At 65.4% G+C, this 55154-nt stretch carries 52 protein-coding genes and 1 pseudogene; 36 read left to right on the top strand and 17 right to left on the bottom strand.

What is annotated here, in order from left to right:
* Nucleotides 1-366 (top strand): annotated as a pseudogene (locus tag ASC75_RS12835) (aconitate hydratase); the annotation flags it as partial.
* 119 nt (nt 367-485) lie between these two features.
* Nucleotides 486-1223: a sulfite exporter TauE/SafE family protein gene (locus ASC75_RS12830; protein ID WP_055975661.1), complete on the top strand. Its 738-nt coding sequence runs from the start codon at nt 486-488 to the stop codon at nt 1221-1223.
* A gap of 33 nt (nt 1224-1256) precedes the next feature.
* On the opposite strand, the gene ASC75_RS12825 is transcribed toward ASC75_RS12830, so the two are convergent.
* Nucleotides 1257-1916 carry a GntR family transcriptional regulator gene (locus tag ASC75_RS12825; RefSeq protein ID WP_055975658.1) on the bottom strand — a complete coding sequence of 220 codons (660 nt, stop codon included), beginning with the start codon at nt 1914-1916 and terminating at the stop codon, nt 1257-1259.
* A gap of 119 nt (nt 1917-2035) precedes the next feature.
* Here ASC75_RS12825 and ASC75_RS12820 point away from each other — a divergent pair, with 119 nt between their 5' ends.
* From ASC75_RS12820 to rraA, 6 genes are all read left to right on the top strand, one after another.
* Entirely contained in the window at nt 2036-3142 is a 1107-nt protein-coding gene (locus ASC75_RS12820; protein ID WP_055975653.1) for an AbrB family transcriptional regulator, read from the top strand.
* Between the two features lie 117 nt (nt 3143-3259).
* Entirely contained in the window at nt 3260-3517 is a 258-nt protein-coding gene (locus ASC75_RS26275) for a hypothetical protein (RefSeq protein WP_162244919.1), read from the top strand.
* On the top strand, nt 3435-4346 hold the full coding sequence (locus ASC75_RS12815) for a LysR family transcriptional regulator (RefSeq protein WP_055975650.1): 912 nt from the start codon (nt 3435-3437) through the stop codon (nt 4344-4346). The genes ASC75_RS26275 and ASC75_RS12815 overlap by 83 nt, the downstream gene beginning before the upstream one ends.
* Before the next feature lie 96 nt (nt 4347-4442).
* The gene (locus tag ASC75_RS12810) at nt 4443-5528 is read left to right on the top strand and encodes an Ldh family oxidoreductase (protein WP_055975646.1); all 1086 of its coding nucleotides are present in this window, start codon (nt 4443-4445) and stop codon (nt 5526-5528) included.
* Between the two features lie 5 nt (nt 5529-5533).
* On the top strand, nt 5534-6523 hold the full coding sequence (locus ASC75_RS12805; RefSeq protein WP_055975642.1) for a D-2-hydroxyacid dehydrogenase family protein: 990 nt from the start codon (nt 5534-5536) through the stop codon (nt 6521-6523).
* Nucleotides 6507-7001 carry a ribonuclease E activity regulator RraA gene (gene rraA / locus ASC75_RS12800; RefSeq protein WP_055975639.1) on the top strand — a complete coding sequence of 165 codons (495 nt, stop codon included), beginning with the start codon at nt 6507-6509 and terminating at the stop codon, nt 6999-7001. The genes ASC75_RS12805 and rraA overlap by 17 nt, the downstream gene beginning before the upstream one ends.
* Nucleotides 7002-7073: 72 nt before the next feature.
* Here rraA and ASC75_RS12795 read toward each other — a convergent pair whose 3' ends face one another.
* The 4 genes from ASC75_RS12795 to ASC75_RS12780 all read right to left on the bottom strand — a co-directional run bounded on the left by ASC75_RS12795 (nt 7074) and on the right by ASC75_RS12780 (nt 12644).
* The gene (locus ASC75_RS12795) at nt 7074-8132 is read right to left on the bottom strand and encodes an isocitrate/isopropylmalate dehydrogenase family protein (RefSeq protein WP_055975637.1); all 1059 of its coding nucleotides are present in this window, start codon (nt 8130-8132) and stop codon (nt 7074-7076) included.
* Between the two features lie 51 nt (nt 8133-8183).
* Nucleotides 8184-9347: a 4-oxalomesaconate tautomerase gene (locus tag ASC75_RS12790; protein ID WP_082496549.1), complete on the bottom strand. Its 1164-nt coding sequence runs from the start codon at nt 9345-9347 to the stop codon at nt 8184-8186.
* Nucleotides 9348-9380: 33 nt separating this feature from the next.
* Entirely contained in the window at nt 9381-11405 is a 2025-nt protein-coding gene (locus ASC75_RS12785) for a tripartite tricarboxylate transporter permease (protein ID WP_055975631.1), read from the bottom strand.
* Nucleotides 11406-11543: 138 nt separating this feature from the next.
* On the bottom strand, nt 11544-12644 hold the full coding sequence (locus ASC75_RS12780) for a tripartite tricarboxylate transporter substrate-binding protein (protein ID WP_055975628.1): 1101 nt from the start codon (nt 12642-12644) through the stop codon (nt 11544-11546).
* A gap of 177 nt (nt 12645-12821) precedes the next feature.
* On the opposite strand from ASC75_RS12780, the gene ASC75_RS12775 reads away from it, so the two are divergent.
* Nucleotides 12822-13733: a LysR family transcriptional regulator gene (locus tag ASC75_RS12775; protein ID WP_055975624.1), complete on the top strand. Its 912-nt coding sequence runs from the start codon at nt 12822-12824 to the stop codon at nt 13731-13733.
* 71 nt (nt 13734-13804) lie between these two features.
* On the top strand, nt 13805-14164 hold the full coding sequence (locus tag ASC75_RS12770; RefSeq protein ID WP_055975620.1) for a low affinity iron permease family protein: 360 nt from the start codon (nt 13805-13807) through the stop codon (nt 14162-14164).
* A 30-nt stretch (nt 14165-14194) separates the two neighbouring features.
* On the opposite strand, the gene ASC75_RS12765 is transcribed toward ASC75_RS12770, so the two are convergent.
* Nucleotides 14195-14371, bottom strand: a complete 177-nt coding sequence (locus ASC75_RS12765) for a hypothetical protein (RefSeq protein WP_156381238.1) — start codon at nt 14369-14371, stop codon at nt 14195-14197.
* Nucleotides 14372-14757: 386 nt separating this feature from the next.
* Nucleotides 14758-14988 (bottom strand): hypothetical protein, encoded by a 231-nt coding sequence (locus ASC75_RS12760; RefSeq protein WP_055975682.1) that lies wholly within the window; start codon nt 14986-14988, stop codon nt 14758-14760.
* 100 nt (nt 14989-15088) lie between these two features.
* On the opposite strand from ASC75_RS12760, the gene ASC75_RS12755 reads away from it, so the two are divergent.
* Entirely contained in the window at nt 15089-16498 is a 1410-nt protein-coding gene (locus ASC75_RS12755) for a lipopolysaccharide biosynthesis protein (protein WP_055975614.1), read from the top strand.
* Nucleotides 16498-17778, top strand: a complete 1281-nt coding sequence (locus ASC75_RS12750; protein ID WP_055975611.1) for a GNAT family N-acetyltransferase — start codon at nt 16498-16500, stop codon at nt 17776-17778. The genes ASC75_RS12755 and ASC75_RS12750 overlap by 1 nt, the downstream gene beginning before the upstream one ends.
* On the opposite strand, the gene ASC75_RS12745 is transcribed toward ASC75_RS12750, so the two are convergent.
* The 3 genes from ASC75_RS12745 to secA all read right to left on the bottom strand — a co-directional run bounded on the left by ASC75_RS12745 (nt 17775) and on the right by secA (nt 23177).
* The gene (locus ASC75_RS12745) at nt 17775-19406 is read right to left on the bottom strand and encodes an AMP-binding protein (RefSeq protein ID WP_055975608.1); all 1632 of its coding nucleotides are present in this window, start codon (nt 19404-19406) and stop codon (nt 17775-17777) included. The two genes, ASC75_RS12750 and ASC75_RS12745, sit on opposite strands and share 4 nt — an antisense overlap.
* Before the next feature lie 113 nt (nt 19407-19519).
* Nucleotides 19520-20230, bottom strand: a complete 711-nt coding sequence (locus tag ASC75_RS12740) for a hypothetical protein (RefSeq protein ID WP_156381237.1) — start codon at nt 20228-20230, stop codon at nt 19520-19522.
* A gap of 223 nt (nt 20231-20453) precedes the next feature.
* Nucleotides 20454-23177 (bottom strand): preprotein translocase subunit SecA, encoded by a 2724-nt coding sequence (gene secA / locus ASC75_RS12735; RefSeq protein ID WP_055975603.1) that lies wholly within the window; start codon nt 23175-23177, stop codon nt 20454-20456.
* Nucleotides 23178-23414: 237 nt separating this feature from the next.
* Between secA and ASC75_RS12730 the strand changes: the two genes are divergently transcribed.
* Together ASC75_RS12730 and ASC75_RS12725 are read left to right on the top strand one after the other, a co-directional pair.
* Complete coding sequence (locus ASC75_RS12730; RefSeq protein WP_055975601.1) at nt 23415-24338, top strand: peptidylprolyl isomerase; 924 nt, start codon at nt 23415-23417, stop codon at nt 24336-24338.
* Between the two features lie 189 nt (nt 24339-24527).
* Nucleotides 24528-25160: a LysE family translocator gene (locus ASC75_RS12725; RefSeq protein ID WP_055975598.1), complete on the top strand. Its 633-nt coding sequence runs from the start codon at nt 24528-24530 to the stop codon at nt 25158-25160.
* 17 nt (nt 25161-25177) lie between these two features.
* Here ASC75_RS12725 and ASC75_RS12720 read toward each other — a convergent pair whose 3' ends face one another.
* Nucleotides 25178-25771 carry a TetR/AcrR family transcriptional regulator gene (locus tag ASC75_RS12720; protein ID WP_055975679.1) on the bottom strand — a complete coding sequence of 198 codons (594 nt, stop codon included), beginning with the start codon at nt 25769-25771 and terminating at the stop codon, nt 25178-25180.
* Nucleotides 25772-25870: 99 nt separating this feature from the next.
* Here ASC75_RS12720 and ASC75_RS12715 point away from each other — a divergent pair, with 99 nt between their 5' ends.
* The 6 genes from ASC75_RS12715 to ASC75_RS12690 all read left to right on the top strand — a co-directional run bounded on the left by ASC75_RS12715 (nt 25871) and on the right by ASC75_RS12690 (nt 29342).
* Nucleotides 25871-26104: a hypothetical protein gene (locus tag ASC75_RS12715; RefSeq protein WP_244487825.1), complete on the top strand. Its 234-nt coding sequence runs from the start codon at nt 25871-25873 to the stop codon at nt 26102-26104.
* A 101-nt stretch (nt 26105-26205) separates the two neighbouring features.
* Nucleotides 26206-27447, top strand: a complete 1242-nt coding sequence (gene argJ, locus ASC75_RS12710) for a bifunctional glutamate N-acetyltransferase/amino-acid acetyltransferase ArgJ (protein WP_055975592.1) — start codon at nt 26206-26208, stop codon at nt 27445-27447.
* A 7-nt stretch (nt 27448-27454) separates the two neighbouring features.
* Entirely contained in the window at nt 27455-28228 is a 774-nt protein-coding gene (locus ASC75_RS12705) for a GNAT family N-acetyltransferase (RefSeq protein WP_055975589.1), read from the top strand.
* A 1-nt stretch (nt 28229) separates the two neighbouring features.
* The gene (locus ASC75_RS12700) at nt 28230-28643 is read left to right on the top strand and encodes a (deoxy)nucleoside triphosphate pyrophosphohydrolase (protein ID WP_156381236.1); all 414 of its coding nucleotides are present in this window, start codon (nt 28230-28232) and stop codon (nt 28641-28643) included.
* 108 nt (nt 28644-28751) lie between these two features.
* Complete coding sequence (locus ASC75_RS12695) at nt 28752-29066, top strand: hypothetical protein (RefSeq protein WP_055975586.1); 315 nt, start codon at nt 28752-28754, stop codon at nt 29064-29066.
* 102 nt (nt 29067-29168) lie between these two features.
* The gene (locus ASC75_RS12690; RefSeq protein WP_055975584.1) at nt 29169-29342 is read left to right on the top strand and encodes a Flp family type IVb pilin; all 174 of its coding nucleotides are present in this window, start codon (nt 29169-29171) and stop codon (nt 29340-29342) included.
* 11 nt (nt 29343-29353) lie between these two features.
* Here ASC75_RS12690 and ASC75_RS12685 read toward each other — a convergent pair whose 3' ends face one another.
* Complete coding sequence (locus ASC75_RS12685; protein ID WP_055975581.1) at nt 29354-30226, bottom strand: methyltransferase domain-containing protein; 873 nt, start codon at nt 30224-30226, stop codon at nt 29354-29356.
* A gap of 56 nt (nt 30227-30282) precedes the next feature.
* On the opposite strand from ASC75_RS12685, the gene ASC75_RS12680 reads away from it, so the two are divergent.
* The 4 genes from ASC75_RS12680 to ASC75_RS12665 are packed head-to-tail and all read left to right on the top strand — an operon-like array spanning nt 30283 to nt 32662.
* The gene (locus tag ASC75_RS12680) at nt 30283-31068 is read left to right on the top strand and encodes a ComF family protein (RefSeq protein WP_055975673.1); all 786 of its coding nucleotides are present in this window, start codon (nt 30283-30285) and stop codon (nt 31066-31068) included.
* A gap of 26 nt (nt 31069-31094) precedes the next feature.
* A complete protein-coding gene (gene grxC, locus ASC75_RS12675; protein WP_055975578.1) occupies nt 31095-31358 on the top strand; it encodes a glutaredoxin 3 in 264 nt (87 codons plus the stop codon).
* A gap of 18 nt (nt 31359-31376) precedes the next feature.
* Entirely contained in the window at nt 31377-32240 is an 864-nt protein-coding gene (locus tag ASC75_RS12670; protein ID WP_055975576.1) for a carbon-nitrogen hydrolase family protein, read from the top strand.
* Nucleotides 32237-32662: a DUF1178 family protein gene (locus tag ASC75_RS12665; RefSeq protein WP_055975571.1), complete on the top strand. Its 426-nt coding sequence runs from the start codon at nt 32237-32239 to the stop codon at nt 32660-32662. The genes ASC75_RS12670 and ASC75_RS12665 overlap by 4 nt, the downstream gene beginning before the upstream one ends.
* A gap of 152 nt (nt 32663-32814) precedes the next feature.
* Here the strand turns inward: ASC75_RS12665 and ASC75_RS12660 are convergent, their stop codons facing one another.
* Both ASC75_RS12660 and ubiG read right to left on the bottom strand, forming a co-directional pair.
* Entirely contained in the window at nt 32815-33156 is a 342-nt protein-coding gene (locus tag ASC75_RS12660) for an MmcQ/YjbR family DNA-binding protein (protein WP_055975568.1), read from the bottom strand.
* An 80-nt stretch (nt 33157-33236) separates the two neighbouring features.
* Nucleotides 33237-33983 carry a bifunctional 2-polyprenyl-6-hydroxyphenol methylase/3-demethylubiquinol 3-O-methyltransferase UbiG gene (ubiG, locus tag ASC75_RS12655; RefSeq protein ID WP_055975565.1) on the bottom strand — a complete coding sequence of 249 codons (747 nt, stop codon included), beginning with the start codon at nt 33981-33983 and terminating at the stop codon, nt 33237-33239.
* Between the two features lie 276 nt (nt 33984-34259).
* Between ubiG and ASC75_RS12650 the strand changes: the two genes are divergently transcribed.
* The 10 genes from ASC75_RS12650 to ASC75_RS12605 all read left to right on the top strand — a co-directional run bounded on the left by ASC75_RS12650 (nt 34260) and on the right by ASC75_RS12605 (nt 48239).
* Nucleotides 34260-35513, top strand: coding sequence for an aspartate kinase (locus ASC75_RS12650; RefSeq protein WP_055975562.1), 1254 nt, complete (start codon nt 34260-34262; stop codon nt 35511-35513).
* Nucleotides 35514-35596: 83 nt separating this feature from the next.
* Nucleotides 35597-37870, top strand: coding sequence for a phosphoenolpyruvate--protein phosphotransferase (gene ptsP, locus ASC75_RS12645; protein ID WP_055975670.1), 2274 nt, complete (start codon nt 35597-35599; stop codon nt 37868-37870).
* Nucleotides 37867-38946: a peptide chain release factor 1 gene (prfA, locus tag ASC75_RS12640; protein WP_055975559.1), complete on the top strand. Its 1080-nt coding sequence runs from the start codon at nt 37867-37869 to the stop codon at nt 38944-38946. Before ptsP ends, prfA begins: the two co-directional genes overlap by 4 nt.
* Nucleotides 38947-39174: 228 nt before the next feature.
* Entirely contained in the window at nt 39175-40083 is a 909-nt protein-coding gene (gene prmC, locus ASC75_RS12635; protein WP_055975556.1) for a peptide chain release factor N(5)-glutamine methyltransferase, read from the top strand.
* Nucleotides 40084-40372: 289 nt separating this feature from the next.
* Complete coding sequence (locus ASC75_RS12630; protein WP_082496548.1) at nt 40373-41155, top strand: DUF4167 domain-containing protein; 783 nt, start codon at nt 40373-40375, stop codon at nt 41153-41155.
* Between the two features lie 222 nt (nt 41156-41377).
* Nucleotides 41378-43981: an ATP-dependent chaperone ClpB gene (gene clpB / locus ASC75_RS12625; protein ID WP_055975553.1), complete on the top strand. Its 2604-nt coding sequence runs from the start codon at nt 41378-41380 to the stop codon at nt 43979-43981.
* Between the two features lie 150 nt (nt 43982-44131).
* Nucleotides 44132-44494 (top strand): MmcQ/YjbR family DNA-binding protein, encoded by a 363-nt coding sequence (locus tag ASC75_RS12620; RefSeq protein WP_055975551.1) that lies wholly within the window; start codon nt 44132-44134, stop codon nt 44492-44494.
* A gap of 176 nt (nt 44495-44670) precedes the next feature.
* Entirely contained in the window at nt 44671-46050 is a 1380-nt protein-coding gene (locus tag ASC75_RS12615) for a L,D-transpeptidase (protein WP_055975548.1), read from the top strand.
* Nucleotides 46051-46132: 82 nt separating this feature from the next.
* On the top strand, nt 46133-47695 hold the full coding sequence (locus ASC75_RS12610) for a serine hydrolase (protein ID WP_055975545.1): 1563 nt from the start codon (nt 46133-46135) through the stop codon (nt 47693-47695).
* A 46-nt stretch (nt 47696-47741) separates the two neighbouring features.
* Nucleotides 47742-48239 carry an N-acetyltransferase gene (locus ASC75_RS12605; RefSeq protein ID WP_055975541.1) on the top strand — a complete coding sequence of 166 codons (498 nt, stop codon included), beginning with the start codon at nt 47742-47744 and terminating at the stop codon, nt 48237-48239.
* 21 nt (nt 48240-48260) lie between these two features.
* Here the strand turns inward: ASC75_RS12605 and ASC75_RS12600 are convergent, their stop codons facing one another.
* Nucleotides 48261-48737 carry an SRPBCC family protein gene (locus ASC75_RS12600; RefSeq protein WP_055975538.1) on the bottom strand — a complete coding sequence of 159 codons (477 nt, stop codon included), beginning with the start codon at nt 48735-48737 and terminating at the stop codon, nt 48261-48263.
* Nucleotides 48734-49075, bottom strand: a complete 342-nt coding sequence (locus ASC75_RS12595) for a metalloregulator ArsR/SmtB family transcription factor (protein ID WP_200943453.1) — start codon at nt 49073-49075, stop codon at nt 48734-48736. The genes ASC75_RS12600 and ASC75_RS12595 overlap by 4 nt, the downstream gene beginning before the upstream one ends.
* A 931-nt stretch (nt 49076-50006) precedes the next feature.
* Here ASC75_RS12595 and ASC75_RS12590 point away from each other — a divergent pair.
* Nucleotides 50007-51560, top strand: a complete 1554-nt coding sequence (locus ASC75_RS12590; protein WP_055975535.1) for an MFS transporter — start codon at nt 50007-50009, stop codon at nt 51558-51560.
* A gap of 73 nt (nt 51561-51633) precedes the next feature.
* Nucleotides 51634-52473: a GGDEF domain-containing protein gene (locus ASC75_RS12585; RefSeq protein ID WP_055975531.1), complete on the top strand. Its 840-nt coding sequence runs from the start codon at nt 51634-51636 to the stop codon at nt 52471-52473.
* Between the two features lie 36 nt (nt 52474-52509).
* Here ASC75_RS12585 and ASC75_RS12580 read toward each other — a convergent pair whose 3' ends face one another.
* On the bottom strand, nt 52510-54474 hold the full coding sequence (locus ASC75_RS12580) for a M23 family metallopeptidase (protein WP_055975528.1): 1965 nt from the start codon (nt 54472-54474) through the stop codon (nt 52510-52512).
* Nucleotides 54475-55154 lie beyond the last annotated feature (680 nt).

Raw genomic sequence — 55154 nt, 5'->3', positions numbered from 1 at the left:
GAATACGGCAACGGCTCGTCGCGCGACTGGGCGGCCAAGGGCACCAACCTGCTCGGCGTCCGCGCGGTCATCGCCCAGTCGTTCGAGCGCATCCACCGATCCAACCTGGTCGGCATGGGCGTCATCCCGTTCACCTTCGAAGAGGGCACGAGCTGGAAGACGCTCGGTCTCAAGGGCGACGAGCAGGTGACCATCGACGGCCTCGAGACGATCAAGCCGCGCCAGAAGATGACGGCCAGGATCACCTTCGCCGACGGCTCGACCAAGGACGTGCCGATCCTCTGCCGCATCGATACCCTCGACGAACTCGACTACTTCAAGAACGGCGGCATCCTGCAATACGTCCTGCGCGACCTCGCAGCGTAAGCTGACACGGGCTGGGCGCCGGCGATCGAGCCGGCGCCCATGCCATGACACGGCGGCAGATTCTGCCGCCAACGATCCCGCGCCGGCGCGTTCCGCTCCGGACAATCCCGGACCGATCCGTGACCGCTGTCCTCTTCGCCTGCATGACGATCACCGTGTTCCTGACATCGCTGCTGTCGGGCATCTTCGGCATGGCCGGCGGGATGATCCTGCTCTGGGTGCTGTTCTTCCTCGTGCCCGTGGCGACCGCGATCGCGGTCCACGGCATGGTGCAGATGGTGTCGAACGGATCGCGGGCCTGGTTCTCGCGCGACTATCTGGACCTGCGCATCCTGTCCATCCTGACTGCCGGGCTGTTCAGCGCCGCTCTCCTGCTGTTTGTCGTCGCCTATCGCCCGAGCCTCGTCGTCGTCTCCATCGTCATCGGCCTGATGCCGGTTCTCGTATGGCTGCCGGTCAAGAGGCTGGAGCTCGACGCGTCGAAGCCGCTGCATGCCTATGCCTGCGGCTTCATATCCGGCGGCCTTGCGATAAGCGTCGGCGTCTCCGGGCCGAGCATCGACATCTTCTTCATCCGGACCGGCATGGACAGGCGGACGATCATCGCCACCAAGGCCGCCATCCAATTCCTGACCCATGCGACGAAGGTGGCGTTCTATTGGGACGCGGCGCTGACGCTGTCGTCGGAGGGCTGGCTTGCGGTCGTCGCGGCGGTGCCCATCGCGGTTCTCGGCACGCGGTCCGGCAACCTCATCCTGCAGCGCATGACGGATGCGAATTTCCGCGCCTGGACGCGCTGGATCGTGACCGGCATCGGCGCCGTCTATTTCGTCTCGGGACTGATGCAACTTGCTTGACCGGGCCGTGGCCCGGACCAACCGCCGGCGGCTTCAGCTTTCGGTCTTGGTGATGACGAGACGGACGTCGAGCGCCGCCTTGATGTGGTCGACGGCGGCCTTCTCCGCGCCTTCCGCGTCGCGCCGGCGTATTGCCTCGATGATCGAGACATGTTCCTCGGTCGCCGTGGCGGTCCGGCCTTTCTGGATGAAGGTCGTGTCGGGCAGCAGCGCGATCGTTTCCTGCAGGTCTTCCACAGCCTGGCGAAGATAGCGGTTGCGGGCCGCGTCGTAGAGCCGGGCGTGGAACTGCCGGTTCCATTGCGCGGCGAGCTTCGGATTTTCTGCTGCGGCGGCGAATTCGGCATTGAGCCGTTCGAGATTGGCGATCTCGGCTTCGGTCGCGTGGCGCGCGGCGAAGCGGGCGACAATGCCCTCGAGCTCCTCGCGCATGGCGTAAAGTTCGAAAATCTGCCGCATCGACAGGATCGAGACGGCGACGCCGCGTCCGGGCGCGGCCTCGAGAAGACCCTTCTCCTGCAGCCGCCCGAGCGCCTCGCGGACAGGCGTCCGGCTGACGCTGAGGCGGGCCGCCACTTCCTCTTCGCGCAGCGGGTCGCCCGGCCGGTAGATGCCGTCCCGAATGGCCGCCAGGATGGCCTGGTAGGTGCTCTGGCCGCGGGTCTTGGACAGCAGATCCTTCGATGCGGGCATCGCTTGCTCTCTCCAGTGTGGACATTCCGGCTATAGGAGGAAATGGCCATTGTCCACGGTCTTGCTTTATTGCATGCAATTGGATGCAGAATTGAAACGACGTGATGTGGCGCCTGCCTATGGATGACAGCCGGACGATACGAGCGCGCGGGGGAGGGCAGGCCATCCCTGTTTCCCATACGCTGCGCACGCTGGCCTTCGGCACCGCCGGCGGCGGCTTCGGCTACCTGCTCGGCCTGCCCCTCGGCTGGATGCTCGGCGCGATGGCGACGACGACGGTGCTTGCCATCGCCGGCGTGCGGGTGAGCGCTTCGCCGAAGCCCCGGGCAGCGATGATCGCCGTCATCGGACTTATGGTCGGAAGCGCCTTCAAACCCGAGGTGCTTCGCCAGGCCGGGGAGTGGTCGGCAAGTCTCGCCGCCGTCGCCGCCTACACCGTCATCACCGCCGCTTTCGGAATCTTCGCCTGCCGCCGCCTGGGCCGGCTCGATCCGACCACGGCAGCCCTGAGCGGCATGCCGGGCGGCCTGAGCGAACTGATCGGGATGGCCACGTCGTTCAATGCCGACGTGCGCAGCGTGAGCATGGTTCATGCGACGCGCCTGGTGCTGCTGATCACCATCGTGCCGCTGTCGCTCAGCCTGTCGGGTGCGCTGGCAGCGATCGGCGGAGGTAGCGTCGATCGCACGGTCGACTGGACGATGGCATTGCCGCTCGCGGATGCGGCCGTGCTGGTGTCCTGCGCAGTCGTTGGCGTCCTGCTTGGCCGCCGCCTCCGCTTGCCCGCGGCGAACCTGACTGGTCCGCTGGTGCTCAGCGCCCTGGCCCACGTCACCGGCCTGACGGGGGCGGACGTGCCCGGCCTGGTGGTCGCGGTCGCGCAAGTGGTGATCGGGGCAACGATCGGGCAGCACTTCATCGGCGTCGAGCGGCGGGTGCTGCTGACCGGGGTCGTCCTCGGAACGGTGCTCACCGGCTTCAGCCTGGCCATGGCAGTGCTCTTCGCCATCGGTTTCGACCGGTTTCTCGATATCCCCTTCGCCGTCGGACTGCTCGCACTGGTGCCGGGCGGCCTGCCGGAGATGAGCCTGGTCGCCATTTCGTTCAACGCGGACCCCGCCTTCGTCAGCCTGCATCATCTCAACCGCGTGGTGATCATCGTCGTCGCCACGCCGCTGATCCTGCCCGCCTGGTTGCGGCTGGCAGGGGCGGCGGGTAAGGGCTGAAAGGGATGGCGGGTGTTGCCGAACCGAGATGCCGCCCTCGCCAACCGTCGCTACGCGGCAGCAACAGGAAACGATAGACCATGAGCACAGAACAACCTCCAGTCGATGGAGTGTACCGTGGCACCGGTCATCCTCACCAATCCATGTGCAGCCATCGAGCGCTATCTGGCGTTCGTCCGGCGCTGCGCCGACTATCGCCTGCATCGTTTCGACGAGCGGATGCTCCGACGCATCAAGCGCGACTTCGCGCTGGTCGACCAGGCAGCCGTGCCGGCACTGACGGAGGTGCGACATGCCGCCGTTCGATCCAGTGACCGCGCGCCTTGTCGTCGCGGTTTCCCGGTACGGATCCATCGGGCGGGCGGCAGAACATGAAAACATCGCCGCTTCGGCTGTCAGCCGGCGGATCAGCGAGGTCGAGGCCCGACTCGGTGTCGCCTTGTTCGATCGTTCCCTGCAGGGCGTGCGCCTGACCCCGGCGGGAGAAACCTACGTTGCCGGCTGCCGCGAGATTCTGAGGGAGATCGCCGATCTCCATACGGAGATGGTCGATTTTGCCATTGGGACGCGTGGTTCGCTGCGGCTTGCCTGCACCAGTTCCGCCCTCTCGGGCAGGCTTCCCGAACTGCTGGCCACCTTTGCGGAAAGCCATCGCGGCATCAGCCTCGACATCCAGGAGATGTCCGCCTCGCTTGCGCTTGGAGCGATGGACGACGGACAGGCCGACATCGCTTTCGTGGCCGACAACAACGATGTCGGTCGCTTCGAGACGGAGATGTTCGAGGACGACAACGTGCTGGTGCTGTGCTCGGCGGAGCATACGCTGGCGGAGCGGTTGCGGTCGGGAAGGCCGATCGCCTTCGACGAGGTGGCGCAGCACGAGGTGGTGGGCATCCACCACAGCGGCGCACTGGATCGCCTGTTGAGCGCTGCTGCCGCGCGCAGCGGCCGGGCGCTCGGCGAACGGGTGCGGGTAGAAACCTTTCCGTCGCTGGTGCGGATGGTGGAGGCCGGTTTCGGCATCGGCTTCCTGCGCTCGACGAGCCTGCATCTGCTCGCCGGGACCGATGTCATCAGCGTCCGCCTCTCGGACGACTGGGCCATCCGCAAGCTGCTTGCCGTGCGGCGCAGGTCGAGCCCGCTGTCCAGGCCGATCCGCGAATTCCTGGCGCTCGCGCGCAAGAGCCATGTTCCGCTTGGATAGAGGACCTTCCTTCCCGTTTCTGCATACAATAGTATACATAAAACTTGACGGCTGGTAGTCCATGGGTATCGGGCTGCTTGCGAGAGGGAGGTTCGGATGGCGGTTGATGGCGGGCCGGCGCTGCTTGTTGACGCGTCGCGGCTGGAAACCGCAGTGGCGGCGATCTTCGCAGGTCTTGGCGTTCCTGCGGACGATGCGGCAACCGTCGCGCAGTGTCTGGTGCTGGCCGACCTTCGCGGCGTGGGCACCCACGGCATCTCCCGCATCCCGATCTATGCCGACCGTTTGCGCCGGGGCCTTGTGCGCGCCCGGCCGGACATCCGCGTCACGCATCCCATGCCTGCCGCCGCGCATGTCGACGGCGATGACGGTCTCGGTTTCGTCGTCGCCCGCCGGGCAATGCAGGAAGCGATTGCCGCGGCCAGCCGCTGTGGCATCGGCGTCGCCGGGGTGCGCAACAGCACCCATTTCGGCATGGCTGCGGCCTATCTCATCGAAGCGGTGGATGCCGGCTACGCTGCCTTCGTTTTCACCAATGCCTCGCCAAGCATGCCGGTCTGGGGCGGACGCACGCCGTTCCTTGGGACGAGTCCGTTTGCCTTCGGCGCGCCGGGCGGCGTGGGATCGCCACCGATCATTCTCGACATGGCAACGTCGGTGGTGGCGCGCGGCAAGATCCGGCGCGCCATGCAGGACGGGCAGCCGATTCCCGCCGGCTGGGCGCTCGATGCCGATGGCAGGGAGACGACGGATGCGCGCCGGGCCTATGAAGGCATCGTCCTGCCTTTGGGCGGTCCCAAGGGGTCGGGACTATCGCTGATGATGGAGGTCGTAGCGGGCGTGATGACCGGCGCGGCCTATGGCGGCAAGGTCGGGGACCAGTATCGCGATCTCGACCGGCCGCAGAATGTCGGCCACAGCTTCATCGCTTTTCGCCCCGACCTGTTCCTTGGCGGGCAGGCTTATGGCGACAGGCTGGACGACCTGGTGGAACGCGCGCGAGCATGCCCGCGCTCGAACGAGAAGCAGCCGATCCTCCTGCCGGGCGAACCGGAAGCCGCCCGTGCGGAGGCAGCGCTTGCCGGCGGACTGCCGCTCACCGCCGCGGAACTCGCGATGCTGCGCGAGCAGGCTGCGCTCGTCGGCATCTCTCTTGATCCAGATTCGCTTGGAAAGGTCTGAACGCCATGCTCCGTATCGCGATCCTCGACGATTATCAGGATGTGGCGCTGTCGCTGGCCGACTGGGCCTCGCTTGGCGACGATTACGAGGTCGTCCGTTTCGGCAGGAACCTGGCAACGGAGGACGAAGCCGCCGGTGCGCTCGCCGGATTCGACGTGCTGTGCCTCATGCGCGAGCGGATGCCGCTGCCGGCTTCGCTGATCGGCAGGCTGCCGGCCCTGAAGCTGGTCGTCGTCACCGGCGCCCGCGTGCGCACGATCGACATGGCGGCGGCGGTTGCTCGCGGCATCACCGTCTGCCACACCCATGCGGGTGAATCTGCCCATGCGACGCCGGAAATCGCCTGGGGCCTGATCCTGGCGCTCGCCCGTTCGATCCCCGAGGAGGACGCCCGCATCCGTGCGGGCGGATGGCAACAGACAGTCGGCACCGTCCTCGGCGGCAAGACGCTGGGGCTCGTCGGGCTCGGCAAGCTGGGCAGCCGCATGGTGCCGATCGCCAAGGCGTTCGGGATGAAGGTGATCGCCTGGAGCCCGAACCTGACGGATGAACGCGCCGCCGAGGCCGGCGCACGCCGCGTCGACAAGGAGACGCTGTTTCGCGAGGCCGACGTGGTGTCGCTGCACCTCGTTTTAGGCGAGCGCAGCCGCCACGTCGTCGGGGCAAGCGAACTCGGGCAGATGAAGCAAGGCGCCTGGCTGATCAACACTGCGCGCGGGCCGCTGGTGGACGAAACGGCCCTGATAGATGCGCTTCGGCAGGGGCGGATCAAGGCGGGGCTCGACGTCTTCGATGTCGAGCCGCTTCCGGCCGGCCATCCGTTGCGCACGATCCTGAACACCGTGCTGACGCCGCATCTCGGCTATGTCACGGAGGGTGCCTATGAGGCCTTCTATCGCGATGCGGTCGAGAATATTAAGGCCTGGCGCGCCGGCATGCCGATGCGGGTGCTGGCCGAGCCCAAGAGGGAGGAAGATCGTGACGGACATCGTTAAGACGGCGGACCTGGTCGACAGCAATGACGCCGAGGTGCGGTTCTGTGAAATGCAATGGAGGATGTATGGCAAGCGGAAGGGATTTCACGGCGAAGTCGTCACGCTGAAGACTTTCGAGGACAACCGGCTGCTGCGGGCAACGCTCGAAGGGGACGGCGCGGGCCGGGTGCTCGTCGTCGATGGTGGCGGGTCGCTGCGCTGTGCGCTGGTCGGCGATCAGATCGCCGCCCTCGGCTTCGCCAATGGCTGGCGCGGCCTGCTGATCCACGGAGCGATCCGCGACAGCGCCGACATCGATGCGATGGATTTCTGCGTGATGGCGCTCGGCCAGGCGCCAAAGAAGAGCGGCAAGACGGGTCATGGTGCGCGCGACGTGACGCTCGCCTTCGGCAATGTCGAGTTCCGCACCGGACAATATCTTTATGCCGACATGGACGGCGTGCTGGTGGCCGACAGGGCGGTGCATCAGGCGGGCTGACCAGGGCAGGGCAATAGTGTCTTATCAAAGACGGCGCGTGGGCAGGGCCCGCGCGCCGTCTTCGTTTCCGGCTCAGCCCAGAGCGGCGACGAGCGTGTCGGTGAACTCCTTCGTTCCGAGCGGTCCGCCGAGGTCGCGGGTCCGTGTCGCGACATGGGCGATGACCCGGTCGATGGTGTTCTCGATCAGGGTCGCGGCCTCGACGTGGCGCGGGTCGCCCGAGCGCTCGCCGTGCCAGCGCAGCAACATGGCCGCCGACAGGATCATGGAGGTCGGATTGGCCTTGTCCTTGCCGGCGATGTCGGGCGCCGAGCCGTGCTGGGCCTGCGCGGCGGCATTGTCGGTGCCGGCGTTCAGGGAACCCGCCAGGCCCAGGCTGCCGGAGAGCTCGGAAGCCAGGTCGGACAGGGTGTCGCCATAGAAGTTCGTCGTGCAGATGACGTCGTAGCGGCTTGCATCGCGAACCAGAAGCGCCGCCATGGCGTCGATCAGAACCTCCTCGAGCTGAACGTCGGGGTAGTCGGCCGCGACCTTGCGCACCTCCTTCAGGAACAGCCCGTCGGTGACGACGAAGGCATTCGCCTTGTGCACGGCGGTGACCTTCTTGCGGCGGGTCCGCGCCAGCTCGAAGGAAGCCCTGGCGATGCGCTTGCTCGCCTTTGCCGTCACCTTTCGCATCGAGATCGCGACGTCTTCCGTCGGCATGTATTCGCCGCTGCCGGCATGCATGTTGCGGTCGGGGTACATGCCCTCAGTCGCCTCCCGCATGATGACGAGGTCCATCGCCGTGCCGCGATGGAAGACGCTCTCGCGCGTGCGTGCGGGACGGATGTTGGCGAAAAGGTCGAGCTGGGTGCGGAAGGCCGCCGAGACGTTGATGCCGCCCTTGTCGCGCGGCGGATAGTCGAGATGGGAGATCGGGCCGAGCAGGGTTCCGTCCATTTGGCGCGCCAGGTCGAGCAGGTCTGGCGGCAGTGTCGTGCCAATCTTTTGCAGCGATGCGAAGCCGATGTCACGCGTCGTGTAGCTGAAGCCGAGCGAAAAGCGGCGGTCGACGGCGTTCAGGACCGCCACCGTAGCGCCGACGATTTCAGGGCCGATGCCGTCGCCGGGTAGGACAAGCAGTTTCATGATGTTACGACTCCAGGACCGGATACCGAGGTTGTGTTGGGGGCCGGCGCTTCATGCCGCCGGCGTCGATGCCAGCGTGGCCGACGGCACGAAGACGGTGCCCTCCATCAGCTTGCGCGCGGTGCGCACGACGCCGCCGCTGATGATCTCGACGGCGTTGCCGTCTGGCCTCGTCGTCATGGCGACGTCGATGACGCCGGTCGGATGCTCGATGATGACCGTGCAGTCGTCGCTTTCCGGCCGGTTGGCGATGCCGGCCGCCACCGTGCCGGGAACCAGCACGCAGGAGGAGACGCACAGCCCGCCGGTGACGGCGAATGCGGCGTGGGTCTTGTGGGGCACGAAGTAGCGGGCGGCGACGCTTCCGCCCTCGCGCGGTGCAGCCAGCATGGCCATCTTCGGCACGACCTTGCCGGTCACGTCGCCGAGCCCCATGCGCCGGCCCGCTTCCATGCGCATCGCTTCCATGCGCGCGAAGAAATCCTTGTCTGCATCGAGTTCCGCAGCCGACTCATAGCCGGTCTTGCCGAGGTCGGCGGCGCGGACGATCATCATCGGCACCGCGACGTCGATGAGCGTGGCCTTGACGCCGTCGATCACCTCCATCGGCTTGCTCGTCGGCAACAGGCTGCCCGTCTTCGATCCGACGATGTCCATGAAGTTGAGCCGGATCTCGGCCGCCGTGCCCGGAACCCCGTCGATCCGCTCGTTGCCCTCGTAGTTCACGACGCCGTCCGGCGTCTCGACGATCGCCTCGATGCGGCTCTGGGTGTTGATGTCGTAGATGACGACACTGGTCTTTTCGCCGCCGACCGGCACCATGCCCATCTCGATGGCGAAGGGACCGACGCCGGACAGCATGTTGCCGCAGGAGGGCGAGGTGTCGACGATTGCCTTGTCGACCGAAACCTGGGCGAAGAGATAGTCGACATCGACGCCGTCCCGGTCCGACGGGCCGACCATCGCGACCTTGCTGGTCAGCGTATCGGCGCCGCCGATGCCGTCGATCTGGCGGATGTCGGGCGAGCCCATGGCGGCCAGCAGCACCCGGGCCCGGACTTCTGCATCCTGCGGGATATCCTGCATCTTGAAATATGGTCCCTTGGATGTTCCTCCGCGCATGAGGATACAGGGAATGGCGTGTTGTGCGGGCAAGGTGACCTCGTTCGGTAATGTCGACAATTGGATGCAATTGCACACTTTGAAAATCGGCATGCAAAAACCCCGGCGTTGCCGCCGGGGCGGAATTCAGCGCAGGGGCCAGACCAGCTGGTCGTAGAAGTAGTGTTGCAGCAGGCCGCCGGGCAGGTTCATGTTGAGGATCGACGTCAGCACCAGCACCAGGCCGACGGCCGCGGCGGTCAGGACGGCCGCTTGCAGCCAGCTTGATTTCGCGACGACCTTCAGGAACGCCAGGAAGAAGCCGACGAGGGCGAGCGTGAAGCCAAGAAGGCCGATCGCGATGACGAAGCCGACCAGCCAGCCGACGAACCGCCACAGGCTGCCGCTGCTTGCGCCATCGTCCAGGTCAAAGTTGACGTTACCTGCCGGCCCGCGTCCCGTCGCGCCCCTGACCTGCCAGAACAGCACGCAGGCGGCAGTCAGGAGGCCGACGGCACCGACCGAGACAGGGAACACCGCGTCGAGGAACGAGTTCTGCGCCCCTTCGGCGATCGTGAAGATGAAGAATCCAACGGTGACGATGGTGAAGATCGCCTGCGGCCACAGGTTTTTGGCGGCGGCCGTTTCGTCTTCCTCGCGCTCGAAGTCGATGTCGGTGGTGATGCCGCCGGGGACGGTCGCTTCCTTCGGGGCCTGGCGCGACCGGCTGGTGAACCAGAGCGAGGCGATCGTTACCAGTGCGATCGTGACGGCGATGGGCCGGAGCGGGAAGCCATAGCCATAGAACTGGACCGCCTGGTAGAAATAGGTCTCCACCTGCCCAGCCAGCACGAAGCCGATGAGGAAGGCGGGCCGGGGCCAGCCGAAGCGTTTCAGGAAGATGCCCGTCAGCGCGATGACCAGCAGGGCCAGGATGTCTTCGAAGGATCGTGTCGACTGGAACGCGCCGAAGACGATGATGAGGATCATGAAGGGCGCAAACAGCACGAAGCGGATGGTCGTCAGGCGCGCGATGCTCGGCGACAGGGCGATGCAGGCCGCGGTGCCGACGACGTTGGCGAGCGCCAGCGTCCAGACCACGGTGTAGGTCAGGTCGAGGTCGCGCTTCGGATCGGCCATGCCGGGACCCGGTTGAAGCCCGATCAGGATCATCGCGGCGAGAAAGATCGCCATCGAGCCGGAGCCGGGGATGCCGAACAGCAGGGTCGGGATGAGGTTGCCGCCGGCGCAGGAGTTGTTGGCCGCTTCCGGCCCGATGACGCCACGGATGTCACCCTTGCCGAACTGCGACTTGTCCTTCGCGCTTTGGACGGTATGGCCGTAGGAGATCCAGTCCGAAACGCTGCCGCCAAGGCCCGGCATCAGGCCGACGCAGGCGCCGATCGTGGCGCAGCGCAGCGTCAGCCACTTCTCCCGCCAGGTGTCGCGCACGCCGGCCAGCCAGCCGCGGCCGAGCTTGCCGGTGCTCGAAATGCTCGCCTGGCCCCGCAGCAGGTCGAGCACCTCGGGAAGCGCGAAGATGCCGAGGCCGATGATGGTGATCTCGAGGCCGCTCATCAGGTAGAGCGAATCGAAGGTCATGCGTTCGCCGCCATTGGCGGGAGCGGTGCCGATGGCCCCGAAGGCAAGGCCGAGCGAGCAGGCGGCCACGCCCTTGGCGAGGCTGCTGCCCGACAGCACGCCCACCATGGACAGGCCGAAAATGGCCAGCATGAACAGCTCGGCCGAGGTGAAGCTCAGGATGAGCGGACGCGCCACGATGACGATGGCGGTGAGGCACAGGGCGCCGAACAGGCCGCCGATCATGGAAGCCGAGAACGACGCGCTCAGCGCGCGTGCGGCTTCGCCCTTGCGGGCAAGCGGGAAGCCGTCGAGCACCGTCGCCTGCGAGGCGGACGATCCGGGGATGCCCATGAGAATACAGGAGAAGGTGTCGGAGGTGGGGATGACCGCCAGCAGTCCGACCATCATCGCAATCGCGGCGGTCGGCTCCATGCCGTAGACGAATGGCAGCAGCAGCGACATGCCGGCGATGCCGCCGAGTGCGGGCAGGATGCCGACGACGAGGCCGATCGCCACGCCGATCATCATGTAGCTGAGGTGATGGAGGGTCAGCAGGTTCTGGAGCGAAGTGACGAACACATCGATCACTGGGGCTGTCCTTTCGATAGGCAACGGTTGCGGGCGGCGCCTTCGCGCCGGCCTTGTCAATGTCGGCAGGTGAATTTTCGAGCCCGACAGGCGTCGTCCAGAGTACCCGCCGCCTGTCGGCGGCGGGTACTCTGGCGATCAGAGCTTGACCTGGTATTCCGTGTCCAGGAAGTTGCGCACCCAGTCGCGCGCCTCGGGCTTGATCGTCGTGGCGACCTTGTAGAGTTGCTCGATGTCGTTGCCGACGGCCTGGGTGTAGTCGCCGAGGACGTCGCCCTTGGCCTTCTGCAGTTCCGGATCGGCCACGGCGTCGGCAAAGGCCTTGCGATAGGTCGCGACGATGTCGTTCGAGGTGCCTTCCGGCAGCATGCACGGCTTCTGGGCCGCGAAGCCCGAGCCGAAGAAGGCGAGATAGGCGTCGTATTCCACGCCCGATGGCTTCTTGCCGTGCATCATCTCGTAGGCTTCGACGAAATGCGGCAGGTCGGGGAAGGTCGGATCGCGGGCGACGTTGCCCTGGGCATCGAGGATGCCCCAGGAGAACATCGGAACGGCCGTTCCGGCCTCGACTAGCGGGGTGACGTTGGTCAGGTAGGCGGAGGAGGTCTGGTAGTCGATCGTCGCTTCGCCGCGCTCGAAGGCAAGGCGCCCGTCGCCGCGTCCCTGCATGCCGAACACATGGCGGACCTTGAGGCCGAGCAGGCGGAAGGCAAGCATCGGCACGAGGTCGAGCGAGGTCGCGCCCTGGCTACCGTAGACCAGGTCCTGGTCCTTGATCTTGCCAAGTTCGGCCGGCGACTTCACTTCGAACTTGGCGGGCAGATAGCACACGCCACCGGTCGGCGAGACCAGCACGGGAATGAGCTTGGCGTAGTCGTAGCGCACGCGCGGATCGCCGAGCAGGAACGGGAACTGCGTCGATCCCGAGGTGCCGAGGATCGCAAGCCCGTCGGGCCGCGCGCGGGCGACGAATTCGTTCGATCCGGTGATCGATCCGCCGCCGGGCACGTTCCGGACCACGACGTTGGGATTGCCCGGCAAATACTTCGACAGATACGGGGCGAAGAAGCGCGCCCAGACGTCCGAACCGCCGCCCTCGGAGAACGGCATCCACCATTCGACGGTCTTGCCGGCGAAATCGACCGAAGCCTGCGAAAATGCAGGACGCACTCCGGCTAGTCCAAGTGCCGCTGCGGCCGAGCCGGCGGCAAGCAGTTGACGACGCGTAAATTCAGTCATGTTTTTTCCTCCCCAAAAATCAGTGCGTTCAAATGTATACAAACGTACACATAACAATTGGAAACGCCAAGTCCCATGATCGCCCTCGGCGGCATCGTCGTCGTCGTTTCACCCTTGAGGCATATGCGCCAAGTGGATTATTAAGTTAAGTGCAAAATTTTGGAGCAGTGATGCGTCATGAGCATCAATTGTGAAATCCTCGATCTCAGGGCCTTTCTCGGAGTCGTCGAACTTGAGAGCTTTCACCGGGCGGCGGATGCCCTGAACCTTTCGCAGCCGGCTCTCAGCCGGCGCATCCAGAAGCTGGAGGCATCGATCGGGGCGCCGCTTCTCGAGCGTACGACCCGGCATGTTTCGGCCACCGCGCTCGGCCTCGAACTGGTGCCGCTGGTTCAGCGCATGCTAGAGGAGTTCGACAGCTCGCTCTTTGCGGCCCGCGGTCGGGGCGTGCGGCGAAGCGAACTGGTGACGATCGCCTGCCTGCCGACCGCCGCCTTCTATTTTTTGCCGACTGTGATCAAGCAGTTCAACCAGGAATATCCCGACATCCGCTTCCGCATTCTCGACCTGACGGCGACGGAGGGGCTGCAGGCCGTCTCGCGCGGCGAAGTGGAGTTCGGCATCAACTTCATAGGCACCTCCGATCCGGAGCTCATCTTCGATCGCATCGCCGAAGATCCGTTCGTGCTGGCGGCGCGGCGCGATCATCCGCTGGCGATGCGGCAGGAAGTAGGCTGGATGGATCTCGCACCCTATCCGCTGATCACGGTGCACCGCTCCAGCGGCAACCGCACCATGCTCGACGCGACGCTGGCGAGGTCGAACATCGAATTGCGGTGGTCCTACGAGGTGACGCACCTGTCGACGTCGCTCGGCCTGGTGGAAGCCGGCCTCGGCATATCCGTGCTTCCGCGCACGGCGACACCCGGTCCCGATCATCCCATCATCATCACCAGGCCGCTGGGCAACCCGCTGATTTCCCGCACCATCGGCATCGTCCGCCGGCGCGCCGCGACGCTCTCTCCTGCTGCGGAACACTTCCGGAGGATGATCATGGGGGCATGGCAAGGAGGTTCTCAAGGGGCGTGAGCAAGCGGCTCGGGATGAACCAATCGTCTCGCGAAGCGTTATCCGCCACGCACCGAATCATAGGCGAAACCATGGATCCGCATCTGTTCCGACTGGCCGGTTTCCTCTCGCGGCCGCCGGGCTTCTATCTGCTGATCGCTGCAATGATCGCGTCCACGGCCCTGGTCCCGTTCGGGCTGACGGACATCGTGACATACGGGCTGTCGGTTGCTGCGATCTTGATCACAGGCGTGGTGCTGATCCAGGGATACCGCGACACGGCCGCCATTCATGCTAAGCTGGACGAAATCGTGCTCAGTCTGAACCAGGCGCGCAACAACGTCGTAGGGCTGGAGCATTCCGACGCCAAGGAAATAAAGAGGGCGCTCAAGAAGATAGAGCGCGAAGCCAAGTTCGCCGACGATGCCGGCGCGGGCACAAAAGACCCTTGAACGGCGGCCAGTCGCCATGGTCAGGAAGCGCTAGTAGCCCACAAGCCAGAAAAATCCGCTGGCCGTTCCGAACGTCACGGCGAGATAGAGGAAGTCCGTCCAGTCGGCAGGGTCATCGGCAAGATAACCCGACGCCAGGTCATTGAGCCCAGGCGGTTCTTCGTCGGGCGGATGAATGAGGTTTCCATGATGAGGATCATACCGCATGTCGGCGGCTCCACGTTCGAGGTACACCCGATCCCTTGGCATGCAACTCGTGAAACGCGAATGTGTTCCTGCCGCGCCTGCTTTGTCGGCACATCGGCTGTAGCGCGGCACGGGTGGCTACGAGACCACGAGCCACAGGATCATCGAGACTGCCGCGATGACGACCGCCCAATAATACCAGTCCTGCCATGTCATCGGCGAAAGCGGCCGCATTGCGTCGCGCGCCTCCCGCGCTCTGCCATTTTACTCCCGAGTTGACGGAAATTACATGGGGCGCGGACCCGTCCCATCGGTGCGGCGCCGCTGCCCGACATCGCAGCCAAGCAGACAGCCCGCATCGAAGACCTGCGTCCGCCAGGGGCCGGTCGGCGTGCCGGTTTGCCGGTTCATCGCGTTTCGCGTTCGGCAAGCTCGATCAGGTTTTGAAGGGCCGCCAGGCCCAGTCCGTTGATGTGCTTGCGGCCACGCGCGATGTCGATCCGCATCGCGATCTTTGCGGCATCGGCACCGCGAAGATCGGCCAGCCGCTCGATGCCGATCTCTTCGAGATAGCCGATCATTTTCGGGCCGATCGAATAGGCCCGCGACATCGACTTGCGTTCATCTTGCGAGATCATGCGCGGCATCTCCCGGCTGCAACATTGACGCCCAACCGTTTCTTAATCGCTGTCCATTACATGCTGTGAGCGAAAATCGCGGAAGATGGAGTGTGTTGAGTTGCGTTTTTCCGCAGCGATGACGGCCGAACGGTGGCTGCCGGGGCAGATTGCCTCGCGCATCACGCCGTTGCTGCGCCGCGTCGACGCCGTGCTTTTCAGCCCCGACGAGCGTAGCGAAGCCGGCCGCATGTCGCTGATCGCCTTTGCCGTGCGCATCGTCAGCGCTGCGATTGCCTTCGTCAGCCAGGTGCTGCTGGCCCGCTGGATGGGCGGTTTCGAATACGGTATCTTCGTGCTCGTCTGGGTGTCGATGGTCATCGTCGGCTCGCTGTCCTGCTTCGGCTTCCACACCTCCGTCATCCGCTTCATTCCCGAGTATCGCGAAAAGGGCATGCTCGCCGAATTGCGCGGCGTGCTGTTTGCCAGCCGCCTTTTCGTGCTGATCGCCTCGACGGTGATCGCGGCGTCGGGCATGGCCGGCGTGTGGTTTTTCTCCGGCAGGATCGAAAGCTACTACGTCGTACCGTTCTTCCTCGGCATGTTCTGCCTGCCGATGCTGGCGCTGTCGGATGTGCTGCAAGGGCTGGCGCGCGCCAATTCCTGGGCCTTTTCCGCGCTCGTGCCGACCTACATCGTGCGGCCGGTGCTGATCCTGGTGTTCATGGCGGCGGCACTTCTGGCAGGCTTCGCGCCGACCGCCGAGACCGCCGTCCTCGCCTCGATCGCCGCCACCTATGTCACCACCATCGCCCAGTTCGCCCGTGTCGCCTCGCGCGCCGACAAGCGCGTTCCCGCCGGGCCGCGCAGCATCCAGCTTAATTACTGGCTGAAGATCTCGCTGCCGATCTTCCTGGTCGAGAGCTTCTTTTTCCTGCTCACCAATGCCGATGTGCTGATGGTCGGCTTCTACATGGAGCCGGACCGTGTCGCGGTCTATTTCGCCACGGTGAAGACGCTGGCGCTGGTCCATTTCGTCTATTTCGCCGTCAAGGCGGGCGTTGCCCAGCGCTATGCGCAGATTGCCCATGGCGAGCCGGAGAAGCTGGCCGGCTTTGCCCGCGAGACCGTGTCGTGGACGTTCTGGCCGTCGCTGGCAATGGGGCTTCTGGTGCTGTTGCTCGGCGAGCCTTTGCTCGGCATGTTCGGCCCCGGCTTCGACGCAGGTTATCCGTTGCTGTTCCTGCTCGTCGCCGCGGTGGTGGCGCGCTCGGCTGTCGGCCCGTGCGAAAGCCTGCTGACCATGAGCGGCCATCAGAATGTCTGTGCCATGGTCTATGCCGCCACGCTGGCCCTTAACATCGGCCTCAACGTCGCCTTGATTCCCACGCTCGGCCTGTGGGGCGCGGCGATCGCCACTTCGGCGGCGATGATCTTCGAGGCGACCGCGCTGTCGTTCACCGTATGGCGCAAGCTCGGCATCGTCATGGTGCTGTTCATCCCCGTCCGAAGCGCAATGGAGAAAGCCTGATGGTAGCCATCCCGCTTCTCGAAGAGACCAGCGGCGGCCCGGCCGGCTCGATGATCGCCGGCATTGCCGGTGTTCCGACCGATCTCGCCGATCTCGCCCACCTTGAACTGACCGCCAGCGAGCGGCCGCTCAGGCGGCTTGCCATCTATCCGGCCTCCGCCGGCTTCGACCTGGTCGAGGAACTTGACCACCTCTGCGCCCGCACCATCGAGCCCAATGTCTTTTTCAATCCGCGTTTCCTGGCGCCCGCCATGCCGAGGCTCGAGGACCGCGAAGTGCGGCTCGCCGTCATCCGCGACGGCAACGAATTCCGCAGCCGGTTGAGGCTGCTCGTGCCCTATTCGATCGAGAAGCCGGCGGTGCCGCTCGGCGTGCCGGTGATGCGGACCTGGTCGAGCCCGTTCGGGCCGCTCGGCACGCCGCTGCTCGACCGCGACGACCCCGAAGGCGTGATCGCCGATTTCTTCGCCATGCTGGCGCGGCCGCATCTCAAGCTGCCGAAGGTGTTCGTGCTGCCCGACATGCGGCTGGACGGTGCCGCCGCCCGCATCCTGAGCGCGACGGCCGAAAGCCGGGGCCTGCCGCTGGTCATCACCGGCCAGTTCGAACGCTCCTTCCTCGAAAGCGAACTCGACGGCGACGATTACCTCAAGGCCGCGCTCGGCAATCGCCACTACAAGGAATTTCGGCGGCTCGAACGCCGGCTCGCCGAACAGGGTGTGGTCGAGCACAAGGTTGCCCGCACCCAGGACGACGTGCGCCACGCCATCGAACAGTTCCTGACGCTGGAGGCATCCGGCTGGAAGGGCCGCCGGCGCACCGCCATGGCCATCGACCGCTACCGTGCCGCCTTCGCCCGCGAGGCGGTGCACCGGATGTCCGAACAGGACATGTGCCGCATCCATTCGCTGACGCTCGACGGGCGCACCATCGCCAGCCTCGTCGTCTTCGTCGAGGCCGGTGTCGCCTACACCTGGAAGACCGCCTACGACGAGACCTTGTCGGGCTACTCGCCCGGCACGCTGCTGATGATGGCGGTCACGGCGCAGCACCTCGACGACCCCAACATCATGACCACCGATTCCTGCGCCGTGCCCGACCACCCGCTGGTCGGCCGGATGTGGAGCGAGCGCAAGTCGATGGGCACCATCGTCGTCGGGCTGACGCCCGGCGCCGACCGCGTCACGCGCCAGGCGGCCTCGCAACTGCATCTCTATCGCGAGACACGCAAGCTCGCGGTCAAGCTGCGCGACCGGATGCGCAGCCTGCTGAAGCGCTAGAGGGCTTTCGCCTCGCGCTTGGCCCTGTCGCGGAAGATCCGGCGAATGACCTTGCCGGTGGTGGTCAGCGGCATCGAATCGACGAACTCGACCTCGCGCGGATATTCGTGCGCCGACAGCCGCTCGCGCACCCAGAGCCGGATGTCCTCGGCGAGTGCGGCATCGCCGGCAATCCCGTCCTTGAGCATGACATAGGCCTTGACGATCTCGGTGCGCAGGGCATCCGGCTTGCCGACCGCAGCGGCCAGCGCGACGGCGGGATGGCCGGTCAGGCAATCCTCGATCTCGCCGGGGCCGATGCGGAAGCCGGCCGAGGTGATGACGTCGTCGTCGCGGCCGAAGAAGGTGACGTAGCCGTCCTGATCCTCGATGCCCTGGTCGCCTGTCGTCATCCACTCGCCGATGAATTTCTTTTCGGTCGCTTCCGGGCTTTGCCAATATTCGAGGAACATCACCGGGTTCGGCCGGGCAATGGCGATCTGGCCGGGTTCGCCGGCAGGCACGTGCCGGCCGGTGTCGTCGACGATGGCAACCTGGTGGCCGGGCACCGCCTTGCCGATGGCGCCGCCGCGGCTGACGCCGAGGGCGGCACAGGAGGCGAGCACGGCATTGCATTCGGTCTGGCCGTAGAACTCGTTGACCGTGAGGCCGAGCTCGGCGGCAGCCCAGTCATAGGTCTCGCGGCCGAGCGCTTCGCCGGCCGAGCCGACGCTGCGTAAGCTAAGCCGGAAGCGCCTGCGGATATCAGGCACGGTCTTCAGCATCCTGAGCGCCGTCGGCGGGATGAAGGCGTTGCGCACGCCCATCTTCTCGACCAGCACGAGTGCTGCCTCAGGGTCGAACTTGTCGAAGCGGGCGGACACCACCGGCAGCCCGAAATAGAGGCCGGGCAGCAAGAGGTTGAGCAGGCCGCCGGCCCAGGCCCAGTCGGCCGGGGTCCACATCAGGTCGCCGGGCTGCGGCAGGAACTCATGCGCCATCTGGATGCCCGGCAGGTGCCCGAGCAGCACGCGATGGCCGTGCAGCGCGCCCTTGGGCGGCCCCGTTGTGCCCGAGGTGAAGATCATCATCGCCGGATCATCGGGGCCGGTATCTGCGGCAGTAAAATCGGGCGACTGCGACGCGACGAGGCGATGGAAGTCATCCAGCCCGCCGCCGCCAACGACGACGATGGTTTCGAGACCGGGCAGCCGGCCCGCGACCTGGCCGACCTTGGCGAAACCGGCCTCGTTGGTGACGATGGCCCGCACGCCTGCCGTTTGCAGCCGGTATTCGAGTGCCTCGACGCCGAACAACAGCGCCAGCGGAACGGCAATGGCGCCGAGCTTGTAGATGGCGACATGGGCGATGGCCGTCTCGAAGCTCTGCGGCAGCAGCAGCGCCACGCGGTCGCCGCGGCGCACGCCGCGTGACCTCAGCGCATTGGCAAAGGCGTTGGAGCGCCGGGACAACTCGCCGAAGGAGAGTTTTTCCGCCGCCCCTTCGACACGGTAGTCGAGGAGCGCTGTACGTTCAGGGTCGATCGCCGCCCAGCGGTCGGAAACGGCGGTGCCGATGTTGAATTTGTGCGGGATTTTCCAGCGGAAGTCGCGGTAGAGGGCGTCGTAGGTGTCACGCCGTTCGAGCATGGACGGTCGTCTCCGCTCCTCCGCGAGTGGTTTGGCGCCGGGCCTGAAGCTCCAGGCGCCGTGGACAGGCATTTCGCGTAGCGCCTGCCCCCGTTGGCGTCAAGTGACGGCCGTCAGCGATGAGCGCCCAGGTAGCTAGGTTCGGCGTAGCGCTGTCCGGCCCGCGAGGGCAGGTACAGTTGCAGCAGAAACAGCAGCACGAGCACCGGCAACCACATCTCGTTGATCTCCTCCAGCGCGCGGGCGTACTTCATTGCCGTTTCGGGCAAGACGCTGCCGGCCTCCTTGAACCACCGGGGAATGGCGTCGAGGATCTTCAGCGCCGGCAAATAGAGGGCAAGCACGATCGCGCCATAGAAGGCCGGCTGCCTCTGGACCATCAACTCCCTGATGCGAGCCCGAGATTTGCGCAGCAAAACCAAAAGCATCGTGCCGATCAAGAGGATGACCGATGCACTTGCGAGTTTCTCCATGACCGGCACTTCCGGCCGGAGATACTGGCGAAGATTGAAGAGGCCGTATGTCGTGAAGGCATGATGCCAGTCCAACTCGCGAACCCCGAGGAGCAGCGCGCCCAAGGCGATCAGCCCAGCCAGCCCGCCCCGGCGAAACCAGATGCCGGCGGCAACGATCGCAACGACAAAATGCAGGACCGCGCTCGCCACCTCGACAGGCCCGTTCTCATGCAGCAAGACAGCAGCCGTGTCCGCCGACATCACGGCCGCAGCGAGCAGGCTCAGGGCGATCCCGGACAACGCCACCGAAGAAAGCAAGAAAGGGGAGGAGAGGAAATAACGTGGTCTGAGTTCGTGGTCTGGATGCAATTTCAATTCTCGGCAGGCTATCTTTAAGGAATGCCTTTCTAATAGGTTTCTGGATCGGGACTAGACAGCTGTGATCACAATGAGGTCATCAGAGGCGATTGACGAGGCGGCAACGCGCCGGGATTTCCTAGATCGCAATTCGCCGCGAAATCGTAGCCCCATGCCTCAAAGCAGAAACGGCGGCCGCTAGGCCGCCGTTTCATCACCATCGTGTTGCCGCCGGTCAGGCGAAGGTGCCGTGGCAGTGCTTGTATTTCCTGCCCGAACCGCACGGGCAGGCCTCGTTGCGCGAAACCTTGCCCCAGGTCGAGGGATCGTTGGGGTCGCGGTCTTCGGCAGCCACGACGCGCGAATCCTGCAGCACGGCGATCGAACCCTCGCCGAAATCGTCCTCGCCGGTGGTGCCGTCAATGTGGTGGCCGTGCATCTCGGGCGCTTCCGGCGGCGGGGCGTCGGCGGCCTGGCGCACCAGTTCGACGCGCATCAACTGGGCGGTGACGGCCTGGCGCAGGTTGCCGAGCATCGCCTGGAACAGCTCGAAGGCCTCGCCCTTGTATTCGTTGAGCGGGTCGCGCTGGGCGTAGCCGCGGAAGCCGACGACCGAGCGCAGATGGTCGAGGTTGACCAGGTGTTCGCGCCACAGATGGTCGATGGTCTGCAGCACGACGGAGCGTTCGACATAGGTCATGACCTCGGGGCCGAAGCGCTCGGCGCGGTCGGCGGCGGCCTTGTCGGCTTCGGCGGTGATGCGCTCGCGCACCTCTTCCTCGGCGATGCCTTCTTCCTTGGCCCACTCCTCGATCGGAAGGTCGAGGTTGAGCGACTGGATCACGCCCTCCTTGAGGCCTGCGACATCCCACTGCTCGGCATAGGCGTTTTCGGGGATGTGCTTGGCGACGAGATCATCGATCACGTCGTGGCGCATCTCGGCGACGGTCTCGGTCAGGCTGGTCGCGTCCATCAGCTCGATGCGCTGCTCGAACACCACCTTGCGCTGGTCGTTCGACACGTCGTCGTACTTCAGCAGGTTCTTGCGGATGTCGAAGTTGCGGGCCTCGACCTTCTTCTGCGCCTTTTCCAGCGCCTTGTTGATCCAGGGATGGACGATCGCCTCGTCTTCCTTGAGGCCGAGCTTGGTCAGCATGCCGTCCATGCGCTCGGAGCCGAAGATGCGCATCAGATCGTCCTGCAGCGACAGGAAGAACTTCGAGCGGCCCGGATCGCCCTGGCGGCCGGAGCGGCCGCGCAGCTGGTTGTCGATGCGGCGGCTTTCATGGCGTTCTGTGGCAAGCACGTAGAGGCCGCCGGCAGCGAGTGCCTTTTCCTTGAGCCGGGCGACATCCTCGCGGATCGCCTTTTCGCGTGCGTCGCGCTCGGCGCCTTCCGGCACGCCGGCCAGTTCCTCGGCAATGCGCATGTCGGCGTTGCCGCCGAGCTGGATGTCGGTGCCGCGGCCGGCCATGTTGGTGGCAATCGTGATGGCGCCCGGCTTGCCGGCCTGGGCGACGATCGCCGCCTCGCGCTCGTGGTGGCGGGCGTTGAGGACCTCGAAGTCCTTGAAGCCGTCCTTGCGCAGGCGTTCGGCGAGCTGCTCGGACTTCTCGATCGAGGTCGTGCCGACCAACGTCGGCTGGCCCTTGGCGTTGGCTTCCTTGATCTCGCGGACGATCGCCTTGTATTTCTCCTCGACCGTCCGGTAGACCTCGTCGTCCTCGTCGATACGGCTGACGGGCAGGTTGGTCGGAACCTCGGTGACGTCGAGATTGTAGATGTTGCCGAATTCTTCCGCTTCGGTCAGCGCCGTACCGGTCATGCCGGCGAGCTTTTCGTACATGCGGAAATAGTTCTGGAAGGTGACCGAGGCCAGCGTCTGGTTCTCAGGCTGGATCGACACGTGCTCCTTGGCTTCCAGCGCCTGGTGCAGGCCTTCGGAGAAGCGGCGACCCGGCATCATGCGGCCGGTGAACTCGTCGATGATGACGATTTCGTTGTCCTTGACGATGTAGTCCTTGTCCTTCTGGAACAGGCGGTGCGCCTTGAGCGCATTGTTGACGTGGTGCACCAGGGCGACGTTTTCGATGTCGTAGAGCGACTCGCCCTTGAGCAGGCCCGCCTCGCGCAGCATGTTCTCCAGCTTCTCGGTGCCTTCTTCGGTGAAGATGGCAGTCTTCTGCTTCTCGTCGACTTCGTAGTCGGACGGAACCATGTGGAGAAGGAATGCGTCGACCGTGTTGTACATTTCCGAACGGTCCTCGAGCGGACCGGAAATGATCAGCGGCGTACGGGCCTCGTCGACCAGGATCGAGTCGACCTCGTCGACGATGGCGAAGAAGTGGCCGCGCTGCACCATCTGGGCGCGCTCGTACTTCATGTTGTCGCGCAGATAGTCGAAGCCGAGTTCGTTGTTGGTTGCGTAGGTGATGTCGCAGCCATAGGCGGCGCGGCGCTCTTCGTCCGACAGGCCGTGCACGATGATGCCGACCGAAAGGCCGAGGAACTTGTAGAGCCGGCCCATCCATTCGGCGTCGCGGCTGGCGAGATAGTCGTTGACGGTAACGACGTGCACGCCCTTGCCGGTCAGGGCGTTGAGATAGACGGGCAGGGTGGCGACCAGGGTCTTGCCTTCGCCGGTGCGCATCTCGGCGATGCCACGGCCGTGCAGCACCATGCCGCCGATCATCTGGACGTCGAAGGGACGCATGCCGAGCGCGCGCTTGGCGCCTTCGCGCACGGTGGCGAACGCCGGTATCAGCAGGTCGTCGAGGGTCGCCCCGTTGGCAAGATCCTGCCGAAACTGCTCGGTTCTCGCCCGAAGCTGGTCGTCGGTCAGTGCCTGCAGTTCATTTTCCAGTGCATTTATCGCTTCCACCCGGGGTCGGGTCGATTTGACGCGACGGTCGTTGGAGGAACCGAAAATCTTACGGGCGAGACCGCCGAGACTGACCATCAAGTGGCCCTTTCAATTCGAATGAAGCCGACTGTCCGCCGGCCGTACCTGCCGGGGATAAGGCGGTGGCAGGTACAACACGAAAAGCGCCCGGAAAACGGTTCTGGACGCGAAGACGATGGACAGATAAGAGGGGGCACAACTTATGTCAACGTTGCAGAGAGCCTGCCGAAGACGCCAAATTCCGCCACATTCAGGTGGATTTGGAAGTGCGTCATCCCCCATCGGAGAGTTTAGATGTCTTTTTCGTTCCGTAGCGCCTCGCTTGCCCGCGTCGGGCTTGCAGCCGGGCTCGTGGCGCTGTCGTCGCTGCCTCTCGCCGCTCAGGAGACCGCACCGGCAGCTCAGCCCGCGGCCCCTGCGGCTCCTGCGGCGGCACCGGTGGATCCCAACACGATCGTGGCCACTGTCAACGGCCAGGACGTCACCGAAGCCGACATCGCGCTGGCCGAAACCGACCTCGGCGCCCAGTTCGGCCGCCTGCCGCCCGAGCAGCGCCGCGCCGCGGCCCTGTCGTCGATCATCGAGATCAGGCTGATGGCGGCCCAGGCGTTGGAAAAGGGCCTCGACAAGGACGCCGACTTCCAGCGCCGCATGGCCTTCCTCGACCAGCGCGCGCTGCATGGCGAACTGGTCGAGAAGGAAGTCGCCGGCAAGGTCACCGACGACGAGATCCGTGCCCGCTACGACAAGGAAATCGCGGCCCAGAATCCGGTCAACGAGGTTCATGCCCGCCACATCCTGGTCAAGTCCAAGGAAGAGGCCGACGCGATCATCAAGAAGCTCGAAGGCGGCGAAGACTTCCAGAAGCTCGCCAACGAAAACACCACTGACCCGTCGGGCAAGACCTCGGGTGGTGACCTCGGCTTCTTCGGCCCCGGCCAGATGGTGCCGGAATTCGAAAAGGCAGCATTCGCGCTCGAAGTCGGCGCCTACACCAAGGAGCCGGTGCAGAGCCAGTTCGGCTGGCACATCATCAAGGTCGAGGACAAGCGCTCCCAGCAGCCGCCGGCGTTCGACGCGGTCAAGGAAGAGGTCAAGTCGCTGGTGATCCGCGAGAAGTACATCGATCTGGTCAAGCAGATCCGCGCCGCCGGCAAGGTCGAAGTCACCGACCCCACGCTGAAGAAGGCGATCGACGCCATCGACGCCTCGAAGTAATTCCTGGCCTCAATTCAAAAAGGGCGGCGTCGGTTGGCGCCGCCCTTTTTTATTGACGGTTCGCGCGATCTGACTGTCGCTCTGGCGTGTTTTCGTCTTTGCGGTGGCCGAATGACCCGAGGCAGTGTCGTTGGCAGGATGAGGTTGCTCGGTTGCGCTGGGCCTGACCGTACCGTTAAGGAGCCTCGCATGCCGTCGGCTGATCTGATCCTCGCGTTCCTTGCGACGGCGGCGATCTTCGCCTTCATCCCCGGGCCGGCCATGCTCTATGCCGCAGCCCAGACCATGGCGCGCGGGCGCCGTTCAGGCTTCATGGCGGCGTTGGGCATCCACATCGGCGGCTATGTGCATGTCGTTGCCGCCGCGGCTGGCCTGTCGATCCTGTTCCATGCCGTTCCGTGGCTCTACATGGCGGTCAAGCTCGCGGGCGCTGCATATCTAGTATGGCTCGGCGTTTCCATGTTCCGCGGCCGCAAGCAGGGCGATTTCGACCCGTCTGGTGTTGGTCAAAAGTCCGGTCGTCGCGCCTTTGTCGAGAGCGTTGCCGTGGAAGTGCTCAATCCCAAGACGGCCATCTTCTTCATGGCCTTCCTGCCGCAGTTCATCGACGCGTCCGCGACCTTTCCGGTATGGTTGCAGTTCCTCATCTTCGGGTTGCTGGTCAACACGATGTTCACGATCGCCGACGTTGCCGGGGTGGTGCTGGCCGGCTTCCTGATCGGCCGGCTCCGGCGTTCGAGCCGGGCGCAAAGGCTGATGCAGCGCGTCGGCGGTGCGGTGCTTGTTGGCCTCGGTGTGCACGTCGCCCTTCAACGGAACTGAGTGCGCCGAGGCTAGCCTCAAGCTTTGATGCCGTTGACGATCATGGCGATCGCCCGGCGCAACGTGGCGTCGTCTTCGTCCAGCCGGCCGGTCAGCAGGTGCACCCAGGCATAAGAAGCGACCAGGTCGGCGACCTGCTCGGGATCGACATGCGCGGCAACCTCGCCGCGCGCCTTGGCCCGGGCAACGAGCTTGCCGGTGTTGGCCCTGCGCCCGGCGGCGTAGTCGGCCAGCGCTTCGGCGGCGGAGGGATCCGACTGGGCTTCGGCAAGCATCGAGCGGAAGATGCCGCCCGATGGCGTCTCGCGCCAGTGGACGAACAGGCTCCTGGCAAAGCCGAACAGGTCTTCCTCGATGCTGCCGGTGTCGGGATAATCGACGTCACGCTTCTGGCGCTGGTAGACCTCGAGCAGCAGCGACGCCTTGTTTGGCCACCAGCGGTATATCGTCGGCTTGCCGGCGCGGGCGCGACGGGCGACGGCTTCTATCGAAAAGCCTGAGTAGCCGTTTTCGATCAGCACGGCCTCGGCCGCCTCGAGGATGGCGTCGGCGCTTTCGGGGCTGCGCCGGGCGCCGATCGATTTCCGCGCCCCCTCTTGCTCGATGCTCATCATGCTCTCCGGTTCGTCGATAAATCCATACACCACCTCTTGACGAAACGAAACGGCCCGTTTTATATAACGAAACGTTTCGTTCCGATGGAGATTGAAATGACCGCTTCCCAGACCCACTTTTCCCGCCCACGCTTTGCCCTGATGGTGCTGATCGGCGTCTATCCGCTGATCACGGCTCTTCTCTACCTGGTCATGCCGCTGACCGACGGCTGGACGATCTGGCAGCGCACGCTGCTGATTGCGCCACTGATGGTGGCGACGATGATCTGGGGGCTCATCCCTGCCGTCCAGCGCGTGTTCCGCGGCTTTCTCAATCCGGCGGTGCATTGAGACTGGACCACGCCTTCGTGAGGTGAAACGCCTTGCGAAGCCTCGCGCGATCGGGCAAACGGTGCCGACTTCAACCGTTTCCCGAGCCCGCAGAGGTTCTCATGTCGACTGCCGTTTCCCCGCTTGCACCGAAGAAATATCCCAAGATGCCCGCCATCGACGGCGTACGCATCGCCACCGCCGAAGCTGGGATCAAGTACAAGGGCCGCACCGACGTGCTGGCCATGGTGTTCGACGAGGGCACGACGGCTGCAGGCGTCTTCACCCGTTCCAAGTGCCCGTCGGCGCCGGTCGATTTCTGCCGCCAGAACCTTTCGGGCGGCAAGGCGCGCATTCTCGTGGTCAACTCCGGCAACGCCAATGCGTTTACCGGCAAGAAGGGCCGCGAGACGACTTCGCTGACCGGCCAGGCGGCCGCCAAGGCCGCAGGCTGCACGCCGGGCGACGTCTTCCTCGCCTCCACCGGCGTCATCGGCGAGCCGCTGGATGCCGGCAAGTTCAGCCACCTGCTGTCCGGCATGGTCAAGGACGCACGGTCCGACCAGTGGACCGAGGCCGCCAAGGCGATCATGACCACCGACACCTATCCCAAGGTGGTGACCGCGACCGTCAAGCTCGGCGACACCGACGTCACCATCAACGGCATCGCCAAGGGTGCCGGCATGATCGCGCCCGACATGGCGACGATGCTGTCCTTCGTCGCCACCGACGCGCCGATTGCTGCAAACGTGCTGCAGGACATGCTGTCGCGCGGCACCGCCAAGACCTTCAACGCTGTGACCGTCGACAGCGATACCTCGACGTCGGACACGCTGATGCTGTTTGCCACCGGTGCTGCGGCCAAGCGCGGCGCGCCGAAGATTTCCGATCCCAAGGATGCACGCCTCGGCGCCTTCCGCCGCGCGTTCAACAAGATGCTCAAGACGCTGGCGCTGCAGGTCGTGCGCGACGGCGAGGGCGCGCGCAAGCAGGTCGAAGTCACCGTCACCGGCGCCAAGTCGGCGCGTTCGGCCAAGCGTATTGCGCTGTCCATCGCCAATTCGCCGCTGGTCAAGACCGCGGTTGCCGGCGAGGACGCCAATTGGGGTCGCGTCGTCATGGCCGTCGGCAAGGCCGGCGAGCCGGCCGACCGCGACCTGCTGTCGATCTGGTTCGGCGACAACCGCCTCGCCCACAATGGCGAGCGCGACCCCGGCTATTCGGAAGCGGCGACGTCGGCCTACATGAAGGGCGACAACATCGCCATCCGCGCCGACATCGGCATTGGCCGCGGTAAGGCGACCGTCTGGACCTGCGACCTGACCAAGGAATATGTTGCCATCAACGGCGACTACCGGAGCTGACAGCAGCGTGAACCAGAACCGCCCGTCGCACGAACTTGCCATCGTCCGCCGCTACGAGGCGGCGGGGTTTCGCGCCTGGCCCGCGGCGGCGGTGCATTATGACGGCACCTGGCTGGTGCGGCTGACCGCAGGGCATCCGGCCAAGCGGCTCAATTCCGTCAACCCGCTCGACCCGGCCGACATCCGCAGCATTCCCGACCGCATCGCCCGCGCCAGCCGCCGTTTCGAGGCTTATGGCCGGCCGCTCACCTTCCGCATGTCGCCCCTGTCGGGGCCGGCAATCGCCGCCCATCTCGACCGCGAGCGCTGGAGCGTGTTCTCGGAATCGATGGTCATGCGGCTTTCGCTCGACGACGGCGTCGTCGAACATGCGATGGACCAGATCCCGCTCAAGGACATCGGCCGTTTCGTCAGCGCCTCGATGGCCGTCCACGGTCTCGACCCGTCGCTGAGGCCGGGCCTGTCCGAGATCATCGGCGCGATCCAGCCGGAGGCCGGCCTGTTCGTGCTCGAACAGGACGAGCAGCCGGTGACGGCCGGCATCTGCGTCCACGACAACGACCTTGCGGGCCTGTTCGAGATCGCCACGACCGAAGCCGAGCGCGGCAAGGGCTTTGGCCACCGGCTGATCCTGTCGGCGCTCAAATGGGCACGCCTCAGGGGCGCGCGCCAAGCCTGGCTGCAGGTCGAAGCCGACAATGTCGGCGCCATCCGCCTCTACAGCAAGATGGGCTTCAAGGAAGTCTATCGCTACCACTATCGCCGTCCGCCGGAGGCCTGACTTGACCCAACAGGGAAAACGCCTGCTGCTCGTGGCCGCCTGCGCGCTCGTCGATGCCGACGGCCGGGTGCTCCTGGCCCAGCGCCCGGAGGGCAAGCAGCTTGCCGGCCTGTGGGAATTTCCCGGCGGCAAGGTCGAGCAGGGCGAGACGCCGGAGGAAACCATCGTGCGGGAGATGCGCGAGGAGATCGGCATCGAAACCAAGATCGCCTGTCTCGCACCGCTGACCTTTGCCAGCCACACCTACGACGACTTCCACCTCCTGATGCCGCTCTATGTCTGCCGCCGCTTCTGGGGCACGCCCGAGCCGCGGGAGGGCCAGGTGCTGAAATGGGTCCGGCCCAGGCAGATGCGCGACTACCCGATGCCGCCCGCCGACGAGCCGCTGATTCCGTTCCTGATCGATCTGCTTTGACGCATATTAGGCAGCGTTAAGGCAAAGTTTATCCAATCGTGAAAAATTGAGTGGCCGCCCGATGCCATGGACCGGGCGGCGACATGGATTTTCGCGGGGGACGTGCCTATGCAGGCTGACAAGGAGTGGGATCTCATCCGCCCCGAGCGCCAGTCCTCGACCGCCAGGGCGAGCGCCGGCATCCTGCGTCTGACGCTTCTGTTCGGTTTCGCCGCCGTCGCGCTGACGCTCATTGCAACGCCCTATCTGGCCGACCGCATGCGACCGTCCATCGGCCAGGCGCGCCTCGACGGGCTGGATTATTTCTCGACGGGTTCGGTCGGCCGCAACGTCAGCTATACGCTGCGCCGCAGCGTGCTGCAGGATACGCCGCAGTCGGTCTGCGTCATCCGGGACAACGGCCGCCGCAGCGGCCAGTGCTGAGGATGCGTTCGGCACGCTTCATCGCGCGTTAAGGCTACGCCATTAACCTTTCTTAATCTGTCGCTGCTATGGTCTGTTCAACGACAAGGGTGGACGCGACCGATGATCAAGCGATTTCTGAGGGACGAGGGGGGTGCCACGGCGATTGAGTATGGCCTCATCGCTGCTTTGATCGCAGTGGTGATGGCTGGCGGCTTTTCGCATCTGGCCGACCAACTCAGGATCCTCTGGGGCGACAACAACGGCGATATCCAGCAGGGCCTGAACAGGAACTAGCCTGATCCAGGCTAATTCTTGCCTTCCTCGCCGAGCACCTTGGCGAGCGAAACCTGCGCCGAACCCGGCTTGAGCGGCTTCTGCTGCGACGGGTCAGGCGCCCATCCCGACAGCCAGACGAACGAGAAGCTCGCGCGCACGCGCCCGTCGGGGTCGGAAAAGCGGTCGGCATAGATTTCGGCCGCGCGCTGGAACAGGCGCCGCGTCGCCGGCTTGCGCGGGCGGTCGGCCAGTGCGCTGGTCACGCCCATCGCGCGCAGGTCCTGCATCAGTCCGAACATCGTGTCGTATCGCACCGTCACCGTTTCGACGTCGGCGACGGGCAGCGCAAATCCCGCCCGCTGCAGCAGCCCGCCTGCGTCGCGCACGTCGGTGAAGGGGATGATGCGCGGGCTCGCCCCGCCGGTCAGCTCGGTTTCGGCCGCCAGCAGGCTTTCGCGCAATTCGGCGAGGGTGCCGGCCCCCGCCAGCACGCCGAGAAACAGCCCGTCCGGCTTCAGCGCCCGCCTGATCTGGATCAACTGGCCGGGAATGTCGTTGGCCTCCTGCAGCGCCAGCAGCGATACGGCGAGGTCGATGCTGGCAGGCTCCAATGCAATGGTCTCGGGATCGGAGACGATGCCCGGACCACCGCCGAGAAAGCTCTCGTCGGCCTCGACCCGAACCAGTTCGGTCACCTTGCCGCTGGCCGCCAGCACTGCCGTTGCCGCCGGGCTGACCGAGAAGATCGCGGCACCCCGTTCGAATTTGCGCTCCACCGCGGCCAGCCTGTCGGCCAGGTCCTCGGCGGCGCGCGCCATCAGGAAGTCCGCGCCGGCTGTGCCTTGCGCCACTGCGCGCCGGCGGTGGGCGATCACGAGGCTGGCGTCGAATATCGGTTGCACGGGCGATGTCCTTCCTTGCCGGGTTTCTGTTATGGTCGCCCGACCCAAACCTTGTCGTGGCCGATCCGATGCCGGAGATCAAGAGGCTCGCTTTCGCCGTCGCCGCATGGCCGGCGCGCTTGTTGTTTCCTCCGGTTTGCGCGGGCTGCCGGCGGCAGGTGACGCAACCGGGCGCCTTGTGCGGCGCGTGCTGGCCCCGGCTTCGCTTCCTGGAAAAGCCGTGGTGCGAGGTCATGGGCACGCCGTTTGCCCATGATTTCGGCGCCGGTTTCCTGTCGGCCGAGGCGATCGCCAACCCGCCGCCCTTCGCCCGCGCCCGCGCCGCCGTCGCCTATTCCGGCGTCGCCCGGCGCATGGTCCAGGGCCTCAAGTTCCACGACCGCACCGATCTCGCGCCATGGATGGCACGCTGGATGCTGCGCGCCGGCACCGAACTGACTGCCGATGCCGAGGTCGTGGTGCCGGTTCCGCTGCACTGGCGCCGCTTCTTCTGGCGCCAGTTCAACCAGTCGGCGGAGCTTGCCCGCACAGTTGCCTCGCTCTCCGGCTTGCCTTTCGCTCCCACCGCCGTGCGCCGCGTCAAGCGCACGCGCCAGCAGATCGGCCTCGGCCAGCGCGAGCGCGAAGACAATGTCCGGACAGCCTTCGTCGTTCCGCCCGAGGCGGAGATCGACATTCGCGGCCGGCGCGTGCTGCTGATCGACGACGTCTACACCACCGGCGCCACGGTTTCGGCAGTCAGCCGGGCGCTCAGGAAGGGCGGTGCCAGCGCTGTCGACGTGCTGACCTTCGCCCGCGTTCTGCCGGGGGACTTCCGACCCGACGACACAGACCCTATATAGTCGACCAAGGACAACGGGTTTCTGTCATGGTCGATGTGACTATCTATACGCGCATGATGTGTGGCTACTGCACTGCGGCCAAGCGCCTTTTGGAGCGCAAGGGCGTTGCATTCACCGAGCATGACGCTAGCTTCTCGCCTGAGCTTCGGCAGGAAATGATCTCGCGCGCCAATGGCCGCGCGACGTTCCCGCAGATTTTCATCGGCAACACCCATGTCGGCGGTTGCGACGACCTGCATGCGCTCGACGCACAAGGCAGGCTCGACGCCCTTCTGGCAACCGGCGCATAGTTGAGTTGAGGACGGACCATGGCGATTTTCAAGGCGGCAGCGGTGCAGATGCGTTCGGGCAAGGCGCCGGAGCGCAACGTCCGTGATTTCGAGGCCCTGGTTCGCGAGGCTGCCGGGCAGGGTGCCACCTACGTGCAGACCCCCGAGATGACGGGTGCCATCGTCGGCGACAAGGACGCGCGTGCCACCGCCTTCACCTCGGAGGATCGCGACCTGGTTGTGGCGAGCGGACGCAAGCTCGCCGCAGAACTCGGCATTCACCTGCATGTCGGCTCGACCGCCATCGTGCGCGCCGACGGCAAGCTCGCCAACCGCGCCTTCCTGTTTGGCCCGGACGGTTCGACGCTCGCCGTCTACGACAAGATCCACATGTTCGACGTCGACCTCGACAATGGCGAGAGCTGGCGCGAATCCTCCGCCTACGAGCCGGGCACCGAAGCCGTCGTCGCCGACACCGCGCTTGCAAAAATCGGCTTCGCCATCTGCTACGACCTGCGTTTCCCTCAGCTGTTCCGCGCCGAGGCGCTGGCCGGCGCCGAGGTGCTGACCGCGCCTGCCGCCTTCACGCGGCAGACCGGCCTTGCCCACTGGCATGTGCTGCTGCGGTCGCGCGCCATCGAAAACGGCGCCTTCGTCATCGCCGCCGGCCAGGGCGGCAAGCATGAGGATGGGCGCGAGACCTTCGGCCATTCGCTGATCATCGATCCATGGGGCCGCATCCTCGCCGAGGCCGCGCATGACGAGCCGGGCGTCATCGTCGCCGAGATCGACACCCAGCATTCGACTGACGCGCGCAAGAAGATCCCCAATCTCAAGAACGCGCGCGACTTCGCGGTGGCGCTGCGCACTGGCCAGGGAGCGCTCCGGGGAGCCGCATCTTGATCCGCTTTTCGCTCCATTGCGACCATGCGCATGACTTCGAGGGCTGGTTCCGCAGCAACGAGGATTTCGAAACCCAGCGCAAGCGCGGGTTCGTCTCCTGCCCGGAATGCGGCTCGCAGAAGGTCGAAAAGGCGCTGATGGCGCCTGCCGTCTCGACCTCGCGCAAGCAGGAAAAGGTCGCGCTCGCCATGGGCGAGCAGCAGCGCAAGGCCATGGCCGCGCTCAAGGAGCTGTCCGAAAAGGTGCGCGAGAACGCCGAGAATGTCGGCGACAAGTTTGCCGAGGAAGCGCGCAAGATCCACTTTGGCGAGACCGAGGCCCGCGGCATCTATGGTGCCGCTACCCTCGACGAAGCCAAGGGCCTCGCCGAAGACGGCATCGACTTCCTGCCGCTGCCGGTTTTTCCCGACGACCGGAACTGACCGGGGTCGACCACCTCTCAATAGCCCTCATGGTGCGCCTGTAGCACTCATGGTGAGCCTGTCGAACCACGAGCGCGCCGGCGCCCCATCTCGCCTAGCCAGATCCGTGGTTCGACAGGCTCACCATGAGGAACTTAGCCGGCCGGGCCACGTCACCCTCCCGCCAGGTCAAACGCCTTGCGCAACGTGATGGGCGCGGTGTTGCGCCAGGCGGTCACCAGCGCGCTGCGCAGCGTCTTCTCGTCGGCCGCCGCCAGCACCGCCACTGTCCATCCCTGCTTGCCCCAGCCGCCGTCGACGGGCCGGAAGATCGCGGGCTCGGCGCCGCACATCATTTCCTGCTGGTCGCGCGTCAGCTTGATCACCGCGTTGCCGTCTTCGGGCAGGGTGGCGAAGACGCGGTCGCGGACGCGGAAGTCGGGTTTGCCGAAATGCGATTTCTCGGTCGCCGCAGGCAGTTCCAGGGCGATCCGTCTGACATCGTCAGGTGTCATGGCGAGGTCTCCTCGATCCCGTCATGGTGCGGGATCGAGGCGGACGGCGCAAGCTTGGGCCGTCCTGGCTTTTCCGTGCCTCAGGCCGCCTTTTCCGCCAGCACCATGTAGTTGACGTCCATGTCGCGCGATTTCTGCCAGCGGTCGGCCAGCGGGTTGTAGACCACGCCGGTGCGGTCGATGGTGGCGAGGCCTGCGCCGGTGAGCGCCTTGTCCAGTTCTTCGGGGCGCACGAGCTTGCCGTACTGGTGGGTGCCGCGCGGCAGCCAGCGCAGCACGTATTCGGCGCCGACGATGGCGAGGCCGAGCGCCTTGAAGGTGCGATTGATGGTGGCGACGAACATGATGCCGCCGGGCTTGACCATCTCGCCGCATTTCTTGACGAACAGCTCGACGTCGGCGACGTGCTCGACCACTTCCATGTTGAGGATGATGTCGAATTTCTCGCCGGCGTCGGCAAGGTCCTCGGCCGTCGTGGCTCGATAGTCGATGGTCACGCCGCTTTCGGCAGCATGGATCTTCGCCACTTCGATGTTGGTGGCCGAGGCGTCCGCCCCTACCACTTCGGCGCCCAGGCGGGCCATCGGCTCGCACAACAGGCCGCCGCCGCAGCCTATGTCGAGGATGCGCAGGCCTTCGAAGGGCCGTGCGGCGTGGGTGTCGCGACCGAAGCGCGCGGCGACCTGGTCGCGGATGTAGCCCAGGCGGATCGGGTTGAACTTGTGCAGCGGGCGGAACTTGCCGTTCGGGTTCCACCATTCGGCGGCGAGCGCCGAGAACCGCTCGACTTCTCCGGCATCGATGGTCGATGGGCGGGGATCTGGCATTGCTGTGGTCTCCTTCGAGCGCAAGGAAGTCGGGTCTGGCGCGGGGATTGTCAAGGCGACAATTCCGCGAGCTGTTCGACACTGCATCGAAATCCGCGACCGGACTTTGCGCGCCGGCAAAAAAATCGCGCTGATTTGTCTGATCGGGCGTCCTTGCGGAATGCGCGTGTTTTGGCTATGCAGGCCGCGCATTCGGCACCGTGTCGCAGACCGGTGTTTTCACTCATTTTCCGGCCCCCGTGGGGCCGGCGTTCATGGCAAGGGCATTTCGCTTTTATGGCGCGCATCGTGATGAAATTCGGCGGTACGTCCGTCGCCGACATCGCCCGAATCCGCAACGTGGCGCGTCATGTCAAACGCGAGGTCGACGCGGGCCACGAGGTTGCGGTGGTGGTTTCGGCGATGGCCGGCAAGACCAACGAACTGGTTGCCTGGACCCGCGACGCCTCGCCGATGCATGACGCCCGCGAATATGACGCGGTGGTCGCCTCTGGCGAACAGGTGACGGCCGGCCTTTTGGCGCTGGCGCTGCAGAACGTCGGCGTCAACGCCCGCTCCTGGCAGGGCTGGCAGATCCCGATCAAGACCGACAACGCCCACGGCGCTGCACGCATCCTCGACATCGACGGCTCGTTCCTGGTCAAGCGCTTCCAGGAAGGCCAGGTCGCGGTCGTCGCCGGCTTCCAGGGCATCGGCCCGGACAATCGCATCGCGACCCTCGGCCGCGGCGGTTCCGACACCTCGGCCGTCGCAATCGCGGCAGCGGTGAAGGCCGATCGCTGCGATATCTACACCGATGTCGACGGGGTCTATACTACCGATCCGCGCATCGAGCCCAAGGCGCGGCGCCTGTCGCGCATCTCGTTCGAGGAAATGCTCGAGATGGCCTCGCTCGGCGCCAAGGTGCTGCAGGTCCGCTCGGTCGAACTCGCCATGGTGCACAAGGTCCGCACCTTCGTGCGTTCTTCCTTCGAGGATCCCGATGCGCCCGGCATGGGCGATTTCCTCAACCCGCCTGGTACTCTCATTTGTGACGAGGATGAAATCGTGGAACAGCAGGTCGTCACCGGAATTGCCTACGCCAAGGACGAAGCCCAGGTCTCGCTGCGCCGTGTCGCCGACCGGCCGGGCGTGGCCGGCGGCATCTTCGGCCCGCTGGCCGAGGCCAACATCAATGTCGACATGATCGTCCAGAACATTTCCGAGGACGGCAAGTTCACCGACATGACCTTCACCGTGCCGTCGGGCGACGTCAACAAGGCGCTGGCGGTGCTCGAGAAGATCCGCCCCGACATCGGCTACGACGCGGTCCAGCATGACGAGGGCATGTCCAAGGTGTCGGTCATCGGCATCGGCATGCGCAGCCACGCCGGCGTCGCCGCCACGGCCTTCCAGGCGCTGGCTGCCAAGGGCATCAACATCCGCGCCATCACCACGTCGGAGATCAAGATCTCGATCCTTATCGACGGCCCGTACACCGAACTTGCGGTTCGCACTTTGCATTCCGTCTACGGTCTCGATAAGCAGTAGTATCAAGGAGTCGAGCGTCACCGCATTTGCCGGCGTGGCAAGCATGTGCCGCGCCGGGTCCAAACCATTGGAGACGGTGAATGATACGTGACATGGCCGCTGGGCCACGCGTACTTCTGAAACGGCTCCGCGAATTGATGGCGGAGCCCCTCGAGCCACAGGAACGGCTCGACAGGATCGTGCGCGATATCGCCGCCAACATGGTGGCCGAGGTCTGCTCGCTCTACGTGCTGCGCGCCGACTCGGTGCTCGAACTCTACGCCACCGTCGGCCTCAACCCCAATGCGGTCCACCTCGCCCAGCTGCGTCTCGGCCAGGGCCTCGTCGGCACGATCGCGGCGAGCGCGCGCGCGCTCAACCTGTCCAACGCCCAGGAACATCCCGCCTTCGCCTACCTGCCGGAAACGGGCGAGGAGATCTACCATTCCTTCCTCGGCGTGCCGGTGCTCAGGGCAGGGCGCACGCTCGGCGTTCTCGTCGTCCAGAACAAGACGATGCGGCATTACCGCGACGACGAGATCGAGGCGCTCGAAACCACCGCCATGGTCATCGCCGAGATGATCGCGTCGGGCGACATCGCCCGGCTCAGCCGGCCCGGCCTCGAACTCGACATGTCGCGCCCGGCTAGCTTCACCGGCATCGCCTTCAACGAAGGCGTCGGGCTTGGCCATGTCGTGCTGCACGAGCCGCGCATCGTCGTCACCAACCTGTTCAACGAGGACAGCGACGAGGAGCTGCGCCGGCTCGAGGATGCGCTCGGCTCGCTGCGCCTGTCGATCGACGACATGCTGGAGCGCCGCGACGTCGCCTTCGAGGGCGAGCACCGCGAGGTTCTCGAAGCCTACCGCATGTTCGCCAACGACCGTGGCTGGGTGCGCCGCCTCGAAGAGGCGATCCGCAACGGCCTGACGGCGGAAGCGGCGGTGGAGAAGGTGCAGAGCGACATGCGCGCCCGCATGCTGCACATGACCGACCCCTATCTGCGCGAACGGATGAGCGATTTCGACGATCTCGCCAACCGCCTGCTGCGCCAGCTGATGGGCCGCGGTCCCGAGACGATCGCAGCCTCCTTGCCCAAGGACGCCATCATCGTCGCCCGCTCGATGGGCGCTGCCGAACTGCTCGACTATCCGCGCGACAGAATGCGCGGCCTGGTGCTGGAGGACGGTGCGCCGACCAGCCACGTCGTCATCGTCGCGCGCGCCATGGGCATTCCCGTCGCCGGCCAGATGAAGGGCGCCGTTTCCATGTCGGAAAACGGCGATCCGATCATCGTCGATGGCGAAGAGGGCATTATCCATCTCAGGCCGCAGCCCGATCTCGAGGCGGCCTATGCCGAAAAGGTGCGTTTCCGCGCCCGCCGGCAGGAGCTCTATCGCGAACTGCGCAAGAAGCCGTCGGAAACCAAGGACGGCGTCAAGGTCGACCTGTTGATGAACGCCGGCCTCGCCGTCGACCTGCCGCAGCTCGCCGAGGCGGGCGCTGCCGGCATCGGCCTGTTCCGCACCGAACTGCAGTTCATGGTGGCGTCGACCTTCCCGCGCGCCGAAGCGCAGGAGAAGCTCTACCGCGACGTGCTCGACATCGCCCGCGGACGCCCCGTCACCTTCCGCACCATCGACATCGGCGGCGACAAGGTGCTGCCCTATTTCAAGGGCTCGGCGCAGGAGGAGGAGAACCCGGCACTCGGCTGGCGCGCCATCCGCCTGACGCTCGACCGCCCCGGCCTGCTGCGCACTCAGGTCCGCGCGCTGCTCAAGGCTGCCGGCGGGCGCGAGCTCAAGGTCATGCTGCCGATGGTCACCGAGCTGTCGGAAATCGCCCAGGCGCGCGAGATCATCGACCGCGAGGTGCGCCACCTGTCGCGCTTCGCCCATCACCTGCCGACCAGCCTGAAGCTCGGCGCCATGATCGAGGTGCCGTCGCTGCTGTGGCAGCTCGACGAGCTGATGCAGTCCGTCGACTTCGTCTCGGTCGGCTCCAACGACCTGTTCCAGTTCGTCATGGCCGCCGACCGCGGCAACACCCAGCTCGCCGACCGCTTCGACCCGTTGTCGGTGCCGTTCCTCAGGGTGCTCAAGCAGATCGCCGACGCCGGCGCGCGCAACCACACCCCGGTCACGCTGTGCGGCGAGCTCGCCGGCAAGCCGATCTCGGCGATGGCGCTGCTGGGCGTCGGCTACCGCTCGATCTCCATGTCCCCGGCCTCCATCGGCCCGGTCAAGGCGATGCTGACGGAACTTCCTCTCGGCGAGCTGAAATCCTTCCTCGACGACAATCTTTCCGGACCTGCCGCCAACCTGCCGATGCGCGCGTTGCTCCAGGCCTTTGCGGACGACCGTTCCATACCCCTATGATCAGCCTGCCCCACGACAGAATGGACCAAGTCGTCAAGCGCTTCGACATGCTCGAAGCCCAGATGGCTGCCGGCCCCGAGCCGGACGCCTATGTGAAGATGGCGTCCGAATATTCCGACATCCAGGACCTCGTCGGCAAGATTCGCGCCCTGCGCGGCGCCGAGCAGGAACTGGCCGACCTCGACGCCATGCTCGACGACAAGGGCACCGACGCCGAGATGCGGGCGCTTGCCGAGATGGACAAGCCCGAGGTCGAGGAGCGCATCGAGGAGTTGCAGCGCGACATCCAGATCCTGCTGCTGCCCAAGGACGCCGCCGACGAGAAGAACGCCATCCTCGAAATTCGCGCCGGCACCGGCGGCGACGAGGCTGCGCTGTTCGCTGGCGACCTGTACCGCATGTACGAGCGCTACGCCACCTCGAAGGGCTGGCGTTTCGAGGTCGTCTCGGCCAGCGACGGCGATGCCGGCGGCTTCAAGGAAATCATCGCCGGGGTCTCCGGCAAGGGCGTGTTCGCGCATCTCAAGTTCGAGTCGGGCGTGCATCGCGTCCAGCGCGTTCCGGCGACCGAGGGCAGCGGCCGCATCCATACGTCGGCCGCCACCGTTGCGGTCCTGCCGGAAGCCGAGGAGGTCGACATCGACATCCGCGCCGAGGACATCCGCATCGACACCATGCGCGCCTCGGGTTCGGGCGGCCAGCACGTCAACACCACCGACTCGGCGGTGCGCATCACCCACTTGCCGACCGGCATCATGGTGGTCCAGGCAGAAAAGTCGCAGCACCAGAACCGGGCGCGGGCCATGCAGATCCTGCGCGCCCGCCTCTACGACATGGAGCGCAGCCGCGCCGACGAGGAGCGCTCCTCGTCGCGCAAGTCGCAGGTCGGCTCCGGCGACCGGTCCGAGCGCATCCGCACCTACAACTTCCCGCAGGGGCGGCTGACCGACCACCGCATCAACCTGACGCTCTACAAGCTCGACCGGGTGATGATGGGCGAACTCGACGAGGTCGTCGATGCGCTGATCGCCGACCACCAGTCGAAGCTTCTGGCCGACATGGGTTCGGATGGCTGAGATTGCCGTCCAACCGGCAGCAAAGAACATGCGAGTATGCATGCGGTGGCTTACCCCCACCCCTAACCCCTCCCCAGAAGGGGGAGGGGGACTGGTTCGCCGGCCTTTCTGCCCAAGCCGTCACCGTCAGACCGGACGCCATGGTAGCGTGAGATTCCCCTCCCCCTTGTGGGGAGGGGTTAGGGGTGGGGGTACTTTCATCGCCGAGTATGTGGGGCGAGTGGCCGTATGAACCGCTCCGAAACTCTCGCCTCACTTCACCTTTCCGCCCGTCGTCGCCTCGCCGATGCTGGTATTGAGAGCTCCGCGTTGGACGCCCGGCTGATCGTCGAACACTTCACTGGCACATCGCGCACGGATGCGGTGCTGCGTCCCGATGCGCCGGTGGCCGACACCATCGCTCGCGAGATCGAGGCCGCCCTTGATCGCCGCATCTCGGGCGAACCTGTCCACCGCATTCTCGGCTATCGCGAGTTTTACGGCATGCGGCTCAGCCTCTCCACAGAGACGCTGGAGCCGCGCCCGGATACCGAAACGCTCGTCGATGCCGTCTTGCCCTTCGTCCACGAGACGGCGGCGGGCGAGGACATCTGCCGCATCCTCGACCTCGGCACCGGCACCGGGGCCATCGCGCTTGCGCTCGTCACCCAGGAGCCCCGTGCGGTGGCCGTCGGCGCCGACATCTCCGACGATGCGCTGGCCACCGCAGCGGCAAATGCCGGGCATCTGGGCGTCTCCGCGCGCTTTTCGGCAAAAAAATCCGATTGGTTTTCACATATTGATGGTCTGCACCATTTAATCGTCTCGAATCCTCCCTATATATCCTCATCAGAGATCGAGGATTTGCAGAACGAGGTTCGCAATTTTGATCCGCGCCGCGCGCTCGACGGTGGCCCGGACGGTCTTGAGCCATACAGAACCATAGCGTCGGGTGCTGCGCGCCATCTTGAAAAAGATGGCCTTGTCGGACTTGAGATCGGGCACGACCAGCGCCACGACGTGACGAGCATATTCGAGCGAGCCGGTTACGAATTGCTGTCCCATTACAAGGACTTGGGTGGCAATGACCGGGTGCTGGTGTTCCGGCTCCAAGCACGGCCAGACGGGTCTAAAAAAACCGCTTGGCAACGAAAGTGAATGCCGCTAGTTTCCGGCAACCGGATGAGACGAAGCAGGCAGTGCTGTTAAACGATTCGGTTTCCTTCGAAACTAGCTGCCTTCTTGCGTAGACGACGCTCTAGCTTCGTGCGGGGATCGTCCGGCAAGTGACATGAAACCGAAACAGGATGGCATGTGGCGCTGACGCAAGGATTTTGCGGGCGATCACGGGCGGAAAGATACGAAACGGCAGGCCGCCTAAGTGCCCCCGTTCGGATGAATTCAACACAAAGAGAATCTGATGAGGCCACAACAGCAGAACAGGCGCATGCGCGGTCGCAATAACAACAATAATAACAATAACAACAACAATAATAACAACAGCAACCGCAAGGGTCCCAACCCGCTTACGCGCAACTACGAGAGCAACGGTCCGGACGTGAAGATCCGTGGCTCCGCGCAGCAGATCGCCGAAAAATACGCCACGCTGGCGCGCGACGCGCAAAGCTCTGGCGATCGCGTGATGGCCGAAAACTACCTGCAGCACGCAGAGCACTACAACCGCATCATCGCTGCCGCCATGGCGCAGATGCCGATCCAGCACCAGCAGCAGAGCCGCGACGAGTTCGACGGCGACATGGATGACGAGCGCGACGAGGAGAACGTTGGCAACAACGTCGCCGAGGCATCGGTCCAGCAACCGCAGCAGGAGCCTGTCGTCAACGGCACCGGCCCGCAGCCGGAAATCGAAGGCACGCCCGCCGAGGTCGCCCTCAATCCAGAAGCAGCCGGCGAAGGCCAGCCGCGCGAAGGGCGCCGCGAGCGCCGCCCGCGCCATGAAGGCCGCCGTCCTCGCCAGCCCGACCAGCAGGCCGAGGCCGCTCAGGCCGACGCTCCGCAGGTCGAAGCTGTTGCCGTCGAGCAGCCGCAGCCGGAAGCCGCAGTCGCCGAGGCGGCACCCGCCGCTGAAGCCGCCGAGGGCGAGGTCGCCGCAGCACCGCGTCGTGGCCGTCGGCCGCGTCGTGGCGAGCGCAGCGCCACTGCGCCGGAAGGCGAGGCAGCTGCCGACGCACCGGCGCCCGAAGGCGGACTGGCCGTCGTCGAGAGCTGATCGGCACTCCGGCATCGTCGGAGCATCGCGAGAGACACCGAGCGGCGGGGGCCAAAATCCCCCGCCGCTTTTTTTGTTTTTTGACTTCGATCAAGACGCCTTGAGGGATATCGTCCTACTCACCATATCACGCTCAGTTGGGTCCGGCCCGTTTGGGCGGATCCGTCACCTTGAGCCAGACCGGTGCCGCCAAGCGGGCCGGGTACGGAATGGAGACATTGAATGAACCCTGAAAAGTATTCCGAGCGCGTCCGCGGTTTCATCCAGTCGGCGCAGACGATGGCGCTTTCGCGCAGTCACCAGCAGTTCACCCCCGAGCACATCCTGAAAGTCCTCATCGATGATGAGGAAGGCCTTGCCGCGTCGCTCGTCGAGCGCGCCGGTGGCCGTGCCCGCGACGTCAAGCTTGGCGTCGAGGCAGCCCTCGATGCGCTGCCCAAGGTCGAGGGCGGCAACGGCCAGCTCTATATGGCCCAGCCGCTTGCCAAGGTGTTTTCGACTGCCGAAGACCTGGCCAAGAAGGCCGGCGACAGCTTCGTTACTGTCGAGCGGCTGTTGACGGCGCTTGCCGTCGAGAAATCAGCCAAGACCGCCGAGATACTGGCCAAGGCCGGGGTCACCGCGCAGGCGCTGAACCAGGCGATCAACGACATCCGCAAGGGACGCACCGCCGACTCTGCAAGCGCCGAGCAGGGTTATGACGCCTTGAAGAAATATGCTCGCGACCTGACCGCCGATGCGCGTGCCGGCAAGCTCGATCCGGTCATCGGCCGTGACGACGAGATCCGCCGCACCATCCAGGTTCTGTCGCGCCGCACCAAGAACAATCCGGTGCTGATCGGCGAGCCCGGCGTCGGCAAGACCGCCATCGCCGAAGGCCTGGCGCTGCGTATCGTCAATGGCGACGTGCCGGAATCGCTGAAGGACAAGCAGCTGATGGCGCTCGACATGGGCGCGCTGATCGCCGGCGCCAAATATCGCGGCGAGTTCGAGGAGCGGCTGAAGGCCGTTCTCTCCGAGGTCACCGCGGCTGCCGGCGGCATCATCCTGTTCATTGACGAGATGCACACGCTCGTCGGCGCCGGCAAGGCCGACGGCGCGATGGATGCGTCCAACCTGCTGAAGCCTGCGCTGGCCCGTGGCGAGCTGCACTGCGTCGGCGCCACCACGCTCGACGAGTACCGCAAGCATGTCGAGAAGGACGCCGCCCTTGCCCGCCGCTTCCAGCCGGTATTCGTCGAGGAGCCGACGGTCGAGGACACCATCTCGATCCTGCGCGGCCTGAAGGAAAAGTACGAGCAGCACCACAAGGTGCGCATCTCGGACTCGGCGCTGGTCGCCGCCGCGACGCTGTCCAACCGCTACATCACCGACCGCTTCCTGCCCGACAAGGCGATCGACCTCGTCGACGAGGCCGGCTCGCGGCTGCGCATGCAGATCGATTCCAAGCCGGAAGCGCTCGACGAGATCGACCGCCGCATCATGCAGCTCAAGATCGAGCGCGAGGCGCTGAAGCTCGAGAAGGACGACGCCTCGCGTGACCGTCTCGACAGGCTCGAAAAGGAGCTAGCCGGACTCGAGGAAGAGTCGACCCGCGTGACCAGCCAGTGGATGGCCGAGAAGGAAAAGCTCGGCCTTGCCGCCGACCTCAAGGGTCAGCTCGAGGAAGCCCGCAACGAACTCGCCATCGCCCAGCGCAAGGGCGAGTTCCAGAAGGCGGGCGAGCTTGCCTATGGCCGCATCCCCGAGCTTGAAAAGAAGCTCGTCGAGGCCGAGGCCCTCGAAGGGCGCGGCACGATGGTCGAGGAGACCGTCACGCCCGACCATGTCGGCCATGTCGTCTCGCGCTGGACGGGCATTCCGGTCGACAAGATGCTCGAAGGCGAGCGCGAGAAGCTGTTGCGCATGGAAGACGAGATCGGCGTCCGCGTCGTCGGCCAGGGCGAGGCGGTGCAGGCGGTGTCCAAGGCAGTGCGGCGTGCCCGCGCCGGCCTGCAGGACCCGAACCGGCCGATCGGCTCGTTCATGTTCCTCGGCCCGACGGGGGTCGGCAAGACCGAGCTCACCAAGGCGCTCGCCGACTATCTGTTCGACGACGAGCACGCGCTGGTGCGCATCGACATGTCGGAGTTCATGGAAAAGCACTCGGTCGCCCGGCTGATCGGCGCACCTCCCGGCTATGTCGGCTACGAGGAAGGCGGCACGCTGACCGAAGCCGTCCGCCGCAGGCCCTACCAGGTGATCCTGTTCGACGAGATTGAAAAGGCGCACCCGGATGTCTTCAACGTGCTGCTGCAGGTGCTCGACGACGGCCGCCTGACCGATGGCCAGGGCCGCACCGTCGACTTCCGCAACACGCTGATCATCATGACGTCGAACCTCGGTGCCGAATATCTGGTGGCGCTGGGCGAGGGCGAGGATGTCGACCAGGTCCGCGACGAAGTCATGGGCGTGGTCAAGGCGTCGTTCCGGCCGGAATTCCTGAACCGCATCGACGAGGTCATCCTGTTCCATCGCCTGCGCCAGCAGGACATGGGCAAGATCGTCGCGATCCAGCTCCAGCGGCTGGAAAAGCTGCTCGCCGACCGCAAGATCACGCTCGACCTCGCGCCCGACGCGATCGAGTGGCTGGCGCACAAGGGCTACGACCCGGCCTACGGTGCCCGCCCGCTCAAGCGCGTCATGCAGAAGGAGCTGCAGGACCCGCTCGCCGAGAAGATCCTCGGCGGCGAGATCCTCGACGGCTCGACCGTCAAGATCACCTCAGGCTCGGACCGGCTCAATTTCCGGTCGAAGCCGACCGTGGTGACGGAAGAGGCTGCATAAGGCTCGTCATGGGCGTCGAGCTTGGCTTCGACCCCCACTCCGCCTCGGCTTCGCCTCGACACCTCTCCCCCGATCGACAGGGGAGAGGTGCCTCGCACAGCGAGGCGGAGTGGGGGGCGACAGACTTGAGGTCGACACACCGAGGGGAACATGACGCTCGACGAATACAACGGCTTTTGCGCCTCGCTGCCGCACACGACCCATGTCGTGCAGTGGGGCGGGGCGCATGTCTGGAAGGTCGGCGGCAAGGTGTTTGCCATCGGCGGCTGGAACGACGGGGCGGGGCTTTCCGTCTCGTTCAAGGTCTCGGAAATGGCCTTCGACGTCCTCAAGGAGCAGCCCGGGCTGCGTCCCGCGCCCTATCTCGCCTCGCGCGGCATGAAATGGATCCAGCGCCAGACCGGCGAGAGCATGGATGACCAGGCACTGCGCGACTACATCGGCGAAAGCCACCGGCTGATCGCGGTGAAGCTTCCCAAGGCGATCCGCCAGCAGCTCGGACTGCCGGCCTAGAACCATGCCCGCCCTTCGCGGCCGCCCAGGATGGCCGCAAATGCCTGCAAAGCGGCCATTTTCATGCCCTGTTCATGTTGGAAGGGTTAGCAGATCGTTATTGGATGTCGGTGGACAACAGTGATTCCACCGGGACCGCCTTGGCGGCGGTCGAGATTCGGAGAGATTTGGCGACCATGTTGCGCAAGATCGTTGTGCTTTCTGTCATGGCCACCGGCCTGTCGGCGCTGCAGGCCATGGCCGCGGTGTCGCCCACGGGCGAGCCCGCGCCGCGCCGCGTGGCCGAAGATGCGCAGGCCATCCGCCTCGCCCAGAGCGAAGACGTCGAGATCTTCTACGACGGCCGCGGCAACCGGGTGCTGGTCGATCCCTACACCGGCAAGGTCATCGCCGTGCAGCCGCCGGAGACGCGGCTCAACCGCCAGGCGCTGCGCCGCGAGTTGCGCCGCCAGGAGCTTCGCCGCGACTACCGCGAGGGCGACGTGCTGATCGGCCCGGCCGACGACGGCTACTATTCCGACGACGCGCCCGCCATACCGGCCGACCCGAACGGCGGCGACGACTATTACGACGACCCCAACGCCTTCCCCGAGGCGCCCGGCGGTTCGCGGGTCGTTGCGCGCGAGCCGTTGCAGAGCCCGGACGACCAGCCGGCGCTGCCTTCGACGCCGCGCATCACCGAACAACCGCTCGAACCGTCGATTGCGGTCAAGGGCCGCGAGGATGTCGCCGCGCTGCAGATCCTGCTCGACCGTGCCGGCGCCTCGCCCGGCGTCATCGACGGGCGCTTCGGCTCGAATGTCGACAAGGCGCTGGCCGCCTACAACGAACTGACCGGCACCAGCCTGAAATCGACCGACGCCGAAGGCATCAAGCAGGCCCTGGCCGAGACCGGCGGCGACGCCTTCGGCTCCTACACCATCACGCCCGAAGATGCCGCCGGCCCGTTCGTCGCCTCGGTTCCGGCCGACTACAGCGAAAAGGCCAAGCTCGAGCGCATGAGCTTCACCTCGGTCACCGAAATGCTGGCCGAGCGTTTCCACATGGACGAGAATTACCTCAAGGCGATCAACCCGGAGGCTAATTTCAACCGTCCCGGCACCATCGTGAAGGTCGCCAATTTCGGCAAGCTGGTGAACAAGCCGGTCGCGCGCATCATCGCCGACAAGAGCCTGAAGCAGGTGCGCGCCTACAATGCCGAGGGCCAGCTGGTCGCCGCCTATCCTGCCACCATCGGGTCGAGCGACACGCCGTCGCCGACCGGCATCCACGCGGTGTCGCGGGTCGCGCTCGATCCCAACTACACCTACAATCCCAAGATCAATTTCAAGCAAGGCGAGAACGACAAGGTCCTGACCATCCCGCCGGGACCCAACGGCCCGGTCGGCTCGGTCTGGATCGCCCTCGACAAGCCGACCTACGGCATCCATGGCACGCCCGACCCGTCCAAGATCGGCAAGACCGAAAGCCATGGCTGCGTGCGCCTGACCAACTGGGACGCGCGCGAGCTCGCCAAGATCGTCAAGTCGGGCGTGCCGGTCGAATTCATGGAGTGAGGCCAGCCACGGCCGAGCTTGGATTCCCTTGCGTCAACCTGTAGCCTGAAGGCGCAGGCTGGGTGCAGAGGGAGCCGGGGGCATGCGACTATCCGCAGACTGGTTTTGTCGCCGCTGGAAGAATTGGGTCGTTCTCTCGGCCATCGTCCTTGCGCCGATCCCGGCCCTGGCCCAGGCGATTGCCCCGGAACAGGTCACTGCCGCGCTGTCGAAACTCGAGCAGCAGGCCGAAGCCGTCATCGCCGATGGCGGCGTGCCGGCTCTCGCCATCGGCGTCGTGCATGACGACGAGGTCGTCTACCTCAAGGGGTTCGGGCTGCGCGAGGCAGGCAAGCCCGAGACGGTCGACGCCGACACCGTCTTCCAGATCGCCTCGCTGTCCAAGCCGGTTTCCTCCACCGTCGTGGCGGCGCTGGTCAGCGAAGGCCTGGTTTCCTGGGATTCGAAGATCGTCGACCTCGATCCGGCCTTTCGGCTTGCCGATCCTTATCCGACCGCCGAGCTGACCGTTCGCGACCTGTTTGCCCATCGCAGCGGGCTGCCCGGAACGGCCGGCGACGACCTCGAGGAGATAGGCTACGACCGCGCGGAGATCCTGCGGCGCCTGCGGTTCGTTGCGCCGTCGTCGAGCTTTCGCGCCGGCTATTCCTACAGCAATTTCGGCCTGACGGAAGGCGCGGTCGCGGCGGCGAAAGCGACGGGCAAGCCGTGGGAGGACGTCGCCGAGGACAAGCTCTATCGCCCGCTCGGAATGATTTCGACCAGTTCCCGCCATGCGGATTTCCTCAAGCAGGCGAACCGCGCCTCGCTCCACGTCAGGGTCGACGGCGCCTGGGCGGCAAAAGTCGAGCGCCAGCCGGACGCGCAGGCGCCGGCCGGCGGCATCAGTTCGACCGTGCGCGATCTGGCGCAGTGGGTTCGTCTCGAACTCGGCAACGGGTTTTTCGGCGGAAAGACGCTGATCGCGGCCGATGCGCTGGCCCAGACCCATGTCCCGCTGATGACCCGCGGCAAGAACCCCGTCACGGGCGGGGCTTCGTTCTATGGCCTCGGCTGGAACGTCGAGTTCGGCCGCCATGGCCTGAGCTGGGGCCACGCCGGCGCCTTCAGCGTCGGAGCCCGCAGCCTGGTCACGCTCTTTCCGGAGCAGAAGCTCGGCATCGTGATCCTCGTCAACGCCTTTCCCACAGGCGTGCCCGAGGGATTGTCCGACAGTTTCGCCGATCTCGTCTTTGACGGAAGGGTCGACACCGACTGGGTGAAGGCGTGGAACACGGTGTTCGAAGGCCTGTTCGGCCCGGCAGTCGCCGCAGCCAAGGCAACGTATGCGGCACCGCCGTCGCCGGCGATGCCGGCCTTGCCGAGCGACGCCTATGCCGGCCGCTATTCCAACGATTTCATCGGCGACGCAGTGGTTTCGGGCACCGAGAATGGCCTTGTGCTTCAGGTCGGTCCGGATGGCGCCCGATCCTACCCGCTGACGCATTTCGACCGCGACCTTTTCCTGGCTTTCACCTCTCCCGAGATGCCCGACATGCCTTCCGCGGTCCGCTTCGCCATCGGGCCTGACGGAAAGGCGTCGGCGGTCACCATCGAAGCGCTCGACGACAACCAGCTTGGCACGCTGAGCCGTGCGGCCCGCTGACGCGGGAGGGGCGGGCCAGGAACGGCAAGGAACACAGGGCACCTGCATGAAGCTACGCGCCGAACGGCCCGAGGACGTCGACACCATCCGCTCGCTCACCAGCGCCGCTTTCGCGACCGCGCCTCATTCCAGCCAGACCGAGGCGGCCATCGTCGATGCCTTGCGCGATGCCGGTGCCTTGACGTTGTCGCTCGTCGCCGAAGACGATGGCGAGATCGCCGGCCACGTCGCCTTCTCGCCGGTGACCGTCAACGGCGCGGATGCCGGCTGGTACGGGCTCGGCCCGGTTTCGGTGTGGCCCGACCGGCAGGGGAGGGGCATCGGCCAGGCCCTTATACGCAAGGGGCTCGACGACCTCCGTCAGCAGGGTGCCAAAGGTTGCGTGCTGATCGGCGACCCCGCCTATTATGGCCGCTTCGGTTTCGTCGCCGATCCCCGCCTGACCTATGGCGACATTCCCTCCCAATATGTCCAGCGGCTGGCTTTCGGCGATGAGCTTCTTGTCGGCGAGCTTGCCTTTCACGCAGGCTTCGACGCGAGCTGAACGCAGCGGCTGCCGGCGCAGTCAGTGCACGCCGGCACCTTCCCTTGCAACGAGCTCGACCAGCCGGTCGAACCCCGTTCCGGTGCCCGAAATGCGCGCCGCCATCGCGTCGGCAGGGCCGAGGAACGCCAGTTGCTCGGTAAATACCATCCGTGTCTGCGCCCCGTCGGGCAAAAGCTCGATGGTCGCCAGCGAGGCGGAAATCCGCTTGCCGGCATGGCTCATCTCGAAGCCGTAGATGATGCGCTGGCCGGCTGCGATGTCGAAATAGTCGGCGCGAAATGTGAGCTCGGTGCCATCTGGCATGCGCCAGCGCTTGGCCTCGATGCCGCCGACGCGGAAGTCGAAGCTGTCTTCGAGTACGGTCCAGTCGGGGTGGCAGTCATTCCAGCGCGTCTTGCGCTCCGGCTCCGACCAGAAGCTGAAGGCATGCCTGGGGCTCGCCGGCAGGTCTCGCTCGATGACAAAGGTGGTGTGAGCGACGGATAATACGGTCATGATCGGTCTTGCTCCTCGGGTATTTCCTTCATTGCCTCGATGAGGCGATCGAATGCCTGGTTCATTGCGGTCTGCCGCTTGCGGACCCAGTCGTCGATGGCGGCGAAGGCTGCCGCTTGCATGGTGTAAGTCCTAATCCGTCCGACCTTGCGTGACACGACGATGCCGCCATCCTCGAGCACCCTGAGATGCTTGAGCGCGGACGGCAGCCCCATGTTGGCCGGTCCTGCCAGCTCCTTGACCGTGGCCGGACCGAGGCTCAGCCGCTCGACCATGCCGCGGCGGCCGGCATCGGCAAGGGCAGTGAACATGCGGTCCAGTTGCTGGGCTTCCATCATCGGCGCTCCCCTCGGCCGTCTCGTCTAATCATGCAGAAACCTCGCCGGCATCGCCTCGCGAACGCCATGCCGGCGGCTCCAATGGTTTCTGTTCATGGAAACTATTTGGTATTGGCGGCATTGGCAAGAGAAAGTTTCCGCTGTCGGAAAGTGTGCGGCTTTGCTGCGGTTTCCCAGGCGTGGAGAGGTTCTCCACGCTTCGCGTTTTTTGATGCAACAAGATTTGCGAGTTCTCGTCAGCCGCGTTCCTTCGCACCCCCTCTGGCCTGCCGGGCATCTCCCCCACAAGGAGGGAGATCACGCCGTCATCGGCGCTGGCCACAATCACGGACCGTGCAAGGGCTAACTCATTGCCAGACAATCACAATCTTTGCGATGTCGCAGAGTGGGCGCCGTCGGCGACGAGACTAATCTCCCTCCTTGTGGGGGAGATGCCCGGCAGGGCAGAGGGGTGTGTGAAGGAGCTCGAGGCTGAAGATTGGCTTCGTAAAGCGCAGACCGTCTGTCACCATCTGTCACCATCCCGCGTGGATAGCCGCCCTCGTTTCTCCACCCCCTTCCAACCTCCCGTATCATTCACTTGCGATCTTCCACGGGACTCCGGTGCGCACCGGGCTACGGGGGGAAGCGCCGTTCTGCTGGGTGATGAGCCCCCAAGCCTGGGCCTTGCTGGCGGCCTGCGGAAACCCCGCCGCCGCGAAGAGCGGGGCAAGAACACCGGGCGGGGCGCGAACGTCGCGCCACATATCAAACTATCGGAAGGCACGGCCTCGCGCCCCGCTTCCCGAACCTTTTCTCAAGCAATGGCCAGACCGGAAACGGGGCGTGGCAAAAACGGAGCGCGTGTCCTTGTTCCTCGATGTCGCCTGGCCGCCAGAATTCGTCTTCCTGGTCACTTCCCGCGCAACCATCCCGCACATAGTCTCGCGCCATGGACACCTCCGCCGCCCCGCCTGCCCAGAACAACAACCACGTCTTCTGTCCGCCCGAGGCGCGGCGCTACGTGCTTGTGTCGGCGATCCTGGCATCGAGCATGGGTTTCATCGACGGTTCGGTGGTCTCGCTCGCCATGCCGGTCATTCGCGAAGACCTCGGCGCGTCGCTGGTCGACGCGCAGTGGATCAGCAATGGCTACATGCTGTTCCTGTCGGCGCTGGTGCTGCTCGGTGGCGCGGCGGGCGACGTCTTTGGCGTGCGCAACATCTTTGCGACCGGCATCGTGCTGTTCATGGTGACGTCGGCTGCCTGCGCGCTCGCCATCGACGCCGAGATGCTGATCGTCATGCGCGCGGCGCAGGGCATAGGTGCGGCGCTGATGGTGCCGGGGAGCCTCGCCATCATCGCCAAATCCTATCCAACGCAGACGCGCGGCAAGGCCATCGGCCAGTGGGCGGCATTCTCCTCGCTGACCACCGCAATGGGACCTTTCGTCGGCGGCATGGTGCTGTCGTTCGGCGCCGAATGGATGTGGCGCCTGATCTTCGCCATCAACGTGCCGATCGGGCTGATCGCGCTGACCATGCTGCTGACCAAGGTGCCGCGCGACCGGCCGTCATCGAAGCGGCGGCTCGACATCGCCGGCGCGATTCTCGCGACCGCCGGCCTCGGCCTGATGGCCTGGGGGCTGACGGCCTTCGGCCTGCCCGTCGAGGCGCGGGCCGTCTCGCCCTGGGCCTGGATCGTCGGCGGTGCGGCGGTCTTCGCCGTCTTCATCCTGTGGGAACACCGCGCCCGCGCGCCGATGGTGAAGCTCGAGCTGTTTGCCTCGCGGGCCTTCACCGGCGCCAATCTCTATACGCTGATCCTGTTCTTCGCCTTCAACGCGGTCCTGTTCTTCCTGCCGATGACGGTCGCCTCGGGTTGGGGCGCCAAGGAATGGGAGGCAAGCCTGCTGTTCCTGCCGCTGTCCCTGTTCATCGCCGGTCTGTCGAGCTATTCGGGGCGGCTTTCCGACGCCATCGGGCCGCGTTGGCCACTGACCGTGGGGGCGGCCATCGTCGGCATCTCCTATCTCGGCCTCGCCTTGACCATGCCGCTGATGATGCTGTGGCAGGTGACGTTCCCGATCCTGCTGCTCAAGGGGCTCGGCATGGCGATCGTCGTTTCGCCGGTCTCGGCAGCGGTGATGCGGGCGACACCCGAAGAAGACACCGGCCTCGCTTCGGGTATCAACAATGCGCTGGCCCGCGCTGCCGGGCTGATGGCGGTGGCGTCGCTCGGCGCGGTTGCCGGCGTCGTCTACGCCAATGTCATCGGGTCTGCCGCGCCCGGCGCGGAGTTCGGCGCCTATGTTCGCACGCCGCTCGATGCAGCGGCCGAGGTGTTGCGGGTCGCGGCCACCAACGATGCTTTTGCGGCAATCGCCGCCATCTCGGCTGCGATGTGCTTCGTTGCGTCGGCGGTCGCCTGGTTCACGCAACCGTCGTGGAAACGAAAGCCGCCGTCAGACAAGGCCGACGCCACGCCTGTGCTTGCCGATGGATAAGATCGTGTCGAAGGCTTTTAGCACCTTGTTAAAACCTTCAGGCCAGTCTCAGCCCCTGGACAAGGTGGCAACGATGTCGGCATCCGATCAGCGTCGGCAGCAGGAAACCGGCGAGTCGGCAGGTGCCCGGTCAGCCGGCACCGGCTGGCGCCGGATCGGAGCGCTTGCACCTTGGTTGCTTCTGGGCATCGTCCTGTTCGCCGTCGACATGCGCCTTGAATTGTTCGAGCGCCTCTACGAGGCGACCCGCACATACGAGGCGTGGCAACTGGACGAGGTGCTGTCGCTGCTTCTTTGCGCGGGCATCGTCGCGCTCGTCATGCTCGGCTTTCGCACCCGGCAGCTCTCCCGCGAGATCGCTCGGCGCGAAGCGGCCGAGCGTCTTGCCCATGATTCCGCCCGCCACGACCCGCTGACGGGGCTCGCCAATTCCCGCCGGTTCCGCGAGGAGATCAGGTCGACCATCAGCCACCCGGAAAAGGCCTCGTCCGGCTGTGCCGTGATCTATATCGACCTCGACGGGTTCAAGCCGGTGAACGACACGCATGGCCATGCGGCGGGCGACAGCGTGCTGGTCGAGGTGGCGCGGCGCATCGCCCAGGCAGCGCCGAAAGGGGCGACTGTGGCGCGGCTTGGCGGCGACGAATTCGGCCTGGTCGTCTCCGGCGTCGGCAACCCGGAGGCATTACTGTTCCTGAGCCAGCGGCTGCAGCGTGACATCGCCAAGCCGATCGAGATTGGTTCGCTGCTTCTGACGGTCGGCGCCACCGTCGGCATCGCCGTGTTCCCGGACGATGGCAGCGACGCCGATGCGCTGATCGTGTCGGCCGACCATGCGATGTACATCGCCAAGCGTGCGAAGAGCGACGGGCTCGGCCGCAACGGCGCCGCACGGGCAAGCGTCGCAAGCTGATCCCGCCGACAGCCGTCGGCAATATGCTGGAAAGACCTAGCCGCTGGCCTTTGCGGTGCTCGCCACCTTCAGCGAGTCCTTGTTCTCTTCCTTGAGAAGATCATCGATGCGCTCGCGCTCGAGCTTGAAGGCGGTGAGGTCCTCGCCGGTCAGCACGCGGCCGGTGGGCAGGCGCACGCGCATCGGGTCGACCTTGGTGCCGTTGACGATCAGCTCGTAGTGCAGATGCGCGCCGGTCGACAGGCCGGTGGTGCCGACATAACCGATGACCTGGCCCTGGCGGACGCGTGCGCCGGGCACGACGTTCGGCGCGATGCGGCTCTGGTGGTTGTAGGATGTCTCGTAGCCGTTGGTGTGGCGCAGGATGGTCTGCTTGCCGTAGCCGCCGGCCCAGCCGGCCTTCTCGACGACGGCGTTGCCGGCGGCGATGATCGGCGTGCCTGTCGGCGCCGACCAGTCGACGCCGGTGTGCATCTTGACGTAGCCGAGGATCGGATGCTTGCGGCCGCCGAAGCCGGAGCGGTACTTGCCGTTGGGCAGCGGGTTGCGCAGCAGGAACTGGCGCGCGCTGCGGCCGTCCTCGTCGAAATAGTCGACTGCGCCGTCGCCCATCTGGAAGCGGTAGAAGTTGCGGGTGTTGCCGCCGAAATTCGCCGAGACATAAAGCAGCTCGGAATCCTCCGACGCCTTGTCGTCGCCGTCGGGCTGCGAGAAGAACACCTCGATGCGGTCGGAAGGATTGAGCCGCGACTGGAAGTCGACGTCGGACGAGAGCAGCCGGACCAGCTTCTTGGTCATGTCCTGCGACATGCCGTAGGAATAGGCGGCCCGGTAGATGCCGTCATAGACAGTGGGCAGCGCGCCGCGCGACGTCGTCGGCACGGTCGGCGTGTCCTCGAAGGCGGTGGCGATCTCGGGGTTCGGCTCCGGCTCGTCGCCGGGCACGAACTGACTCTTGTCGTCGAGCGCGATGGTCAGGATGTGCTGGGTGCGGTCGTAGACGCTGGTGCGCACGATCTTGCCGACATCGCCGCGAACCTCGAGGCCGACGCGCAACACGGTGCCGGCCTTGAGCGCGGTGGCATTGAGCAGCCGCGACACCGCGTTCGCCATGCCGAGCGCGTCCTCGCCAGCATAGCCGGAATCGGCCAGCGCATCGACGATCTTGCGGTCCTTCTCGAAGGCGATGATGTCTTCGGCATAGGACAGCGTCTCGGGATCGACATCGGCGCGGCTGGCAACCGAGACGTTCTCGGGCACGATCTTGATGCCGTAGGAGCCAGCCAGCGTCTGGTCGGCGAAGGCATCGCCGAAGCGCTGCGGATCGACATAATGCAGCGAGGCAACCTGGATGTCGCCTTCGGTCAGGTCGCCGCCGGCGTCGCGGACGACCTTTTCGACCTCGTTGGCCGAAAGGGCCGAGGTCTCGTCGAAGGCCGCGGTGTCGACGGGGAAGTCGACGGTCTTGAGGCTCATCTCGCTCTCGACCTTGACGCCATAGATCTGGCCGGTCGCGGCCGTGGGTGCCGCCTGTGCCGGGCCGTCTTCGGCAAACACGGTCAGCGGATCGAAGGCGGGATAGTTGCGCGTCGTCGGGTGGCTGGCGGCCAGCGCCATCTTGATCTGCACGAAGGGCATTGTGCGGATCACGTCGCGGTCGCCCTGCTTGGTGACCATCGACACTTCCATGCGTCGGCGATCCTTGGCCTTGGCGATCTGGCGCAACGGCGCAAGGCGCGTGGTCTTGGCCTTCTGGCCGGCATCGCCGCTGGCAAGGGTCGCGAGTTCGGCGATCTCGGGTGGGGTGGCCAGCTTCTCGCGGCCGTCGAGCGCGGCAAACAGTGCGACGCCCATCAGCACGGAGGAGGTCACGCCCGTCAGGAAGGTGCCCGACAGCCAGCGCGCCGAGACCTCGCGACGGTCCGGGGGACCGGCGCGGCCATCCGCGATCAGCGGCGGCTCATTGCCGAGCTCGGCTATGGTCTGGTCCGTATCCTGCATCCAGTACGGCTAAAATCCCCGACGCTTCGCGCCCGCTTGCTTTTAATTGCCAAGACATTTGCCTGTCATGGCGCTCCAAGTCAACGAAGCCGCATCAGCGGCGCCGCCGAACCTGCCGTCTCTCTGTACATATATGGCGCAGACAGTGCCGTTCGCGCCAGGGCCGCATCGAGACATCTGCCCGCATTGGGGCGGGAATAGGGCTCCGGGCGGGGCAGGGGGACGTTGTCCCTCTTTGTATAAGAAGAATGGATGCCGCTAGGGGGGATGGATGCGCCGCTGAGCTGGCCGGCATACTTTATACATATAGCGCCATACGGGTATCGGGTCCCGAGGCTGCGCGAACAGCTCCATGGCCGGCTGCCCGACGCGTGAATCACCAATGAATCGCCCTGTTGCCGAAAAATATGCGTCGGCTAGCTGTTCTGTTGCCCCCGATTCCGGGTGATTTGGCCATGGTTCGCGTCTTGCGTGCTGATTTGTTTGGGCTTTTCGTGCCTGGATTGAACGCCTTGCGTGGTGCAGGCGTGTTGGCCGACGGATCGAAGCAGTTATTTGCCGGACCTTACGCAGGGTCTTGTAGGTGTTTGGGCGTTTGTCGCAAAAAATTCGCAAAAGTTGGAAAAAGGTCGTTGACAGTTTGAAGGGGTGGCGACTATATACGCCTCAACAACGAGGGC

The organism is Aminobacter sp. DSM 101952, assembly GCF_001424795.1.
In the GTDB taxonomy this organism is placed as follows: domain Bacteria; phylum Pseudomonadota; class Alphaproteobacteria; order Rhizobiales; family Rhizobiaceae; genus Aminobacter; species Aminobacter aganoensis.
This window is presented reverse-complemented; position numbering and strand designations above follow the sequence as displayed.

Excerpts from the sequence above, each read along its gene's own strand:
- ASC75_RS12825 (WP_055975658.1), bottom strand. The coding sequence starts at position 1,916 with ATGCCCGCATCGAAGGATCTGCTGTCCAAGACCCGCGGCCAGAGCACC.
- ASC75_RS12820 (WP_055975653.1), top strand. The coding sequence starts at position 2,036 with ATGGATGACAGCCGGACGATACGAGCGCGCGGGGGAGGGCAGGCCATC.
- ASC75_RS12815 (WP_055975650.1), top strand. The coding sequence starts at position 3,435 with ATGCCGCCGTTCGATCCAGTGACCGCGCGCCTTGTCGTCGCGGTTTCC.
- ASC75_RS12810 (WP_055975646.1), top strand. The coding sequence starts at position 4,443 with ATGGCGGTTGATGGCGGGCCGGCGCTGCTTGTTGACGCGTCGCGGCTG.
- ASC75_RS12805 (WP_055975642.1), top strand. The coding sequence starts at position 5,534 with ATGCTCCGTATCGCGATCCTCGACGATTATCAGGATGTGGCGCTGTCG.
- ASC75_RS12795 (WP_055975637.1), bottom strand. The coding sequence starts at position 8,132 with ATGAAACTGCTTGTCCTACCCGGCGACGGCATCGGCCCTGAAATCGTC.
- ASC75_RS12790 (WP_082496549.1), bottom strand. The coding sequence starts at position 9,347 with ATGCCGATTTTCAAAGTGTGCAATTGCATCCAATTGTCGACATTACCG.
- ASC75_RS12780 (WP_055975628.1), bottom strand. The coding sequence starts at position 12,644 with ATGACTGAATTTACGCGTCGTCAACTGCTTGCCGCCGGCTCGGCCGCA.
- ASC75_RS12775 (WP_055975624.1), top strand. The coding sequence starts at position 12,822 with ATGAGCATCAATTGTGAAATCCTCGATCTCAGGGCCTTTCTCGGAGTC.
- ASC75_RS12770 (WP_055975620.1), top strand. The coding sequence starts at position 13,805 with ATGGATCCGCATCTGTTCCGACTGGCCGGTTTCCTCTCGCGGCCGCCG.
- ASC75_RS12765 (WP_156381238.1), bottom strand. The coding sequence starts at position 14,371 with ATGCGGTATGATCCTCATCATGGAAACCTCATTCATCCGCCCGACGAA.
- ASC75_RS12760 (WP_055975682.1), bottom strand. The coding sequence starts at position 14,988 with ATGATCTCGCAAGATGAACGCAAGTCGATGTCGCGGGCCTATTCGATC.
- ASC75_RS12750 (WP_055975611.1), top strand. The coding sequence starts at position 16,498 with ATGGTAGCCATCCCGCTTCTCGAAGAGACCAGCGGCGGCCCGGCCGGC.
- ASC75_RS12745 (WP_055975608.1), bottom strand. The coding sequence starts at position 19,406 with ATGCTCGAACGGCGTGACACCTACGACGCCCTCTACCGCGACTTCCGC.
- secA (WP_055975603.1), bottom strand. The coding sequence starts at position 23,177 with ATGGTCAGTCTCGGCGGTCTCGCCCGTAAGATTTTCGGTTCCTCCAAC.
- ASC75_RS12730 (WP_055975601.1), top strand. The coding sequence starts at position 23,415 with ATGTCTTTTTCGTTCCGTAGCGCCTCGCTTGCCCGCGTCGGGCTTGCA.
- ASC75_RS12725 (WP_055975598.1), top strand. The coding sequence starts at position 24,528 with ATGCCGTCGGCTGATCTGATCCTCGCGTTCCTTGCGACGGCGGCGATC.
- ASC75_RS12720 (WP_055975679.1), bottom strand. The coding sequence starts at position 25,771 with ATGAGCATCGAGCAAGAGGGGGCGCGGAAATCGATCGGCGCCCGGCGC.
- ASC75_RS12715 (WP_244487825.1), top strand. The coding sequence starts at position 25,871 with ATGACCGCTTCCCAGACCCACTTTTCCCGCCCACGCTTTGCCCTGATG.
- argJ (WP_055975592.1), top strand. The coding sequence starts at position 26,206 with ATGTCGACTGCCGTTTCCCCGCTTGCACCGAAGAAATATCCCAAGATG.
- ASC75_RS12695 (WP_055975586.1), top strand. The coding sequence starts at position 28,752 with ATGCAGGCTGACAAGGAGTGGGATCTCATCCGCCCCGAGCGCCAGTCC.
- ASC75_RS12690 (WP_055975584.1), top strand. The coding sequence starts at position 29,169 with ATGATCAAGCGATTTCTGAGGGACGAGGGGGGTGCCACGGCGATTGAG.
- grxC (WP_055975578.1), top strand. The coding sequence starts at position 31,095 with ATGGTCGATGTGACTATCTATACGCGCATGATGTGTGGCTACTGCACT.
- ASC75_RS12670 (WP_055975576.1), top strand. The coding sequence starts at position 31,377 with ATGGCGATTTTCAAGGCGGCAGCGGTGCAGATGCGTTCGGGCAAGGCG.
- ASC75_RS12660 (WP_055975568.1), bottom strand. The coding sequence starts at position 33,156 with ATGACACCTGACGATGTCAGACGGATCGCCCTGGAACTGCCTGCGGCG.
- ubiG (WP_055975565.1), bottom strand. The coding sequence starts at position 33,983 with ATGCCAGATCCCCGCCCATCGACCATCGATGCCGGAGAAGTCGAGCGG.
- ASC75_RS12650 (WP_055975562.1), top strand. The coding sequence starts at position 34,260 with ATGGCGCGCATCGTGATGAAATTCGGCGGTACGTCCGTCGCCGACATC.
- prfA (WP_055975559.1), top strand. The coding sequence starts at position 37,867 with ATGATCAGCCTGCCCCACGACAGAATGGACCAAGTCGTCAAGCGCTTC.
- prmC (WP_055975556.1), top strand. The coding sequence starts at position 39,175 with ATGAACCGCTCCGAAACTCTCGCCTCACTTCACCTTTCCGCCCGTCGT.
- ASC75_RS12630 (WP_082496548.1), top strand. The coding sequence starts at position 40,373 with ATGCGCGGTCGCAATAACAACAATAATAACAATAACAACAACAATAAT.
- clpB (WP_055975553.1), top strand. The coding sequence starts at position 41,378 with ATGAACCCTGAAAAGTATTCCGAGCGCGTCCGCGGTTTCATCCAGTCG.
- ASC75_RS12620 (WP_055975551.1), top strand. The coding sequence starts at position 44,132 with ATGACGCTCGACGAATACAACGGCTTTTGCGCCTCGCTGCCGCACACG.
- ASC75_RS12615 (WP_055975548.1), top strand. The coding sequence starts at position 44,671 with ATGTTGCGCAAGATCGTTGTGCTTTCTGTCATGGCCACCGGCCTGTCG.
- ASC75_RS12610 (WP_055975545.1), top strand. The coding sequence starts at position 46,133 with ATGCGACTATCCGCAGACTGGTTTTGTCGCCGCTGGAAGAATTGGGTC.
- ASC75_RS12605 (WP_055975541.1), top strand. The coding sequence starts at position 47,742 with ATGAAGCTACGCGCCGAACGGCCCGAGGACGTCGACACCATCCGCTCG.
- ASC75_RS12600 (WP_055975538.1), bottom strand. The coding sequence starts at position 48,737 with ATGACCGTATTATCCGTCGCTCACACCACCTTTGTCATCGAGCGAGAC.
- ASC75_RS12595 (WP_200943453.1), bottom strand. The coding sequence starts at position 49,075 with ATGATGGAAGCCCAGCAACTGGACCGCATGTTCACTGCCCTTGCCGAT.
- ASC75_RS12590 (WP_055975535.1), top strand. The coding sequence starts at position 50,007 with ATGGACACCTCCGCCGCCCCGCCTGCCCAGAACAACAACCACGTCTTC.
- ASC75_RS12585 (WP_055975531.1), top strand. The coding sequence starts at position 51,634 with ATGTCGGCATCCGATCAGCGTCGGCAGCAGGAAACCGGCGAGTCGGCA.
- ASC75_RS12580 (WP_055975528.1), bottom strand. The coding sequence starts at position 54,474 with ATGCAGGATACGGACCAGACCATAGCCGAGCTCGGCAATGAGCCGCCG.